Source organism: Vibrio sp. 2CM40D (assembly GCF_023161825.1).
Lineage (GTDB): Bacteria > Pseudomonadota > Gammaproteobacteria > Enterobacterales > Vibrionaceae > Vibrio > Vibrio alginolyticus.
In genome coordinates this window covers 57,672-115,342 of record NZ_JALNTL010000001.1, presented here as the reverse complement: position 1 = coordinate 115,342, position 57,671 = coordinate 57,672, and the positions used below count along the sequence as shown (strand labels likewise).

Genomic DNA, 57,671 nt, shown 5'->3' with positions numbered 1-57,671 from the left:
TTGTCATAGCTGCCAGCTAAATCAATCTCAAAACCACCCTGATTTACACTGGATCAAGCCAGAGAAAGAAGGAAAGGCGATAACGGTGGACCAAATTCGCGCTTGTAACCGTCTAGCTCAGGAATCATCTCAGCTTAATGGTTACCGCCTATTTGTAATAGAACCGGCGGACTCTATGAACGAGTCGGCATCGAATGCGCTGTTAAAGACGCTAGAAGAGCCTGGGGCAAAGTGCTTGTTTTTGCTCGTTACCCACAATCAGGAGCGTCTGCTCCCAACGATTCGTAGCCGTTGCCAACACTGGGTTGTTGCGCCTCCGTCAGCGGAACAAGCGATGCAATGGATGCACGAACAAGGGGCGAAGCAAGTTCCTGCTTATGCCTTAAAACTGAATATGGGCTCTCCAATAAAAACATTGGATGCGTTAAATAATGGTGAGCTCGAAGCTTACTTGGCTTTTGAACGCAGTTTTATTAAGGCAATGTCTTCGCCTGTTTCAGACGTTTCTGAGTGTGCTTCTTTAATCGCTAAACACTCAGAGCAATCACTAGACTGGGCATGGTATTTACTGACAGATGCTCAGAAAGCGCAGTTTGGTGTATCAGAAGCTCAAATGCTTCCGGGCGCGACAAAGTTCCAACCGGACAACTATAACGGTTTGTACTCATCAGCGAAGGCGCTGATGAACCTGAAAGCTCAGGTGCAAGCCTTTCCTGGCCTGAACCTTGAGCTACTATCAATGAATTGGTTAATTGAATCACGAGAGGCATTATGTTCGTAGATTCTCATTGTCATTTAGACAAATTGAATTACGACGATCTCCACATCAATGTGGAAGACGTTATTAACAAAGCTAAACAAGCAAACGTAACTGAGCTACTTTCTGTTGGAGTAACGCTGGATTCTTTCCCGAAAATGATGGAAATGATCGAGCCTTATGACAATGTTTATGCTTCGTGCGGTGTGCACCCACTTGATGTTGAAAGCGACTTTTCGATGGACGTATTGCGCCACCATGCGTCGAATGCAAAAGTCGTCGCTATTGGCGAAACGGGTTTAGATTATCATTACAAGCCCGAAACGGCCGCGTTACAGAAAGAGCGCTTTGAGCAACACGTTGATCTTGCAGTGGAGCTCAACAAACCTTTAATTATCCATACCAGAAACGCACGTGCGGATACTCTAGATATTTTGCGTAAGGGTGGGGCAGAGAAATGTGGTGGTGTTATCCATTGTTTTACAGAAGATCTTCCATTTGCTGAAGCTGCACTGGAGCTGGGGTTTTATATTTCTATCTCGGGGATTGTTACTTTCCGTCAAGCTACAGAGTTAAAAGAAGTGGTGAAGACTCTACCTTTAGAGAAGCTTCTTATTGAGACAGATTCTCCTTACTTGGCTCCTGTCCCTCATCGTGGCAAAGAGAATCAACCCGCTTATGTTGTCGAAGTCGCTTCTTATATTGCGCAACTCAAATCGTGCTCTCTTTCTGAAGTGGCACAAAAAACCACCGAAAACTTCCGAAATCTTTTTTTGCGATGAAAAAATAATAAGAGCATAAAAAAGGAGCTTAGGCTCCTTTTTTGTTGATAAAAACAACAGATACGCTCACGAGTTTAATGTTTACTAAAAATGTTGATTTAATAACATTCAAAAATCACAAATGTAATTTTGTTACTAAAAATAACATTGAGGCGTATTTTATTTACGCCTTAAAATTAATTATATAAATAATTAATTCTTTATAAAACAGTAATATAAGTGCAATGCAAACCTTTTCATCGGCTGTTTTTGGGTGTGATCCAAGACTTGTTTTGAAACTAAATTTCGTAACTGTGTGGAAAGTTTGAGGGTCATCAATATATATTTAGAGCCGGAAAATATAATGCAGTTGTGGTTACATTTTCATTGGGTGCTAACCTTTAGGCTACGGGGGTGTGCCGTTAGTGCCCAAATAATACTTATAAATTTATCAGGAGCATAAACATGTTTAAGAACCTTTTTGCTAACCTGCAAAAAGTTGGTAAGGCTCTGATGCTTCCAGTATCAGTTTTACCAGTTGCAGGTATTTTATTAGGTGTGGGTGCTGCCCATCTAAGCTTTATTCCAGAGATCGTTTCTAATCTTATGGAACAAGCTGGTGGTTCAGTATTCGGCCAAATGGCACTTCTATTTGCAGTAGGTGTAGCTCTAGGCTTCACTAACAACGACGGTGTTGCAGGTCTTGCAGCTATCGTTGGTTACGGCATCATGACGGCAACGCTAGGTGTAATGGCGGGCGTTATGGGTGTTGAGAAAATCGATACAGGTGTACTAGGTGGTATCCTTGTCGGTGGTGTGGCTGCTTGGGCATTCAACCGTTTCTTCAAAATCCAACTTCCAGAGTACCTTGGCTTCTTCGCTGGTAAGCGCGCAGTGCCAATCATCACTGGTTTTGCTGCGATCATCCTAGGTGTTATCCTTTCTGTTATCTGGCCACCAATTGGCGGTGCAATTTCTGCATTCTCTGATTGGGCTGCACACCAAAACCCACAGCTAGCATTCGGTATCTACGGTGTTGTTGAGCGTTCTCTAATCCCATTCGGTCTACACCACGTATGGAACGTACCGTTCTTCTTCGAAGCAGGTTCTTGTGTTAACGCTGCCGGTGAAGCTCAAAATGGTGTACTAACTTGTTACCTAGTTGCTGATGAAGCATCTCGTGCTGCTGGTAATGGCTTCGGTCAGCTAGCGGGTGGTTACATGTTCAAGATGTTCGGTCTACCAGCTGCAGCAATCGCAATTGCTCATTGTGCTAAACCAGAAAACCGTGCAAAAGTAATGGGTATCATGGCGTCAGCTGCACTGACTTCATTCCTAACTGGTATTACTGAGCCAATCGAATTCTCATTCCTATTCGTTGCTCCACTACTATACGGTATCCACGCTCTACTAGCTGGTTCTGCATACATCGTTTCGAACACTCTAGGCTTTGTACACGGTACTTCTTTCTCTCACGGTCTGATCGACTTCCTAGTTCTATCTGGTAACGCTCAGAAGATGGTGCTAATGATTGCCGTTGGTCTAGTTTACGCAGTAATTTACTACGTAGTGTTCCGTGGTGTAATCACAGCGCTTGACCTAAAAACACCTGGCCGTGAAGATGAAACGGAAAGTGCAGCTGTAACTTCTGGCTCTGATATGGGCGGTGAACTGGTTGCAGCGTTTGGCGGTAAAGCTAACATTACTGGTCTAGATGCATGTATCACACGTCTACGTGTAGCAGTTGCAGATACAGCAGCTGTTGACCAAGACAAGCTAAAACAACTAGGCGCTGCTGGTGTTGTAGTTGTAGCTGGTGGTGTACAGGCTATCTTCGGTACTAAGTCTGATAACCTAAAAACTGAAATGGATGAGTGGATTCGTAACCACGGTTAATCGCAGTCATTCATAGTAATGCATAAAAGGAGGCTTCGGCCTCCTTTTTTAGTTCCTATTTTATTAACTGACAGTTCCTTTTTAGTGTGATCCTAAACTCATCTTTACTTTTGTCAGCTTTTTCATACATCGAGCTTACCCATCGTTGACATATTGATATGCCATTATGTTTGAATAGCGAATAATGTTTTTTTGAATAATTGATAACGTGTATGAAGAACAAATTCATTTTAGTTTTGGGACTAGTTTCTAGTACGGCAATGGCGGCAAGCGAACCAACGGATCTATCAGTTGGTATGGCTGTCGATCAACAATTAAGTGTTGTTGTAGAGTTAGATAACAAATATCGTGGCATTATCGGAAACGATGGTATGGCGTTTGATTACATCGCTAAGCGTGGAACATTCGATCAAAACATGCCTGTGACTTGGTATGTCGGCGTTGGTGGCTGGTATGAATGGGATGACGAGTTTGGTGTGAGAGTACCACTTGGTGTGAACTGGGATTTATCACGCGGCTGGGACCTTTATGGTCAAATACACCCAGAGCTAGATCTTTACAAAGGTGCTGACTTGCAACTTGGCGGCGCCGTTGGCATCAAGTACAGTTTCTAGAATTGAACTAATGTATGTACAAAAAACGCCGGTAACTACCGGCGTTTTTTTATATGGAACTTAACGTTCTATTGTTTATCCATGGCTCGCTTGATGCAAACGGCAGCGCCGCCCCAAGTGATACCTAAACCAATAACCATCATAATAATTGCGCTGATTGTCATTTTGCTGTCTCCTTGCGGTTCACTGCGTTGATCACTAGACCAAAGATAAAGAGTGCGGCGATAAGTGCCCAGCCTAAAGTTAGATCATAGCCACCGTAGCCTTCAGTAATTAGGGCGTATAGCTTGGTCGCTAAGATAATGGCGAGCATGATTGGTGTAACGAAGCGTAAGCAGATCTCGAACCATTGACCAACAGAGAAATCAGAGCGCTCGTTAACGTAATTACGTACTTCTGGCACGCGCTTCAATAGCCACGCCATCAAGACAATCTCAACCAGACCACCAACCATGATGCCAACGTTGTTTGCAAAGTGGTCTACTAGATCGAGTAGCAGCAGACCGCCATTGGTAGCAAACGCCATAGAGACAACGAAGCCAATACCAATCACAACATTTGCAGCTTTTTTACGGCTCCACTTCAGCTTGTCGATAATGGCTGAAGTTACGGCTTCCATAATTGAAATATGCGAACTTAGACCAGCAACCACCAGTGCAAAGAAGAACAGTGGACCAAGAATATATGGGGCAGGTAGTAGGTTAATTGCCGCAGGTAAAGTAACAAAAGCCAAGCCAACGCCTGCAGATACCACCTCTGTTAACGGCTTACCTTGCTCTTGAGCCATGTAACCCAATACTGAGAAGATCATGATGCCGGCTAGGATCGAGAAGCCACAGTTGATCAACACGGTCATAAACGCGTTATTCGTTATGTCCGACTTTTCTGGTAGGTAGCTAGAGTAAGCTAGCATGATGGCGAAGCCGATACTTAGCGTAAAAAAGATCTGACCATATGCCGCTGCCCATACTTTCACATCCCAAATTTTGCTGAAATCGGGTTCGAACATGTAGTTCACGCCATCTAGAGCTCCTGGCAAGAAAATCATACGTCCGATTAAGAAAATCACCATCAAGAATAGGATTGGCATCATAATTTTAGATGCTCGTTCAATTCCTGATTTCACGCCTTTGGCAATAGCGGTGTAAGTAATTGCCCAAGCAATCACCATGGATAAAGCAATCTTCCATTGAATACTGCCTAAGTCTGTTGGTGAGTTGTCACCTAGCTTTAGGTATTCACTAAAGAAAAATGCGTTGGTATCGGTTCCCCAACCTTGAGTGAACGACAACCCAAAGTAAGAAATCGACCAACCGATAACAGCCACATAGTAAACGGCAATAACTGCAGCCACACCAACTTGGAACCAGCCAAGCCATTCAAATTTAGAATGAATTTTCGCAAGTGTTTTTGGTGCCGAGCCTCGGTATTTTTGTCCCATACTGAACTCAAGGATCATAAATGGAATACCGGCAGTGATCATGGCAAAAATGTAAGGAATAAAAAATGCGCCGCCACCGTTTTCATAGGCCATGTATGGGAAACGCCAAATGTTTCCCAAACCGATAGCAGACCCAACTGCTGCTAAGATGAATCCCGCCCGGGATCCCCATTGTTCTCGCTTCATATTTGACTCCTATAAGACTCCCTGAGGAATGAAGCTCTCTACGTAACACAGTAATAATTGCGCAAATAGTTGGAAGAAAGGACCGCTGTTATCCATCAGATTTTCTATCCTTAATTCTAACTTCTTATAATTTTATAGAGCTATATTCTGGTTACTGTAAGAGAAAGTAGATTATTAATCTTAAAATTTTGATGTGTGTTTGATAAAACTGAAATATTTATCTGTTTTCACTGATCAGACTAACTTCTAATAATACTTAGCGCAATAGAATCTAAATGTTAATTCAGATGCGTTGTCTGGTTTTAATCTTGTTAAATTTGAGTTTGATTGTGGTTTTATGTGGGTGTGTGGTTGTTTGTCTGGAATAAATGACTGGGATCTAATAATTGCTTTGGTGTTTAAGACTATTTTGATTAATTAGGGCGTACGGCTATCTTTTGTGCACCTATCTAGATGATGCTTCGTTACTTTGCCAAACAATGGTGTTTAGACGATATCCTTTATCGGCTCTGTGCAGGACTCGTTCAGCGTTCTTTGTGACGCGTCCTATAAAGGAACATGCATAAAAATTAGAAGCGGAAACTAAAACCGACATTTGATTGGAATTGGTTCATCCAATCAGTATCGAACTTAATGATACAGTTTGAGCCGTCATTAGGTAGAGTACAGGCGCCAGATGTATCGTTATCAACGACCGTTCCTAACCATCTCAGTTGGGCTGTTAATGCAAAGTTCTTTGAAAATTCATATTCCAGCCCTGCAAAAGCGCTAGCCGAAAATCCGTATTTTTTGTCTACCCAATCCACATCGGCGTAAGAAGCGCCCAAACCTACACCGATATAGGTTTGCCATTTTTCTGCGACAGGATAGTACATGCTGCTTTGGAAGTGCAGATAATGGATATCTGCCGAGTTGGACAGCTTTTCAAGTTCCGTCGATTGATTGGAGTAAAACAATCCGATCCTTCCTTTTTCTAAGGGAGTCTCGACTGAAAGAGCGTAATTCACTGCGGGGTCGAGATCGTATGTATTACCACTTTCATCCTCTACTTGGCCGCCTCCTGTATAGCCTATGTATGGTGTAACGATGATATTCGCTTGTGCATTGATAGCAGTACTCATCATCATGATTCCTACTAGCCAGCTGAGTTTTTGGTTCATGCCCTATCTCCTTATTATGACTAAGCTAATTGTGATGGGTTAGTCAAAATTGCGCGACTAAATTAAGCAAATCTTGAACATATTTCACACCGGTGTTATTAATTTGTTACATATTAAGGAGGTGTTTATGGAACACGATCTAAAATCCGCATTAATCATTGTGGTGACTGTTTTTGCAGTGCTTTTGTCATTTGGCATCATTGCTATTACAACAGCTTAAGATAACCACTTTTACCAAACGTTTTAACAAAATGGCGTGAGCCTATGATACGTAACAGCGGTATAATCACAGAAAGCCATGCAGAGCTTGATGTAAAAGTTTATGAGCACTTTAGGCATGGTAAAACTGCTTTAGTCACGCAAGGTGGAGGGCAGAGAGGGATTTTTACCGCTGGCGTTTTAGACGCCTTTTTACTTTCCAACTTCGATCCTTTCGATGAATTCTATGGCACCTCTGCCGGAGCACTCAACTTATGTTCTTACTTGTGTCGTCAACATGGCATGGGCAAAGCTTTTATTACCGAGCTGACAACGTCTCCTGAATTTTTTAATCTTTTTCGCTATATCCGAAAGCAGCAGTACTTAGGTTTAGAGTGGGCATTAGAACGGATTCAAGATTTCCCATACAAGCTTGACCTTGATTTAGGGCGCAGTGCATTGGGAAAACGAGGAGCGTTTGCTGCGGTAACGAATATAGAGACGCTATCAGATCAATATCTACCAATCTTGGATGACTCGTGGTTTAACACTATGCTAGCGACGTGTGCGATTCCCAAGTTGTACCACGGACCTGTCGACGTAAATGGCAATAAGTTTGTTGATGGCGGCGTGTCTGCCTCTATCCCTGTACAAGAAGCGTGGCGTCAGAATGCTCGCAACATTATTGTCATTCGCACAGAGCCGTTTTCAGAGATTGAAGCGAGAGCCCAAAGTGAAGTAGGGGATGTGCCTGTCGAATGGTATCGGGAGTCTATCAACTCAGTACAGCAATCATGGCAGCAAAAAGTGAATCAGTGGAAGCTGGATTGGGCGTCGTTCTTCCAACAAAAAATTAATGCAGCACATCAATCGAAGCTTGCAGGGAAAATGCTGTTAAATGGAGGCCGTTGGTTGTTCGGTGCCGATAACTTGTATCGTTTAAGTCATCTGATTGGTGAGAATTTTGATTCAGGTTTAGCCGACATGCTGATGATTCATTATCAAACATTTGAGCTCACTCAGGCCTTTATATCTGCTCCACCTGACGACACTTTTATTTTACAAGTTGCGCCTAAAGAGGGACTTCGTTCTTCTTCTTTGTTAAGTGACCAAGAGTCACTAGAGCATGACTATCAACTTGGGCTTCAAGCTGGGTTTAACCTAGTTCAACTCTATGACCAGCTAGATGTTGAAATTGATGGTAGAGAGAGTGCATAAACCTTCTTACGTTCACGATGTGCGCAATATACAAAGCATATAAATAAGGCTCCATTTTCGGAGCCTTATTTGCGGGTTCTTGTGGTTAACTCTGGTTAGGTATAACGACTACGCTTGTAGAATGCGCATGCAGTTGGTTGAGCCAACAACATCCATTACATCGCCTTGAGTAATAATGACTAAATCACCTTTGTGCAAGAACCCTTGCTCTTTAAGGCTAGTAATCGCTGCTTGAGCCGTTGGTAAACCCGCATCACTTTTTGACTCGAAATATACAGGTGTCACGCCTCGGTATAATGCTGCTCGATTTAGTGTCGATTCATTCCGTGATAAGGCAAATATTGGCAAGCCAGAGCTTAAGCGAGACATCATCAACGCAGTCCTGCCGGACTCAGTTAACGAGATCATCGCTTTAATTCCTTCCATGTGATTCGCAGAATACATGGTTGCCATTGCGATGGTTTCTTCAGCGGTTTCGAAGGTTCTATCTAAGCGATAGGTTGATAGACTTGCCTCCGACATTTTTTCTGCCCCCACACATACTTCGGCCATGGATTTGACCGTTTCTACAGGATATTTACCTGCAGCGGTCTCTCCAGAAAGCATCACCGCGTCAGTGCCGTCTAGAACCGCATTGGCCACATCCATCACTTCAGCACGCGTTGGCATTGGGCTAGTAATCATGGACTCCATCATTTGTGTCGCAGTAATCACGATACGGTTTAAACTGCGTGCGCGGCGAATCAGTTTTTTCTGGACACCTATGAGCTCAGGGTCACCGATTTCTACACCAAGGTCACCACGTGCAACCATCACCACATCGGATGCGAGAATAATGTCGTCAATAGACTCATTGGTCGCGACGGTTTCTGCTCGTTCGACTTTAGCCACTAACATGGCTTCAAGGCCTGCATCTCTGGCTAAGCGTCGAGCGTAATGCATGTCTTCGCCGTTACGCGGGAATGAAATAGCAAGGTAGTCTACTTGAATTGCTGCGGCGGTAAGAATGTCGGCTTTATCTTTCTCTGTGAGCGCATCGGCTGACAATCCGCCGCCTTTTTTGTTGATCCCTTTATTGTTGGACAGTGGACCACCGACAATCACACGGGTATGAACTTTATTACCCTCTACTTTGGTAACTTGCAGCTGAACGCGTCCATCATCGAGTAATAAAATGTCATTTGGTGAAACATCTTGCGGTAGTTCTTTATAATCTAACCCTACAGATTCTTGATTGCCTTCACCTTTTGGTAAATCACTATCTAATGTGAATTTATCGCCCACATTCAAAATGACTTGGCCGTCTTTAAACGTTGATACACGGATTTTAGGGCCTTGTAAGTCACCAAGAATTGCAACCTGACGCCCAAGTCTTGCTGCAATGGTACGGACTTTGTTCGCACGTTGAATGTGGTCTTCACTGGTTCCATGTGAAAAATTCATACGGACAACGTTTGCACCGGCTTTGATGATCTCCTCAAGTATATTGTCCTTATCCGTTGAAGGACCCAGCGTAGTGACAATTTTTGTTCGTCTTAATTTGGAAGTCATAGATTCTCCGATGAATGTGTGTGTACAGGTAACTTGAACTCTATCCTTACTTTACGCAATCGCTCTCAAGGTTAGCCTCGCTTAGCCCACACCTTAAAGCTACTTGAATATAAGTATATGCACAGAATGTTTACATTAAGAGTAACCCCGGTAAAACAGACAGATATTCGACAGGCAATGGCCTTATTGATAAAAATACGCTGCTTTAAAGGCACTACTTCATAATTTAGTGAATAAAAATAAGTTATTTTTCAAACAATTTAACAGGAGTAGATTCTTCGTTATTTGATTGAATACACAAACAAACAGGTTTATACGTGATGCTTGTCACGGGGATTTATTAATTCACTTCACAATTAGTTCGCAAAGTAAAAAAATTGTCCCGTTATAGAATTTCGGAGTGCAAGATGTACATGGCTCAACCGGGCCATATTGATCATATCAAACAGGTCAATGCTGGTCGTGTATATAAACTAATTGACCTAAAAGGTCCTATTTCTCGAATTGATTTGTCCAAGCAGAGTGAGCTTGCTCCTGCTAGTATCACCAAAATCACTCGAGAATTAATTGAAGCGCACTTGATTCATGAAACGACAGTACAAGAAGCGACGAGTCGTGGTCGACCTGCTGTCGGTTTGCAGGTCAATAATGAAGGCTGGCAATTTTTGTCAATGCGTTTGGGGCGGGGTTATTTAACCATTGCTTTGCATGAGTTAGGCGGTGATGTACTGATCGATACTAAAATCGAGATACACGAGCTTGACCAAGACGATGTGCTTGAGCGCCTGCTTTACGAAATTGATGAATTTTTTCAGACTTACGCGGATCAACTGGATCGGGTTACCAGTATTGCCCTTACACTGCCTGGTCTCGTGAACTCAGAGCAAGGTGTCGTTTTGCAGATGCCTCATTACAATGTCGAAAATCTTGCTCTTGGACCAGAGATATACAAAGCAACAGGCTTGCCAGTTTTCATTGCCAATGACACGCGAGCTTGGGCATTAGCAGAAAAGCTTTTTGGTCATTCTCAAGATAATGACAACTCCGTTCTTATCTCTATCCACCACGGTTTAGGTGCGGGCATCATTCTGGATGGGCGCGTTTTGCAAGGCCGTCACGGTAACATTGGTGAACTCGGGCATATTCAAATTGACCCAAATGGAAAACGTTGTCATTGCGGCAATATTGGCTGTTTGGAAACCGTTGCCAGTTCTCAAGCAATTCGTGAAGAAGTCGTAAGACGAATCGCTGATGGCGAAGACTCTATTCTTGCTAAACAAGAGGAAATGAGTATTGAGAGCATTTGTGAAGCCGCTGCAAACGGTGATCCTTTGGCCGTCGATGTGATTGAAAAACTTGGACGCTACTTAGGCTCTGCAATTGCTATTGTGATCAACTTATTTAACCCTGAGAAAATCTTGATCGGTGGTGTGATTAACCAAGCAAAAGATGTGCTTTATCCTGCGGTTCGTCGCTGTATCGAAGAGCAGAGTTTACCTGTTTATCACCAAGATCTTGAGCTGGTGGAGTCTCGTTTCTATAAGCAAGCCACAATGCCTGGTGCCGCGTTGATTAAGCAAGCGTTGTACGATGGTCAACTATTGATGAAGGTTGTGGAAGGTTAAGTACTTTTTAACATGATGATGTGCCTGGCTGTTGAGACTGCATTTGTAGGTGATTTAGGGTGAGACTTAACGGCTCACCCTTTTTGATCGCCTATTACTAGAAAGGGAATTTGAGTTATGTTGCATTGCTATATCTGCGCCATTCATGTAATTTCCTAAAAAGCTCAAGTAAATAAACAAAATGGCTTTCAATGTGCTGCGTGACTTTGCGTCTGATGCAAAGAGAAGTAATACGCTAAAACTGTTGTACTTTAAAGCTGTGCTCGAAAAGCCAAATATTTTAAGGTTATTTGGTTATATAACCTTGCTGTGTCTGTACTGATTTCGAGTAAAATAAGAATTATCCATAATTTAGGTAGTAGTATGTCCGGAGTGTTAAATACGGTTGACCAGCGTACAAACTTGGTTGGTGAAAATCGACTAGAGCTTCTGCTGTTCACTTTAAATAGTCGCCAATTATTTGCGATTAATGTGTTCAAAGTGAAAGAGGTCATCAAGCTTCCACCGTTAACCAAGCTCCCTGGATCGCACTACAATATTCGTGGGGTTGCTTCTCTACGAGGTGAAGCGGTACCAGTGATTGATTTACGAGGCGCAATTGGTTTTCCTGCTTTACGTGGTGAAGCGGAAGAAGAAAATTTGATCGTGACAGAGTACAACCGCACGGTGCAGGGCTTCTTAGTCGGTCCGGTTAAAAACATTATTAATACGGCATGGACTGAAATTCAACCGCCTCCTTCCACGTCTGGTCGCTCGAATTACCTCACGGCTATCACGCAAATCAAAGAGGGGGATGCCTCTCAAATTGTCGAAATTATTGACGTTGAAAAAGTTTTAGCAGAGATCGTACATTACGACGTGACTATCTCGGAGGACATTCTCGATCAAGAATTGGCCCAAGCAATGGTCGGGCGTAATGTTCTGATTGTGGATGATTCCTCTACAGCTCGTAATCAAGTTCGCGATACGCTTTCTCAATTGGGTATGAATATCATCGAGTGCCGTGACGGGCTAGAAGCGTTAACGGTTTTAAAACGTTGGTGTGATGAAGGTAAAGATGTAGAAAAAGAGCTGTTGATGATGATTACGGATGCTGAAATGCCTGAAATGGACGGTTATAAACTGACCCATGAAGTGCGCCAAGATCCACGTATGTCTAAGTTGTTTATCACATTGAACACTTCTCTGAGCGGTAGTTTTAATGAAGCCATGGTACAAAAAGTAGGCTGTGATCGCTTTATATCTAAATTCCAACCGGATCTGCTGGTTGAAGTTGCTCAAGACCGATTACGCCAGATGCTTTCTAAAAGTGCATGATTAGATCTAGTGAAATCAGAGGGAGCGCACCTCTCTCTGATTTTTAACATTTCTCTCCTTAATTCCTCTGTACTAATGGAAATCCCGAGATTTACTTTGTAGATTGTTCAAGTAGTGCGTGCAATCCATCAACTTGCCAGCAATAACGTGTGTGACTTCTCCCTCTTTTTCAAGAATGCCTTTCACCATTAATACTTTAGCGCCTAAATACGCTTGCTTTTGGGCTCGTGCTGTCGCTTGCCAAACGACCACATTAATGTTGCCCGTGTCATCTTCTAACGTAAAAAATGTCACGCCAGCGGCGGTGCCTGGAGATTGTCTTCCTGTTACCACACCTACCACTGTGACCAGTGACTTATGCGGTTTCTCTGTCAGTTGCCTCATGCGGGTAAAGTGAGGGAGTTTGCCCGTTTCTTCTAATAATTTAATTGGATGGCGGCTAAGAGATAGTCCCGTGCTTGCGTAATCCTCAATTAAATTTTCATATTCAGAGGGTTGAGTCTGGTAGCTAACATTGGGTTCTTCGACCTTGTGAAACAATGGTAGGTCAGATAAGGAATCCATTGCTGCCCAGCGAGCGTTATAACGATTTCCCGATAAGGCCTGAAATGCATTGGCTGAAGCCAATAATTCAATGTCACTTCGGCTTCTTAATATCTGCTTTACTTCTTGAATCGATCGGTAACCATTAAGTGGTTTGCGCTCAATAAGCCTTTGTGCGCTTTCTGCGTTAAAGCCTTTCACCAAGCGAAAACCAAGTTGCACGCCGAGCCTGCCATTCGGACGTGAGACGAGATGATGTTGATATTTTGAATGATTGACGCACACCGGCAATACTTCGACGCCATGTCTGCGAGCATCTTGTACTAATTGCGATGGGCTATAAAATCCCATTGGTTGGCTGTTCAATAATGCAGTGTAAAATTCGGCTGGGTAATAATATTTTAACCATGCAGAACAATATGCCAGCACTGCGAAAGACGCTGAATGACTTTCAGGGAAGCCGTACTCACCAAAGCCGCAAATCTGATCGAAAATGCGCTCAGCAAACGCTAAGTCATAACCTCTCTCTTGCATACCATTGATCAGTTTTGGTCTGAATTTAGCGAGATCGCCATTCTTTTTCCATGATGCCATCGCTCGACGGAGTTGATCGGCCTCGCCGCCGCTAAACCCTGCGGCTACCATGGCTAGCTTGATGACTTGCTCTTGGAAAATAGGGACGCCCATAGTCCGCTCCAGAACGCTTTTTACTTCTTCCGATGGATAACTGACAGGCTCTTTGTGATCTCGTCGTTTTAAAAAAGGATGCACCATATCACCCTGAATAGGGCCTGGACGAACAATTGCAATTTGAATCACTAAGTCGTAATAACAAGCAGGCTTTAGGCGAGGAAGCATGCTCATTTGTGCACGAGATTCAATTTGGAATACGCCTATCGTGTCAGCTTTTTGGATCATGCGGTACACGTGTGGATCATCTTGTCGGCGAGTGATCTCGGAAATCGAGAGGGATCGCTGGTGATGTTTCTCGACCAGTTGAAAGCACTTTTTGATGGCGTTTAACATGCCGAGTGCGAGTACATCGACTTTTAGTAGCTTCAAGCTTTCTAAATCGTCTTTATCCCATTGAATGATAGTGCGATCTTCCATCGAGGCATTTTCAACAGGTACCAACTCATATAAAGGGCCAGATGAAATTACAAAGCCACCTACGTGCTGAGATAAATGGCGTGGGAAGCCAATGATCTCGTTGACCAATTGGATAAACTGCTGCCCTTTGAGAGATTCTGGTTGTAAGCCAAGTTCAATAATTTGAGCTTGCCAGCCTTGGCTGCGATCTCGGCGATTAACGTTCTTAATGAAAAAATCTAATTGGGTCTCTTCAATCCCTAGTGCTTTACCGACTTCACGCACGGCACTTTTAAAGCGATAGCTGATCACTGTTGCAGCAAGTGCTGCACGCTCACGACCATATTTTTTGTAAATATACTGGATAACTTCTTCACGGCGCTCGTGTTCAAAGTCCACATCAATATCCGGCGGTTCCTTACGTTCTTTACTGATAAATCGTTCGAATAAGACAGCGATTTGTCGAGGATCGACGGCGGTAATTTCCAGGCAATAACACACTACAGAGTTTGCAGCGGAACCTCGCCCTTGGTAAAGAATACCTTGCTGTTTCGCAAACATTACGATGTCGTGAATAGTAAGGAAGTAGTAGTGGTATTTAAGCTCTTGAATAAGCGCCAGTTCATTCTCGATGGTTTGATTGACTTCTGCTGGCACGCCTTCAGGAAAACGCAGCTTTTTACCACGTTCGACCAACATACGTAAGTAAGAGTCGGGTGTATAACCATCTGGGATCAGCTCGGTAGGATATTCGTATTTTAAATCGGAGAGCTTAAACTCGCATAAATCGGCGATGTAAGTACTTTCTTCCAGCCATTCTGGTTTGTAAATCCGAATCAACTTTTTAAAAGGACGAAGCGCTCGCTCAGTATTCGAAATACGGTCAAAACCGAGTTTATCGACGCTACACCCATGTTTTATAGCAGTAAGTACATGCTGTAATGGCAAGCGTTCAACGTCATGCATGAGAACGCCTCCGCAGGCAGTTATAGGTAATTGAAATTCATGTGCTAACTGCTCGCAGTGCGCAATGTACTCAGTATCGTTGTTACTCAAATGGCGCTGAATCGCTACCCACAAACGATTAGCGTGGTGTTGATTGAGCCAGCGCCCCCAATAGTGATCACTCTCTTGATGTGTGGGCAGCCACAATACCAAACAATGTCGAACCGACATCAAATCCCATTCGAACAGTTGATAGTTGCCTTTTTCACTGCGTCTCCTTGCGTTTGTGATGATACGACACAACTCGGCATAAGCCTTGCGACAAGGGCAAAGCAGTACGATTTGGCATTCATCATTTAACCAAAACATACTTCCAACGATTTGTTTGATATCGAGTTTATGTTGTTCGATGGTTGCATGGGCTTTGACAACGCCCGCGACTGAACATTCATCCGTTATAGCTAGAGCTTGATAGCGATAGAAAGCAGCTTGGAGTACCAGCTCTTCTGCATGAGAAGCCCCAGTCAAAAAAGAGAAGTTAGACTGACAAAATAGTTCCGCGTAACTCATAATGACCCAACAAAAATAACTGTCGATTTAACAAAAATAGCCATGAAGAAACCAGTGCTTGTGCTGATCGCGAAATATCCATAACCAGCGGCCTTGCTTGGTGTGTGCAATGTAGTAATCACGCATGATCTCATCACCATCCCACCACCCAGAAACTATTCGCTCAGGTCCGTGGACCAAAGAAACTTGCTCTTGCAATACAATGGGAGTCGGTAATTGCATTGCTGGGCGTAGTATGGATGGTATGGCGTGCCCCTTTTCATCCGGAGCATCAGCAGGGCGATACTGACTGGCCTTTTCTGGTCTAGGATCGCAAGCAATATTGGGTTTTAAAACGGCACTTTTTCCCAATTTAGCTTGCAGTAAAGAGAGCAGCTCTAAAGCATTCATGTTTCCTTTCTGCCCAGCAAAGAGATCGCGTGATGCACTAAGAGGCTCACCTTGACGGATGACTTTTAACGTTAGCCCTGTGACTGGGCCATTAAGCGAGAGTGATTCTAAGCTTAAACTCGCTAACTGTTGCCAACGCTGACATAGGTAATCACCTTGCGCAGAAGTGAGTTGAAGGTGTTGCTCTTGTTTCTCACGCTGGTGGAGTGTTAAACACAGTTCAAAAGCGACCTTATCTCTTAATTTAAGAAAGGTTTCGAGTTGACGAAGTAATTTGGCCAACGGCTTTTCAATCCACTGAACGTTTTCGATCTCAAACAAGAGCTCTAAATAAACTTGGAAGGATTCGGTAGGGTGATAAAAGTCGACAGGGTGTTTAAACTGCCCAGTCAGTCGACCAACGTAGTTCACCAAATCGATATCAAAGCGTCGTGCGATGTCTTGCAATGGCAGTTCAAGCAGGTTTTGCAATGTGGTGACACCTACACGTTGTAACTTCTCTACGGTAGCGTTTGATAAATCTGTCAGTTTTAACGGTAGTGGTGATAAAGCTTTTTGTATGGCAGATTTGTCTTCACTGATGACGTTCGCTCCTGATATTGCCATCAATTTGGCAGCAAAAGGCGAAAAACCACATCCGAATTGAAAACTCAGTTTCAGCTCCGATAAGTGAGCTCTGACTTTATTCCAATAGTTTTCAAGCCCTTCATACAGAGCGAGCATTGGAGTAGCACGCAGTAAAATACCTTGGTTTGGCATCAACACAACGTCAGATGTGATCAAATACAGCCATTGAGCAATTTCTTGTAACTTGCTCCATTCGGTGTGCGGATGATAAGGATGCACTTGTAAATCTCGACACAAGGACGCAGCACTGCCTAGGCCCATACCTGGTTTAATGCCTTGTTGTTCGGCAATCTCGTTGTATTGAAGAATCTGGCAACGTTGGCTTTCGACAATCACCACGGGTTGTTCTTGGTTATCACCAAAGAGTGCGTCTAGCTGCAGGCGAGGGAAGTGCAAGTAAATCCACAGAGCCATATCACTAACCTTGGTTCGCCAGTGGGAAATTGACCACAGTCGAGTGCACAGTTTCAGATGATGGTTTCACCAGTTGCGGGTAATGGTGTTGGAAGCCGATACTAACGCTACCTCTATTCCAGCCTCCTTTCCTTTTCAGCACTTCAACATGAATCCCTTGCTCGTCGCCTTTCAGTTTTAAACTGAGTGACACAGGCAAAGACAAGCGGTTGATAGTATCTGTTTTAAGCATAAAGAGAGGGCAAGTACCTTGTTCACTCGCTACCTGTAAGCGTTTCACTTGATGTATTTCAAGCTCTTCTTGCCATAACAAAACATTACTGCATACCCCACTTTTCAGACATTGCTCTGCAGCCCAAAGAGCGTCTTTGGGGTGAGTTGGAGTAACGACCCACACTTGGTTTATATCCAACCCGATGTAGTGTAAAAACAGAGAATTCACTAGCGCAGGTGGTTGAATAAATGCGGTCACACCATTGGTCTGAGTGGCTTTTAAATAGGGAGCGAGCAAACGCAATTCACCAATACTACCAATAGATTCCATCTCCACTACGCCATGAGGTGGAAAGCCTCCGCCGAGCAAATCATCTAATTCAGAAAAACCGGAACTAGTCTGCAACTGCTGAGGATCTGCTTTCGTTAAATTTGCTTGCCAAACAAGGTGTTGGCTTTTTAAGTTCTGAATAATATCTTGCATAATAAATACCTGTATATATGTACAGTATATTTCTGTGGGAGAAAGTCGCAAGATTTTTATGAAGAGAGAAATGAAAAAAGGCAGCGTTTGCTGCCTTTTCAATCGATTATGTGAGGTAACCTGAATGAGTTATTTACGCTTCGGTTGAGCGTCGATGCACTGACCGTTCACATCGGTAACCGCAGGATCCATTAAGTGCAAATATAGCGGCATGATATCCAGTGGCGTTTTGAGAGTATTCGCATCTTCACCCGGATATGCTTTTTCACGCATGCGAGTACGAGTGGCACCAGGGTTAATTGCGTTAACGCGGATCGGTGTATCACTCAGCTCGTCAGCTAAAACTTGCATCATGCCTTCTACGGCAAATTTAGAGATAGCGTATGGCCCCCAGAATGCGCGGCCAGAGTGGCCGACAGTTGAAGAGGTAAAGATAATACGCCCAGCTTCTGATTTACGCATCACAGGCAGTAATGCTTGAGTCATTAGCACTTCGGCTTTCACGTTGATCTGCATGATATCGTCGAAGTCTTCCTCTTTGATTTGATCAAATGGACACAGCGAACTCAAGACACCTGCGTTGTGTAATAGACCATCCAAGCGACCAAACTGTCCTTCGATTGTCTCTGCCATATCAATGTAATTCTGCTGAGTTGCACCCTTGAGATCCAATGGAATGATAGCAGCTTGTGGATAGCCAGCAGCTTCAATCTCATCATAGATAGATTCAAGGTTTTGCACATTTCTACCCAAGAGAATAACAGTTGCACCGTGCTCGGCATAAGAAAGCGCGGCTTGACGGCCGATGCCATTACCAGCGCCAGTAACAAGAATGACTTTACCTTTTAGAGCATCAGCTGAAACGGAGTAGTTCACGGCGATAAATCCTTATTATTGTAAGAGGGTCCATGATAGTTAATTGACGCTAAAAAACGCCTGTTTCTCAATGGAAAATCTTGGTAATCGTGACAAGATGGTTACAATACACCAATTCATGTGTTATACCAATTCCAGAACTTTCGTTAAGTATGCTATCAATCAGAACAAGTGGTTACAAACCGCGCTGCCTTCTCGCTGATGTTTCTGCGTAACATACTAACGTCATCTGAAATGAGATAAAGGAGCTCTCGTTGGAATTTTTATTAGATTATGGTCTGTTTCTGGCCAAAATTATCACGGTGGTTGCTGCGATAATTGTTCTGCTCATTATTGCAAAATCGGCTGGTGGCAAATCGGGTGCGGCGAAAGGGGAGTTAGAGATTACCAACCTTTCAGAGCAACACAAACAATCTGTTGAGCAGTTAGAGCATCATTTGCATGACGATGCTTTCATCAAGGCTCGAGATAAAGCCGTCAAGAAAGAAGAAAAAGAGAAGAACAAATCTCGCGAGAAAGAAATCAAACAAGCGAGCAAAGACGGTTCATTAGATAGCAAGCGTGAACCACACCTATTTGTTCTTGATTTCAACGGTAGCATAGACGCAAAAGAAGTCGCGTCTCTACGTGAAGAAATCACCGCTATTTTGGCTGTCGCACGTGAAGGTGATGAAGTGTTACTTCGCTTAGAGTCTGGCGGTGGTATGGTTCATGGTTACGGCCTTGCCTCTTCTCAACTGGACCGAATCAAAGCTGCGGGTCTTCCTCTGACCATCTCTGTTGACAAAGTTGCGGCAAGTGGTGGTTACATGATGGCATGTGTAGCAGATAAGATTGTTTCTGCACCATTTGCAATTGTGGGGTCTATTGGCGTTATCGCACAAATTCCTAACTTCAACAAACTGTTGAAGAAACATGACATTGAGTACGAACAACTAACAGCGGGTGAATATAAACGCACGCTAACGATGTTCGGTGAGAATACCGATAAAGCGCGCGATAAGTTTAAGCAAGAACTTGAAGAAACACATGTCTTGTTTAAAGACTTCATCCGTGAGCGTCGTCCTAGTTTGGACCTAGACAAAGTAGCCACTGGTGAGCACTGGTTCGGTACACAAGCGAAAGAGCTTGGTTTGGTGGATGACATTAGTACATCTGATGATATCGTTGTTGCGGCATGCAAAGATAAAACCGTACTTTCTGTGCATTATGTGCAGAAGAAAAAGCTGGCAGACAAGCTAGCAGGTGTGGCGGGTAAAGTCGCTGATAGTGTGATTTTAAAGTTAGCTGAGCGTGGTCAAAAGCCGATTGTTTAATCGAGCTTAAGTTCATGACATTTAAAACGGCGAGGGCGGAAGCTCTCGCCGTTTTTGTTGAACTTTATGTTTATTGATGAATCCAATTACGCATTAGGTGTAATGCTTTACACGACATTTTTCCTCGCTCCAAAGACTGATTACCCGTATAATGTGCGCCTCGAAAACCGAGCAAATTGCTGAAAAGAAACTATTGGTGGAGAAGAACATGTCCTCTCAAACTCCGGTTGTAACCGTAGATGGACCTAGTGGTGCAGGTAAAGGCACTTTATGTATGTTGCTGGCGAAAAAGTTGGGTTTCCAACTCTTAGATTCTGGCGCAATTTATCGTGTACTTGCACTTGCTGCGATTCACCACGGTGTCGACACCGAGTCAGAAGATGCTCTTGTCCCACTAGCAACACACCTAGACGTTCAATTTATCGCGGAAGGTGACTTAGTTAAGGTCATTCTAGAAGGCGAAGATGTGTCAGGGGAGCTTCGTAAAGAAGAAACGGGTATGGCAGCATCTAAAGTTGCGGCTTTGCCACGTGTTCGTGAAGCATTACTACGTCGTCAGCGTGCATTTGAGACCGCTCCGGGTCTGGTTGCTGATGGTCGTGATATGGGCACAATTGTATTCCCGAGTGCGCAAGCAAAAATCTTCCTTGATGCAAGTGCTGAAGAGCGTGCAAATCGACGCCTTAAACAGTTGCAAGAGAAAGGGTTAGATGTTAGATTTGCTGACCTTTTAAGCGAGATCCAAGAGCGTGACGACCGAGATCGTAACCGCCCAGTGGCGCCATTACGCCCTGCTGAGGATGCGCTTGTGCTAGATTCTACGTCGATGACTATCGACGAAGTAGTAGAAAAGGCACTACAATATATCGAATCGAAGCTAGCTGAGTAATAATACTCGACTAGGCTAAGAGCGTTGGTCGCAAGGATGATGACTGGCGAATTTAATAACCCCATGCGGTAGGATACCCGTGGAAGTTTAATTTATTGAAGATTAATTAAATGACTGAATCTTTTGCTCAACTCTTTGAAGAGTTTCTAAACGAAACAGAATTCCAACAAGGCAGCATCGTTAAAGGTACTGTAGTAGCTATCGAGAACGGTTTCGTTCTTGTTGACGCTGGTCTTAAGTCTGAATCTGCTATCCCTGCTGAACAGTTCAAGAACGCTGCTGGCGAACTTGAAGTTGAAGTTGGCGCTGAAGTAGACGTAGCTCTAGACGCTGTTGAAGATGGTTTCGGTGAAACTCAACTTTCTCGTGAGAAAGCTAAGCGTCACGAAGCTTGGATCGTACTTGAGAAAGCTTACGAAGAAGCTGAAACTGTTGTTGGTATCATCAACGGTAAAGTTAAAGGCGGTTTCACTGTTGAACTAAACGGTATCCGTGCTTTCCTTCCTGGCTCTCTAGTAGACGTACGTCCAATCCGCGACACTGCTCACCTAGAAAACAAAGAGCTAGAGTTCAAAGTTATCAAACTTGACCAAAAACGTAACAACGTAGTTGTTTCACGTCGTGCAGTTATCGAATCAGAGAACAGCGTTGAGCGTGACGAGCTTCTAGAAACTCTACAAGAAGGTTCTGAAGTTAAAGGTATCGTTAAGAACCTTACTGACTACGGTGCGTTCGTTGACCTAGGTGGCGTTGACGGTCTTCTACATATCACTGATATGGCTTGGAAGCGCGTTAAGCACCCATCTGAAATCGTTAACGTTGGTGACGAGATCCAAGTTAAAGTTCTTAAGTTCGACCGTGAGCGTACTCGCGTATCACTAGGTCTTAAGCAACTAGGCGAAGATCCATGGGTAGCAATCGCTAAGCGTTACCCAGAAGGTCACAAACTAACTGGTCGCGTAACTAACCTAACTGACTACGGCTGCTTCGTTGAAATCGAAGAAGGCGTTGAAGGTCTAGTTCACGTTTCAGAAATGGATTGGACTAACAAGAACATCCACCCTTCTAAAGTTGTTAATGTTGGCGACGAAGTTGAGGTTATGGTTCTTGAAATCGACGAAGAACGTCGTCGTATCTCTCTAGGTCTGAAACAGTGTAAAGCTAACCCATGGCAGTCATTCGCTGAAGCACAAGCTAAAGGCGACAAAGTTACTGGTAAGATCAAGTCTATCACTGACTTCGGTATCTTCATCGGTCTAGAAGGCGGCATCGACGGTCTAGTTCACCTATCTGACATTTCTTGGAATGTTGCTGGCGAAGAAGCTGTACGTGAGTACAAGAAAGGCGACGAGATCTCTGCAGTTGTTCTAGCAGTAGACGCTGAGCGTGAGCGCATTTCTCTAGGCATCAAGCAAATGGAAAATGACCCATTCAATGCTTACGTTGCTGACAACAAGAAAGGTGTTCTAGTTAACGCTACTGTAACTGCTGTTGACGCTAAAGGCGCTACTGTTGAAATCGCAGAAGGCGTTGAAGGTTACATCCGTGCTTCTGAAGTATCACGCGATCGCGTAGAAGATGCTTCTCTAATCCTAAGCGCTGGTGATGTTGTTGAAGCGAAGTTCACAGGTGTAGACCGTAAGAACCGCGTAATCAACCTATCTATCAAAGCTAAAGACGAAGCTGACGAGCAAGAAGCAATGGCATCTATCAACAAGCAAGATGACAATGCATTCGGTAACGCAATGGCTGACGCTTTCAAAGCTGCTAAAGGCGAATAATATACTCGCTTAAGCAAAAAAGGAGCCGCAAGGCTCCTTTTTTATATTTGGTCATATTTAAGTAGTAATACTAATGACAGTAAACTATCTTAATAAAAGGCATTTCTTCATTGCGCATTTTGCATAAAATTTGTCTAGAATTGTCAGCAAGTGTTTGTTGGAATTAGTATTACTTACTATAATAAGTGATAAAGATACTCAAAGAGGGCAACTATGACTAAGTCTGAACTGATTGAAAGACTCTGCGCTGAGCAAACACACTTATCAGCGAAAGAGGTAGAGGATGCTGTAAAAGATATTTTAGAGCACATGGCCTCTACACTAGAGAGCGGTGACCGTATCGAGATCCGTGGCTTTGGTAGTTTTTCTCTTCATTACCGCGAGCCTCGCGTAGGTCGTAACCCTAAAACGGGCGATAAAGTGGAATTGGAAGGTAAATACGTTCCACATTTCAAACCTGGTAAAGAACTTCGTGAGCGTGTAAATATTGGTTAATGCACTCTTATTAGTTTGAAAAAAGCGGCATACGTTTGTGTATGCCGCTTTTTTGTAATGTATCCAAGTTAGTCATACATCCAAGATCGTTTACTAATCTAATTGTGGATTCAGCTGTTTTCTATACCCAAATAACTTTAACTTCTAAGCATGTCTACAAACTAAGCATCTTGAGGTTACTTGGGTATAGATTATTGCTAATATACGTAGTCTGAAGAAGCATTTTCCTGCATAATCTTACCGACTTACTCCTAGAAGGGTGATGTAACATGAAAATTATAAAAATCGTTGCTGTTTTAGCTCTCTTTTTAATTGCATTGGCGTTAGGTTCCCAAAACCAAGAGCTCGTGACTTTTAACTATCTTCTAGCAAAAGGAGAGTTCCACTTATCTACGCTATTAGGTGTAGTATTTGTGGTTGGCTTTGCTTTAGCGTGGGTTATCTTTGGTAGCATCCAACTGAAAACTCAGCTACAGGTCCGTCGTTTAAAGAAAAAACTGAAAAAGTACGAACCAACTGAATCAAACAACGCTGCTGATAAGCCAGCCATTGAAAAACAGGCATAAGGATAAGGCTTAACTTTAATGCTTGAACTACTCTTCTTGTTGTTGCCTATAGCTGCTGCGTATGGCTGGTATATGGGGCATCGCAGCGCTCAGCAAGACAAGCAGAAGCAATCTCATCAAATCTCTCGTCAGTATATGACGGGTCTTAATCTGCTGCTCTCTGACCAATCAGATAAGGCTGTCGATCACTTTATTGAATTGCTCCAAGTTGATAACGAGACCATCGATACTCACCTTGCGTTGGGTAACCTGTTCCGGTCTCGTGGTGAAGTCGACCGCGCAATCAGAATTCACCAAAATCTTATTTCTCGTTCAGGCTTAACACTGGACCAAAAGAACCTCGCCCTTCAACAGTTAGCGAAAGACTACATGGTCTCTGGTTTTCTTGATCGTGCAGAGAAAATCTTCGAACAGTTAGTCGAAGAGCCAGATTACAAAGAGGCGGCTCTTCAACAATTAGTGACCATTTATCAGCAAACACGAGAATGGGAAAAGGCGATTTATTACGCGAACCAATTGGCTAAGTTAGGTAATAAACGCTCAAGGATGCGTGCAAATATTGCCCATTTTTGGTGTGAAATAGCCATGCTCGACCAAGCTGATGGGAATACTAATAAGGCAATACAGCATTTTAAAAAAGCGTTAGCGGAAGACCCGAAGTGTGTTCGAGCAAGTATTGCTTTGGGACGAATTTATCTAGAGTCTGAAGACTATAAGCACACCATCAAATATCTGACAGGGGTACTTGAGCAAGATAAAGACTTTATCAGTGATGTCTTGCCAACTATTGCAGAATGCTATCATCATCTGGGTCAGGAAGATGAACTTGTCGAGTTTCTGCGAGCTTGTATTGATAAGAAAGCAGGCGTATCAGCCGAGTTGATGTTGGCTCAATTAGTTGCTCATCACGAGAACGTTGGGGCTGCTCAAGAGTTACTGACGAAACAATTGCTGAAAAACCCAACCATGAAGGGCTTCTACCGTTTAATTGACTACCACATTGCAGAAGCAGAAGATGGTCGAGCGAAAGACAGCCTATCGACGCTACAAGCGATGGTGGGTGAACAGTTAAAAGTGAAACCGCATTACCGATGCCGGAAGTGTGGATTTTCTACCCATTCCCTTTATTGGCATTGTCCGTCCTGTAAAGGATGGGGGACGATCAAGCCAATCCGCGGATTGGATGGTGAATAATTCTTAATGCAGCTGGCAGAGTTTCTGTCCGCTGCATTTTTTTAACTTTTTATTTAATAAGAACCAAAACAGTTAGGAGATGAAATGATCGACCAAAAAGTTATTGTCGCACTGGATTATGATAACCAAGCAGATGCACTTGCGTTTGTAGATAGAATTGATCCTGCGTCATGCCGACTAAAAGTTGGCAAGGAGATGTTTACGCTATTTGGTCCTGATTTTGTACGTGAACTCCATAAACGTGGTTTCTCGGTATTCCTAGATTTAAAATTTCACGATATTCCAAACACCTGTTCGAAAGCAGTTCGCGCTGCGGCTGAAATGGGTGTATGGATGGTGAACGTACACGCGAGCGGTGGTGAGCGTATGATGACGGCATCACGTGAAATTCTTGAGCCATATGGTAAAGATCGTCCACTTCTTATCGGTGTAACGGTACTAACCAGTATGGAACAAAGTGATTTAGCTGGTATTGGTTTGAATGTTGCGCCTCAGGAGCAAGTGATTCGTCTAGCAACCTTGACCAAAAACGCGGGCTTAGATGGTGTCGTATGTTCAGCGCAAGAGTCCTCACTACTGAAGAGCGAACTAGGCCAAGAATTTAAATTAGTGACCCCTGGTATTCGACCTGCTGGCTCAGAACAAGGTGACCAACGCCGTATCATGACGCCAGTAGACGCTATCCAATCAGGTTCAGATTATCTTGTGATTGGTCGCCCTATCACTCAAGCGTCAAATCCTGCAGAAGTGCTGAAGTCGGTCAATGAGAGCTTATCTAACATGTAAGCACTGTCTCGATTGTATGGAGAAAAGTGAGGCTAAGATGCCTCACTTTTTACATCGAATGAAAATACTAATCGCGGTAAACAACCATTCCTTTTAACCAGCTATGTCTGATCATTTACTCGCTTTAACTGGTATATCGGGGCCAATTGAGATAAAGGTTCTGCGGTTTATTCTGAGTAAAGTAGGGCTTGGTACTATGCCGATCACACTTTTGTAACATAACTCATTGTGATGCCTCGAAAATGCAACCATGTGTTATTGATGGCTTGCGTTACAAATGTCTAAAGAATACTATGGCGAAGATGCATTCACTGCGTTGTAAGGTCTAGGATGACCTAGTGAAACTCTTTGAAATTAATATAGAAGCTGGCAGGACGTCACTTCATATTACGTTCCTATTATTTCCTATCTGCGTATTTTAAATCGCAGCTTTCTGTGAGCTTTCACACGCTGTCTTCCTTGTTACGACCTTAGTGCGCAAACACAACAAGGAAGAAACATGACTAAAAAACTGCCATTTTCAGTACTAGCAACACTGACCGCTGCCAGTTTTCAACTGAGTGCGGCAGAATTGCCAGCTGATATCGAATGGATTTCAAACAACAACGAACCTCTATTTGCCTCTGAAGAGGCGGTACGAGGTGGCACCTATCGCACTTACATTCAGAGCTTTCCGCAAACATTACGAAGTGTTGGTCCAGATGCGAACTCAGGTTTGCGCCAATACTTAATGGATGGTTCACCAAAACTGGCTCAGCGTCATCCAAATACTGGCAAATGGATCCCTCAACTTGCTAAGTCATGGGCATTTGGAGAGGACAACAAAACCGTATTCTTTAAACTCGACGAAACGGCCGAGTGGTCAGATGGTGAAAAAATTACAGCAGATGATTACGTCTTTATGATGAAGTACTACACGTCAAAAGACATTATCGACCCGTGGTATAACGACTTCTTCACAAACAGTATTGTGAGTGTTGAAAAAATTGATGACTACACGATCAAAGTCAACCTTGCTGTAGCTCAAAGTCATGACTCACTTATGGTTATGATTAACATGCCAAGTAATGGTTTTCAGCCTCGTCCTGAACACTTCTTTGAAGGAGAAAAGGACGCAAATAACGATGGCATGCCTGATAACTTCGTCAGAAAGTTTAACTTTAAATCTGAGCCAACCGCAGCGCCTTACTACATTGATCAAGTGAAGAAAGGTAAGAGCGTGACATTCAAACATGTCGGTGAAGATTGGTGGGGATACAACAACCGCTACTATAAAAACCGTTATAACGTTGAAAAGGTTCGCATTAAGGTAATTCGCGATCCTGATATTGCCATGAAGCACTTTGAGAAAGGCAACTTAGACTACTTTGAGATGGTGCTACCAAGCTTTTGGCATGACAAAACCAATAGTGATGTGTACAAAAAAGGCTATATCCAAAAGTACTGGGGCTTTAACGAAGCACCGCAAGGAGCTGGTGGTCTTTGGATGAACACAGCGATGCCGATGTTGGATAACCTAGAAGTGCGTAAAGGTGTTATGGCAGCCACTGACTATGACGGCATGATTGAAAACATCATGCGTGGAGATTATTCACGTAAACCGCATGGACTCGGCTTTGGTCATGGCGAATACGATGATCCTAACAATACACCGCCAAAGTTTGATGCTGATGCGGCGGTTAAACACTTCGAAAAAGCGGGCTTTGACAAAGTGGGCGCAGATGGTATTCGTGTTAACGACAAGGGCCAACGCTTGAGCTTTGCCATCACCTACGGATACAACTCTTGGACACCGCGTATTGCATACCTGAAAGAGCAAGCGAAACTTGCTGGTCTTGAGTTCACGTTAAACTTGGTGGATGGCTCATCTGCGTTTAAATACATTCTTGAGAAAAAGCATCAGCTAGCGTTTTTGAATATGGGCTCTGGTGAGATCCCTGCGTATTGGGAATACCTACACTCGGATAATGCAAATCGACCACAAACGAATGCTCACACCAACTACAGCAGCCCTGAGCTAGACAAGTTAATTGAAGCATATGACTCTGAGTTTGATCAGGAGAAGCGTTACGACTTGTCGCATCAAATCCAAAACTATGTCAGCAAAGCAAATATCATCGTTCCTGGCTACATGGTGCCTTATTCTCGAGTTGCTCATTGGCGCTGGGTTAAAATTCCTAAAAACGGCATGACAAAAGCGACAGAATGGGTGCTTCATCCAATGGATATCGGTAATTTCTGGATTGATAACCAAGTAAAAGAAGAGACAGAAGAAGCGATGGACGAGGGTAAAACCTTCCCAGAACTAACGGTAATTGATGATCGTTACAAATTGTAAATCAGTAGTTTAGATAGAAAATGATAGCCCCGGTAATGAATTTTATCGGGGCTTTCTTTTTTACTTAACAAGGTAAGACACTTCTAAAAGGTAGGTTTTTGCATCACCAAGCAAAGAGAAAGCTTTATCGATGGTTTTAAATCGATCATCAAGCGAGTCGCTTGATATCAGCTGGCTGAATGTTTGCAACGAGAAAGCTTCGTTTGCTTTGAAGAACTGATGTACGTTTTCAAGCTGCACTTTATGAATATGCTCCACCTTATTTAGGGCGGTGGTTAAATCGGAAATGTTAATCGACATTGCTATTCGGGAACCTTATCAACAAGACCTATATGAGGTCATAGAGTGGGGTTTTATATTTTGTGACAGAGAGTAGCACCGAAGAGCAATTTATAGTCTGATGAAGATCAATTTGCCTTATTTAAGCATCTGTAACGTGGCACTAGACGTGTACCTAGAGTTGGTACAAGGCTTGAATATAGGCTAGGGTTCAACCTAATCAAAAGTAAAAGCCAAGTCCGACTAAAAGCCCTTGAGAAGCCGTATCATATTCAAATACCTCTTCATTTTTGTAATCGACCCAGGTCGACTTGTAAGCTAAGTTGAGATCAGACCATTCGTTAAAGCTATAACGAACACCAGTTTGAATGGCATAAGTGAAGTGAGTATCGTTGCCAAGTCCGGCGTCGATGCTGGCATGAAATCGCCAGTTTTCGCTCAATTCATCAATGAGTCGCAAGCCAACTAAAAAATCGACCCAATCTTCTTGTAATGACAGTCTATCTTCTAGTACCCGGTTGTCATTACGATACAGCTTGCCGGTGATGTCATTGTCCCACCAACGTAATCCAAACATATAATCCAGTTTACCAAATGAATATTGTTCGCGTTGGAATGCCTTTGCTTCTAGAACACCTTGCCGTATTTCGATGTCCGCACGATAACGAGCGTTAGGCAGAGCGCCCTTGATATTATTAACATCACCACTTAAGTTCATGAAACTATAATCTATGTAGTAGCCCCACTTACTTTGGTAAATACTCTCGAATCGCAACATCGCCCCAATATCGAGGTGGTCTACGATGAACTTAGGATCGACATCCACCTCTGATGAAAAGCGACCAATACTGGTATCCCCGTGGATATTCAGTCCTAGCATGTACACTTCTATGCTATTTCGCCAACGAGATTCTTGTGTCTCGGCTGAGAGCGCTACTGATGTAGGTAATACAAGAATGAGTGAGGAGAGTGATAGCAGGTTACATGGTTTCATCCAATTTCCTTTTCGGCTTTTCGTCAGCTTTCAGCTTAGTAGAAGTCGCTACACTCTGCATAAAAAAGGGAAGCAACTTGCTTCCCTGTAATTGACATTGACTTAGAGTTGTTTGGCAATGTCTGAGGTTAGGCTTTCTAAGCCTATGGATAAAGCGTTGACGAGCGCTTCATAGCCCTCATCTTGAAGCGGCTGTGAGATTTGTATTGGCGCGCTGTTTTCTACCTTACCTTCGGCATTAATGAGTAACCATTCCCCCTCAATTTCGATATTACCTTTGTAGCTGCCATTAAATTTATTTAACGTAAGCTGGAGTTTGGCTTCACCGCTTTGATCCAACAGATTATTCATTTCAGTCGGCCAGTAATGACTTTGCTTGTGACGTAGTTCCGCGACGACTCTCTGAGTGATTTGCTCAGAAATACTGTGCGCCCATTGATTGTGCTTCGCCTGAATAACTTGGGTCTCAGAGGTTCGATAAACAATGCCATTATCATTCAAATAACTCGCCAATATCACTGGACGAACAACTAAAGTTGGGCGCTGAGCGATATCAGAAGAGCTCAGCGTCACTGGTTCCGCCTTAGGTAGAAGGTACATAGCTCCTTTAGTTTGCGGAGCGCTACTGCAACCCGTTAGACCGACAAATAGCGCGATAGACAGAAAGAATACTCGTTTCATTAGTTTTTGCCTTTAACTGGTATTGGGTCACTGATTTCATCTTCTCCAAACACGAGAGAGTTTGGCTTTTCGTTTAGCTGTTTAAGTACGGGTTTAAACTCTGTCATCACGCTTTCTAATTCTTTTAGCGTGGCTTCCATTTCGCTGTACATGGTTGAGTTGGGCCCATAACCATCGAGTGTTTTTTGTAATTGCTGTAAGCTTTGGCGAATATCTGTTGGGATCTCTTGCGTCTCTTTTTGATTCAAAAGTTTATCAATACTGTCCGCCACGCGTTCTGCTGAAGCTAACGTTTTTTCAGACGTTTTTAACGTTGAATTGAGAGAGTCTAGTGTTTCTTCCATTGGTAAGTTATTAATCTTATTTAGGAAGTCGTTCACTTGGCGCTGAACCTGCGCAAAACCACCACGCATGGTTGGGAAAACATCTAAATCAGCAAACTTACTCGGTACGTAAGGCTCGTCGTTTGGATAGAAGTCGGCGTCAACATACAGTGCGCCTGTTAATAAGTTACCTGTTTTTAAAGTACCACGTAGGCCTTTAGCAAACTCACTCTTCAATTTATCTTTTAACATTGGTAAAGATTGGGATTGGAAATCGCCATAAACACGGCCGAGCTCGATACGTACCAATACAGGGATTTTTTTCGCAGAAAAGTTCTCTTCTGGGGTTGGAAGTCGCATTGGTACACGCATCACAGTACCAATTCTCAAGCCTCGATATTCGACAGGTGCCTTACGTTTAAGTCCTCGTACCGATTCATCAAAAAGCATAACGAATTCAATATAATCATCGTACATGCCTTCTCGAAGTTGTTTAATATCATCGTACAAGCGGAAGTTGACCATATTTTCAGTGAGCTGTTCACCGGATTCAAGACCTGGAACGGTATCGAAGGTAACACCACCCGTTAGCATGCTCTCTAATGAGCCAAACTTGACTTCGAACCCTTCAGCATTGAGCTGTAAATCTACGCCAGAATTCAGCCAGAACTTGGTACGAGTGCGCACTAAGCTGTCATAAGGCTTGAAAATAAAGAGTTGGTATAACGCTTTGCGAGTGTCAACATCAAAGCTAGTTTTCTCTACACGACCAACCGTAAAGCCTTTATAAATGACGGGGTCACCAACGCCTAGCTTACCAGCCTCGCGGTGTGTTAACACAAGGCGTAACCCCTCTGCATCAGGAGAGGCCACTGGGGGAACATCTAAGACCGTAAAGCGCTCTTTCTCTATTTTAGATTTACCCGGCTGAAGTTGGATATAAGCGCCAGAGAGCAAGGTCTCTAAACCTGAAACGCCATCACGGCCAATACGAGGCTTCACCACCCAAAACATGGTGTCATCTCGCAGCATGCGTTCTGCATCCTTGTTCATTTGTGCCTTAGCGATGATGTGATCGTAATTTTCACTGAGAGTGACTTCAGTAATCAGTCCGACTTTTACATTCAATGCTCGGATTTCGGTTTTGCCAACCTCAATCCCATCTGCGGTTGGCAGTTGGAGAGTAATTTGTGGGCCTGTACTGTTGATATATTGGAACAGCATCCACGCTCCCATGGCTAGCGCAAGGATCGGGACAATCCATATCGCAGAAATCTGCTTTTGCGGTTTTATTTGAGCGGTTACGTTGTTCTCATCACTCATATTTGGCTTTCTCGTTTAAGTTGTCAGAAATCGGCTCCTGCACTTCGTTTTGTGGCAATTGCCACAACAAACGTGAGTCAAATATCATTGCAGAAAGCATAGTAAAAATGACCACTGCCGCGAAAGAGAGCGCAGCAGGACCTGGATAAATCGCCATTAAGTTTTGCAGCTGAACCAGTGCAACTAAGATCGCGACGACGAAGATATCGATCATGGACCAACGACCAATAAACTCAGTTATGCGGTAGATCTTTAAGCGTGAAATACTCTCTTCGTGCGGAAGATATCGCGCTTTTTGCGCATTGTAATACAGCCACGCGAGTGCCAGCATTTTCGCCATTGGAATAAATACGCTAGCAAAGAAAATTACCATCGCAATAGGGTAAGAACCTAAATGCCAAAGCAATATTACCCCCTCCATGATAGTTGAACCTTCTGCATGTCCAAGGCTTACGGTGTACATCATAGGGTAGAGGTTCGCAGGGATATAGAAAATGACTGAAGCAAACAAAAGCGCCCAAGCTTTTTGTAAATTGTCTGCGGGGTTGTATTTGTGAATAGGGCTTTTACAACGAATGCAGTGTTGGTGTTTTTTAGCTTCAATAGGGTTGAGCTGGTGACACGTATGACAACCAATATGGTTGTGGTTATGGTGCGTATCACCCTCTTTTACATCAGATAGCTCGATAGCTGGAATAAAGTGCCCCCAGAGCCAGCTTTTGTCGACCATTGATATGCATTTGACTACCAGAACGGTATATACACAAAACGCCCAGAATGAAGTGCCCATTCCTATGTCTGCGAGGGAAGCGATTTTAATTAAGCTGACCAACACGCCAATCAAAAAGACATCCACCATTAACCAGGGTTCGACTCGAAACAGAAGACGGCATAAAACTTTTGCCATTCGTTGCTGCTTTCTAGAGGGGGTATGTTTACGTGCTTTTAATGCTTCAAGGTGAAGAAAGAGAATGAGACCAACATAGATTGCAGGCAAAACGATAACTGTTGCGAGTAGCAGCACACCCAAAAGCACATTTTGAAACTCAGCCAGCATTTTGGCAGCGTGCAACAAGGTGATTTCTTGCGACAACCCTTGCACGCTGAACGACATAAAAGGGAAAGAAATGCTTAGCACTAACATGATCAAACATGCCGATGATATGGCGATCACGCTTTGGTAAGGCTTGGCATTCACTTTAGTCAGCGAATGCGAACATCGAGGACATTGTGCTTTTTGCCCCTGTTCGATATCGGGAATGCGAACAACAAGGCCGCACTCTTCGCATGAAATTAACTGACGGGAATTAGGTTGAATACTCATCGGGTAGGTTTTAGATTCATTTGCTTTAAGAATACTCTTTTTTCACTAGGCACGCTTGTTTTGATTCAGGAGTTTACGAGTTTCTTACTTTTGGCATTAGAGGATATGGGAGATCTAAGACATAAACGAAGTCGCGTTTGGTACAAGATTTTACGGCGAAGATGAGTATGTTGGAAGCCGAAAATAATGTGATATTGCTTGTCTGTGGAGGGGTAATTACTTGTTTTTAAGGGTAAGTAACCCTGCCCAGATAATCTGAGCAGGGAAAAAGAGCATTTTATTTAAGGTGCTTAGTTGTACTTTACTTGACCGTTCCGCTCTTAAAGGCATTGGAGCCGACTTGCGTACCGTTGAGCGTTTTGCCGTAATAGCCTTGGTGCTGGTGATATTTCTCCGCGTTTGCGGTGACATTGCCTTTGAATCGAGGATCTTGTGGACGCTCATGGCTGTTGACGTATGCTGCGACATCCCATGCTTCTTGCTCTGTCAGCTGCACACTTTTCCCAAGCGGCATGTTTTCGTAAATAAAATAGGCTGCAGTGTTAATCCGGTGCATACCTGCGCCCCAGTTATACGCATATTCGCCCCAAAGTGGTGGAATGTATGAATGGTCGTTGGTGTCTTTGATGCCTGAACCGTCGGCGCGATGGCAAGTTTCACAGTTCTTTTCGTAGACCAATGCGCCTCGCTCTATTGATGGTTCTTGCTCAGGGGCGGCGATTTTTGGGTAGCCACGCCCAGAGAGATTACCTCGCTTTTCAACTGGTAATGCTTGTGCGATGGCTTCGGGCAACGGAAAGTCTTTTGCTTTTCCACCAATTTGCAACGCTTTTGCGTCTAGCTCTGGAATGGGTTCATCCGCCATACCATGTTTGTCAAGCAAACCGCCCATCGCTAACCAGTAGGCGTAAGCACTAAGGGCAACAATTTCTGGCGAATCGTAAGCGGGCGCTTTACCGTTCATGGAATACTCGAAACAACCCTGGATACGGTCAGCATAGCTGTTTACGCGATCGTTTTTCTTACGATATGCCGGGTATGCCATGTAAGCTGCCCACAGTGGCGCAGCGTTTGCTTTTCGTCCTGCCTCCATATGGCAGTTCACACAGTTTTGTTCGTTGCCAACGTATTTTCCGCGCATTTGTTGTGAGTTAACAAAGAGCGAGTAACCGCGTTTTACTTGCTCACCAAATGCGGTGTTTGGGATTGTGCTGAGATCACGCGGTTTTAAGTATTCACCGTGCTTTTCTTTTTCTATCGCAGGTAGCTCTTTCTGGCGGTCCGGTAATGGAGCGTTAGCTAGTACGAGCGTAGAAATGAAAGGCAGTGCGAACAAAGAATAGAAACGTTTCATGACTGCTCCTAGTAACGTAATGAGGCAAAGTAGTAAGCAAGATTTTCGATCTCTTTGTCAGTGAGGTTTTTTGCGATGGTCCCCATCATATTGAGCGGGTCGCCACTGCGAGTGCCGTTTTTCCATGCCATCAATTGCGTTTTTAAGTAATCAGCATGTTGGCTTGCGAGGCGAGGGAACTTGTCGACGCCCATACCGCTGGCTCCATGACAAGTTGCGCAAGCTGGAATATTTCTATCCCAATCGCCTTGGAAAATTAATTTACGATACGGGTTACGAATATCAGCTTGGTCGCCGCGTTGTTCTGGATTCGTGAACTCATAGCTCGGGAGGTTAGCAAAGTACTCCATAACTTCCTTACGGTCTGCGGGATCGCTGAGTTCCTTCGCCATGCCTTGCATGACCACATTTTGGCGTTCGCCACTAAGGAATAGTTCGATTTGAGTGTTGAGATAATTCGCGTTTAAACCAGCGATCATAGGCGCGATATTTGGCTGTCCCATGCCATCTTGGCCGTGACAACCGCTACATACGCTGGCTTTTTCCGGAATAGACGAGGCGCTTGCGCCCATAGTGGTTGCTAACAAACAGGCCACCACCACTGGAAGAATTTTTGACATGCTGACTCACTTTAATTTTTATTAATATGTCTAAGTGCTACTTGGTAGTCACTTGGACAATATTGTCGGCCTTGTCAATAATGAAAGGTATTGTGGATTTCCACATATTTAATAAGTGTAAATGGCCGTATTTGTTTTTATTGGTTGTTCTATAAGCGATAAAAACAAAGTGGTGAAGAGCTGCACAAATCGGCAGCTCTAAGTGGTAGAGACGTCTTAACGTGCGGCGTTACGCTTTGCGGATTTTGGCCGGCAGGGACTGACGTGCCGCCGCGCCCACGACCCAATCCAACAACACGCCTTTGCCTTCTCGAGTAGGGTCAATTAAGCCAATGTCGTTAATATTGACGCCATCTTGGCTGCGCGTTTTTACGGGTTGTTGTTTATCGCCGATCCAGTGCGAGCGTTGTCCTAGCTCGGTATGACCAAACCCATGTTCAAATCCGAGTGTGCCAGGGCGAATCCCGCTGACTATCATCGCAAGTGCTTTGGTGCTTGCAGATGGTGTCTCGATAACAAACTCATCACCCGTTTTAATGCCTGCGCGCTCGGCATCGATTGGATGGATGTACACTGGGTTTACGCCTTTAATCGAGTTCAACCTTGGCGATAGGTTGGATACCGCACTGTGAATGTTGGATTTAAAGTTCGTTAGGCTGAAAGGCCATTCTGAGCTTGGGAACTGGTCTTCCATTGGTGTGCCATCGGCCAGTTTTTGTGGATGCCATGTTGGGCAACCCGTGTAGAAATCACCGGTCATGGTGTTTCTTGCGCTGCCGACACGTTCATTCCATATCGCGACAGGTCGTGTCCATTTGTGCTTCATTTGCTCACCTTGATACGCTTCGGTTGCATTTTCAAAACGTCCACCGCGAGCAAAAATAAACGCCACACGTTTCATCTCATCCGCTGTCAGCGTCTTCTGCATGGCTGGCATTAAACGCTCTAGGCCGGACCACGCAATGTCTTCTGCCGAAACTTCAGGCACCCCGCCTTTCACATACGCCAAGTTTGCCGCGGAACGTAAGTAGAAATCTTCAGCGCTGTGGAGGGCGTGCCAATTCCCTTGCGCATCTTGAATCGCGTTGTCACCAAAGCCGCCTAGTTGCATTTTCTTGGCGACATCAATCAAAAAGTTTTCTAAGCAAATTGAACGACCATCGGCGGTTTTCTCTGTTCGCGCTCCCACAATCGGCCAGCGAGCGGTGACGGTTTTCACCGGAACGTCGTGCCAAGGCGTTGCCATACCCCAGCTTTCGTAGGTGACCGTGTCCGGCACAATATAGTCCGACAATGCGGTGGTTTCGTTAATGAACGCATCAACAGACACAATCAAACCGAGTTGTTTTGGATCTTTAAGCTTGTCTTCCAGCAGCGCTTTCAAACCGGGTACACCATACATTGGGTTCGCCATGTGATTGATCCACGCTTTAACGCGGTATGGATAACCATCAATAGCCGCAGATAGGTGCTCTGTCAGCAGTGGCGCTGCAAACGGATACCAAGGTGCGCGAGTTGGGTAAGGGGATTTTCCTGCCTCAACGCGACGCTTGTATTCGCTGGTTTTGTGGTAGGGGAATTTACTGCGCGATAGAAAGACGCCTTTCGGGCCGACCTTACCCGCAAATTTGGTGAAGTCGTAACGAGGACCCGCAGCGGAAGTTGGGTAGCCACCCGCTTTGGCCATCGCGCCGCCTTTCATGTTGATATTACCAATCAATGCATTGAGCATCATGATGGTAAACGAGTTATAGAACCCATTGGTGTGCATGTTGCCACCGTGGGTATCGACCACCGCTTTTGTGCCGTAGCTGGTGAAGCGTTTCGCTAGTTCTGCGATTTGCTCAACAGGGATCTCACATTGTTTGCTGTAGAACGCAAGGCTGTATTTGAACGCCTCTTCTTTGAGCCTTTGTAGAGACGATTTTACTCGTACTTCGCCTGATGCAAGCGAAACCGTTTTATCGACAAACAGTGCCGCTTCTTCTGTCTGGGTATGCACACCAAATTCGCCGCTTTGATCATCCACGATGACGTACGGGTCGGAGTCAGACAACGCTTCGCCCTCGAATGGCAGATTCAAGTCCGACGCGCGTAAAAACGTGCCGTTTCTCGGGTGCTGATTATCGCTTATCACAAGATGCGTAGCATTACACCAGTGCGCGGTGCCGGCTCGTTTCATCGCGTTTGCCCCCGGCTGCGCCAAGAAGGTTTTGTTGTAGCGTTGGTTTTCGATGATCCACTGGATCATGCCAAGCACGAGGGCAGAGTCGGTGCCCGGTTTGATTGGTATCCAGCGGTTGTTGTCACCGGCGGCCAAGCTCGATGAACCCGCCGGCAAACTTGGCGTGATGATGGTGTATTCCAAGCTGCCTTCTGTTCGCGCATTGGCGAGTTGGCGCGCCTGACGCTTAAAAGGGTTACCCGCTTGAGCTGGCGACATACCGATGAAGATGATGTATTCCGCATTATCAAAATCTGGCTTTAAGTGTGCGTTCTTATCTAAGTCGTTCATAAATGCGCCGCTGCCAGCACGAAATGCATAGCCGCAGTAAGAGCCATGATGCCCAAAGTTACGTGTACCATAGCTGTTGAACGCGAAGCGTTTGAATATGTCGTCTCGGCCTTCGTTACCGGCGTTGGTCATTAACAATTGGTTGGCTTTCGGTCCATATTCTGGGTTTTCAGGATCTACGGGCGTTGTTAAATCGTGAATGTCGCGTAAGCCATCAACATGGCCTTCACCAAATAAATCACCACCTTCTACGATTTCTTCTATCAATTGCTCGTAGCTGATCGGAATCCATTTTCCTTCGCCGCGTTTGCCAACTCGTTTCAGTGGCTGAGTAATGCGGTACGGGCTGTTGCGAATTTCTAGCATCCCATTGCCACGTGCGCATGCTGTTGAACGACCGTCAAGGCCCGCTTCTCCTGTCAAACTTAAATAAGCATCTTTGACTGGCGTTTCGAACGGAATGTGTTGCTGATGAGAGAGTGGGTGATATGGGTTGCCAGTAATACGCAAAATCTCGTCGTTGCGGTTATCAATGCGTACACGCAATCCGCACAGTGACCAACAACCAAAGCACATCGATGGCGCAACGCGCTGATTTGGATTCGGGATTAGGTTGCCTTTGCTGTTGACCGTGTACTCTGGTTCAAGCGAGTTACCGTGGTGAATATCACGCGTTTTTTCTCCCGCAGTGCCTTCCAGCGCACCCTCGACCATGTGTTTGGTGGTGGTGGCGTAACCCGCAGCGAATGCGCCAAGCCCACCCACTGCAATGCCTGATTTCAAAAACTGACGGCGTTTGTTATCCATGATGAAATCCTCTTTGATTAGCGTTCAGTTAAGGTGAGTGATGAGGCTTTTACTTCGATCTTTTGTTTTGGCTGAACCAGCTCCGAACCGAGCAGTGCCAGTGCAAGCCATAATCCGAGCATGCCGATAATGCCTATCCAGCCATTTCCATCCATAGTGAGTTGGTATGGATACAGCCCTGCATCGAACTTGGCGATGGTTTGCACTTCCATGATGGTAAACCAGCGAATCAGCCATGCGCTTGCCAGTGCGGCAGCAGACACAAAACTGAGCCCTATGACGTGACGAAATCTGGCTGATGCGGACTTTTTGGTATCGCGCAAGAAGATGAAAGCGAGCAAAACACAACCTAAAACGACAAAAGTGAGCAGGGCAATGTTGTGCATCCATTGTTCGCTAGAATAGAGCGAAAATGCGGAATTGTTGGATGCCCAAATCGGTAGCAGTATCAGCGTTAATACACCGCTGGTAACCACTGATTTTTTAAGTAAATTAGTATCGCCAGATGTCAGCGTCTTTGACTGACTAGGCAGCAAGAGCCAAATCAACAGAGAAAATCCGACCGCGCTCATAAACGCAGTGACAAACCAAAGAACCGGCGACGCGGGTTGGTGCCATAAAGAGCGCGATTTAACGACTGCAATTTCAGCGCCTGTGTAGACTGCAATGGTGATGCCTGATAGCACCGTGATAACAGATACCATAAGCATGACTCTACGAGAGAGCGCCCAGTCACCCAGTGACAGCTTTGAAATTAGAGGCAGTACTTTCCCTGGCTGATTACGTAAGTTGATCAGATCCTCGCGGAGATACAGCCATGCAGTCACTACCGCTAAACCTGAGAAAACAGGCAAGAAAAGCGACCCTAAAGACATCCATGACCACGGAGTGATGTGTGCGTAGAAATGCCATGCGCGTCCCGGTTGGTGAAGGTCGCCAGTTAACGCTAATGGCCCCACGATGGCGCCGATGGCCAGCGTCAGAACAAGCGCAGCGCGCAGTCTGTGACTGGTGTGTTTTTCAAATAATAGGGCGATTAGGAATAAAACAGCAGCCGCATAAGCCGAGCCGATGTAGAAGAAATACTGCACTGCCCACGGGAGCCAAGCCATTGCTTGAGGTTGGACTAACACTTCGGTGATGTTCATGCGCGATCTCCCTGTGGGTCGTAAATAGCAGGTTGTCCGTCGATGTGGCTGGTGAAGCGTTCATCCATGCCGATGTAAAACACGTGTGGCTTGGTGCCTTCATTGGGTTTTAGCACTTTGATATCGTCTTGGTGCTTCGCAATTAAGCGGCGGACTTCGCTTGATGGATCATTCAAATCACCAATTACACGTGCACCGCCAACACAGGTTTCCACGCAGGCAGGCAATAGACCTTGTTCTAGACGGTGAGCACAGAAGGTACATTTATCTGCGGTGAGGGTGTCTTCATTGATAAAGCGAGCATCGTAAGGGCAAGCTTGTACGCAGTACGCGCAGGCGACGCAGCGGCTGTTATCCACCATGACAATGCCATCTTTGCGCTGAAAGGTTGCTTGAACCGGACACACTGCCACGCAAGGTGGGTTGTCGCAGTGGTTACACAGGCGCGGTAGCATAAAGGCTTTTGCTTCTCGCGTGGCTGTAGAGCCATCATCTAACGTAACTTCGTATTGCTTTACGGTGGTTCGGAACTGACCGATTGGCGCTTGGTTCTCGATGCTGCAACCCACAGTGCAAGCCTGGCATCCGACACATTTACGCAAATCTATCACCATGGCATAACGCTTGCCGACTTGTCCTTTTCGGTCAGCGGACTGGTTATTTCGAATAATGTTTCCCGCAGTTGCCGTGCCAATGCCAGCGACTGGAATTAACGCGGCTCCGGCTGTGACCGCGCTGAGAAAGCGACGTTTGGTGGAATCCATAACTCACCTGCTTTTTTTGTTGTATTTGAATTGACTGATTCCATTGTGAGAAATGCACTGCGAGGCTTATATTGTGGATTTCCACATACCCAGATCAAACTTGATCTAAAACAAATGTGGTTTACCAAGGGTAGCTGTTATTCTTGCTCCATTACTTTCGAAGGAACGATTCTACTCATCATGAACAAAACGCCACGGTTGCTTCAGTTTTGGGTTCTTTGCTTAGTTGCCTTTGCATCTTTGGCTCACGGCGCAGTTTCTGAACAAGCAGATCTGCAAGAGCAAAAAGCAGAGCAGCCACAGGCCAAGCAAAAAGTCGAAGTGGGCGTGTTAGCGATACGCGGCCATCTTTATGCTGAGCAGAGATGGCAACCGACCATTGATTGGCTCAATCAGCAAATTTCCGATGTGCATTTTGTCCTTCATCCCCTTAACTTGGATGAAATGGGCGAAGCGGTGAAGTTTCAGACCATGGATTTCATCTTAACCAACCCAGGTCAGGCAGTGCGGTTGGGCAGGCAATACGCGCTGTCGTGGATGGCAACGCTAACCAGCAGAGCACCACAAAACTCGAATTACGGCATTGGTTCGGCGCTTGTGGTTCGAGCCAATTCAAGTTATCAAACGGTGCAAGATGTCTCAGGACGTCCCGTTGCAGCGGTATCAGAAAAAGCCTTTGGTGGTTATCTCACGATGCGCTATCAAATAGTCAAAATGGGTCTTAATCCAAACGATTTCTTTTCTGATGTCCGCTATCTTGGTTTTCCTATTGATGCCAACCTGTATCAATTACGTGATGGCAATGTGGAAGCGGCCGTTGTCCCTGCTTGTTTATTGGAACAGATGCTAAGTGAAGGGCTTTTACAACCGAGTAATTACCGAGTTTTAAATCAACAGCCGAACGAGCGTTCGTTATGCGCTGTTTCCACACCGCTTTATCCGAACTGGTCATTTGCCAAAACAGAGCGCGGCTCATCTCAGATTGCCAAACAGATTGCGCAAGTATTGTTAGCGATGCCACCTGAACACCCTGCGGTTATTGCGGCAGGCGCGTCAGGTTGGACGTCCCCCGTCAGCTTGCTGAGCATCGACAAACTGTATCAGGCGTTGGATCTCCATCCGTTGCAACAACCTTGGTGGAGTGAGGCTCTACGCTGGCTGCGTAGTCATCAAGAATGGGCATGGGCGCTGTTCATGTTTGTGATTGTGTTGAACGCGTACCACTTTTGGCTTGAGTATCGATTTAGCAAGAGTAAGCAAGCGTTGGAGCAGACATCGTTGCGATTAAAAGAGAAAAGTGAACAGTTAGAACATTCACAAAGGGTCGCGATTGTCGGAGAAATCGGCACTAGTCTTGCCCATGAACTCAATCAGCCACTGGCAGCCATTCGCAACTATAGTGAAGGCGGTTTACTTCGCTTGGCCAAAAAGCGCCCTCATGAAGATATTGTCCCTGTGCTTGAGAAAATACAGGGCCAAGTTGAAAGAGCCGATGCAATTATTCAGCGATTAAGAACGTTGATCCGCAAGCGTAGTGTCGACAAAGCGCCGTGCGATCTTCAAGTACTCATTGATGACACGATTGAGTTACTCCATTTTCGGATGCAGAAGCAAAACATTTCTATTGTGGCCAGTACAGAAGGGAACATTCGTCCGTTACTTGTCGATGCAGTTGGCGTACAACAGGTTTTAGTTAATGTGATCAGCAACGCGATTGATGCGTGTACTTTGTTCCAAGAGAAATATCACTCATCAGGTTATCAAGGTAAAATTGCCCTGCATTGCGATTACCAAATCAGTCAACTCTCTATTCGAGTGTTAGACAATGGTACAGGGTTGCAGCAAGAGAATCCGACTCAAGCGTTTGTGAGTAGCAAAGAAGAAGGGCTTGGGCTGGGGTTAGCCATTTGTCGCGATGTGATGGAAATGCATGGTGGCGAGTTTGTCATCAGCTCGATAGCACCACATGGTTGTTTGGTTGAGCTTGTATTTCCATATCAAAACTAATCTGAACTAGGCATAGGAGCATTCAATGAGCAGCGGTGAAAAGCAGCTACCTGTTTTTGTAGTCGATGATGATGAATCGGTGCGTGACTCGCTCGCTTTTATGCTGGAAGAGCATGAGTTCAAGGTGACGACTTTTGCTGATGGGCAATCTTTTCTCGACGAAGTGAACATTCATCAGGCCGGATGCGTGATCCTTGATAGCCGAATGCCCAACCTTCGTGGTCAGCAAGTGCACCAAATTTTAAATCAAGCCAACAGCCCGCTAGCCGTTATTTATCTGACAGGGCATGGTGATGTTCCGATGGCGGTCGATGCATTGCAAGCTGGGGCGGTCAATTTCTTCCAAAAACCAGTCAAAGGCGATGAACTGGCACGAGCCATTTTGCAGGGACAGGCGCAGTCTGCCACAAACCTCGATATGGCAGCAGCAAAATCGGCTTATGAATCGCTCACACCTAGAGAAAAAGACATTTTACGTTTGATCATTGAAGGAAAGCGCAACATTCGTATTGCTGACGAACTTTGCATAGCAATGCGAACGGTTGAAGTACACCGAGCTAATCTATTGAAGAAGTTCTCGGCAAAAACCGTCGCAGAGTTGGCATATATTTATGGCAAGTTAGATTAAAGCTTAGCGAGTGAAGCCTCTTAAGGCTATTTAGAGGATACAACTTGAGCTTTATGACGACTCGCGTATTATCTTCTTCGTTCTTACTTTATCTGAATTCTTATGAGTTTGTTGACTAAACGACATCACACGCCACATAAGCGGGCAAAATGGCTACTGGCGATTATTGGCTGGGTGGTCGTTGTGTGTCTGATGCAAAATTCAGGTTTTGCCTCGTCATGCTCTATGAAATATGAGACGGAATCGCCCGCGGTTTCACTTACTGATGAGCGTTCGAGCGTCAAGTCGATTGATACTAAAGAAACCAGCAAGTGCGAACTGTCTGAAAAGTTAATTCAGTTTTCTCAACATCAACTCGATGTATTTATTGTTGTTCTGTTTGTGGGTCTTTTTGCTTCGGCAATTTGGTTGTGCAGTGCCTATATTGGTGCGCAACATTGGACGGAACCGATAGGCCGTAAGTATCGAGTCCATCTGACTTTCTGTGTGTTCCGAGAATAAAAGCGTGCTTTCTGACCACTAGCGTCAGTTATTTAGCACCTTTGTCTTTTAACTAGGAATCACTATGAATCAAATTACTAAACTGACTCAGTTTGCGTCCATGTTTTTTATGACGCTTGCTTTGAGTTTACTCTCTCTGAGTATTTCAGCTCAAACTACTGATACAGGTTGGCTAACCAACCCACAACATCCTCCAGTGCAAACGCGCTTTGTGCTCACTGGTCAGCAAGATCCGCAAGCCAAAACAATTACTGGTTATCTGGACGTCAAGTTGGCTGGGGACTGGAAAACTTACTGGCGTTCACCTGGTGAGGGCGGCGTAGCACCATCTATTGATTGGCAAAATTCACAAAATTTATCCAAAGTGGATTGGCAATGGCCGCACCCACAAAAATTCGAACTATTAGGTATCGAGACTCTTGGGTATAAAGGCGACACTTTGTTCCCCATGACGCTGCACGTCGAAGACATGTCCAAACCTGTCACGATTGATGCGGTACTGACACTTTCTTCTTGTACGACGATTTGTGTGCTGACCGACTATCAAATTCAATTGACGTTCTTGCCTTCTGATCTAAAAGTCGATGAAGACGTGATGTTCAGTTACGCTCAAGCAGTGAGTAACGTGCCGCAGCCATCGCCGTTTATTGATGTTACTCAGGCGAGTTGGGATGCGAACCAATCGAAACTACAAATCAAGCTACAGAACAGTCAGGGTTGGCAACAACCACAAGTGCTGGTGGATGGTGTCGATGAAGCAACGCGAGACTATAGCTTCAAGCTTGAAGGAATGCATCCAGAAGGAAACATCGTCACCGTGAGCTATATCGTTGATACTTGGCTGGGCGATGTGGAGTTAGATGGTCAGTCGCTGTTTGTGACCATCAAAGACACCAATTTACTAGCAGAAGAAACCACTCAAGCAACTGCTGAGGCAATAGTTGAACCGCTGCCGAGCACGTCTCTAACGAGTGTTTTTCTATTCGCGTTGCTCGGCGGTTTAATTCTTAACATTATGCCTTGCGTTCTTCCGGTTTTGGGGATGAAGCTAAGTAGTATTGTTGCCGCTCAAGGTATCGAGCGTCGTCAAATTCGCGCTCAGTTTGTTGCCTCGTCACTTGGTATATTAACGTCGTTCTGGATTCTCGCTGGTTTTATTTTGGTGCTCAAGCTAACAGGTAATGCCATTGGTTGGGGCGTGCAATTTCAAAGCCCCTGGTTCTTAGGTTTGATGGTGTTGGTCACCACTTTGTTTGGGGCCAATATGCTGGGGCTGTTTGAAGTCCGTCTATCATCGGGTACCAATACATGGCTGGCCTCGAAAGGTGATAACTCCCTAGTTGGTCACTATGTTCAAGGTATGTTTGCCACATTGCTTGCGACGCCTTGCTCCGCGCCTTTCCTGGGAACAGCCGTGGCGTTTGCCTTGGGTGCCGACGTATTAACGTTATTTGCAACTTTTACAGCATTAGCATTGGGTATGGCACTGCCTTGGATCTTAGTCGCTGTGTTTCCAAGTATCGCGCTGAAACTACCAAAGCCTGGCTCGTGGATGAATGTCGTTAAAATAGCGTTTGGCATAATGATGCTGGCAACCAGCGTTTGGCTACTTTCATTAATGGCAAATCATGTACCTATGTTATGGATTGCACTCATCGCTGTGGTTGCTTTTGTTGTAATGATGGCAAGAGTTAAGAAAGTGTATGGTGAGAAAGCGCTTGCTGTATCCGGAACTGCGTCATTAGTGTTGATAGCTGGTGGCCTGTTACTTGGTAGTGTCACTGCCGACCAATGGGCGACACCGCTTCCTGAGGACTTAGCGTGGCAGAAGCTTTCTAACTCGGCGATTGAAGATCACGTCAATAATGGGCGAGTGGTGTTTGTGGATGTCACTGCGGATTGGTGTGTCACGTGTAAAGCGAACAAGATCGGTGTGATCTGGCAAGATCCTGTCTACTCATTGCTGCAAAGCCCTAATGTAGCGACGTTAAAAGGGGATTGGACACATCCGGACGGCTCGGTAACTGACTTTTTACGAGCTCATGGGCGTTACGGTGTGCCGTTTAACATCGTCTATGGCCCGGCAGCGCCGCAAGGTATCCCGTTACCTGTGATTCTGACTGATGATGTTGTTTTAAGTGCGGTGAAGCAAGCGAGTGGGGGAGCTATTCAATGAGTTCGACAAAGCGGCGTAGAACATTCCGATATTGGCTCGTTCAAATCGTACAGATGGTGCTCATTGTCACCGTCATTTCCATCGCGATGGATTGGTATCGCACTAAAGATATTCCTAAACAGGAGTCACCACCATTGAGCTCAGTCTTGAGCGATGGCGAACACTTCGATGCAATCGCGCAAAGTTATGAACAACCTGTCGTTGTTTATTTTTGGGCGACTTGGTGTCCCGCTTGTAAATTTGTAAGCCCAAGCGTGAGTTGGCTGAGTGATGACTACACCGTAGTTGGCGTTTCTGGATCGTCGGGACCGAATGAGCGTGTGGCGCAGTTTATGAGGGCAAAAGAATATCGTTTCGAAAACATAAACGATCCTTCAAGCGATATTATGCGCGAATGGAAAATTAGCGTGACCTCAACCATTTATGTTTTAAGAAATGGTGAAATTTCCTCCGTCACAACTGGCGTTACTACTCCGATAGGAATATTAACGAGAATTTGGTTAGCTCGATAACGCAATAAAAATCCGATATTCAAAATATAGAGTATCGGATTTTTTTGTTGTCCTAAACAACCAGTCGGTCACATTCCATAAAGGACTAGTTAACCAATAAGTGTCTAGATGCTTATTGCGTGTTACATTCGAGCATCGTTCTGGTTATCAAGGAGGAAACGATGAACGTAGCAAAAATGTATGATGATGTGTCGGATCGCTATCAAAAGTTGGTGGATGGCAGTCACTACGTCGGTCCACGTTGGATTTCTGAGAAGTTAAAAACCTTTCCCATCGAGCAAGGCTCGGTTCTCGACCTAGCCTGTGCGACTGGCAGTATCGGCCATGTCGTAAAAAGTCACTATCCAGAACTCGCCATCCATGGCTTAGACATCTCGTCCAAAATGGTTGATAAAGCGCGCCAAACTAGCCTCTATCAAAGTGTCGCGGTTCATAATCTCGATGAGCCATTTTCCCCTTTGTTTGAGCAAACCTTCGACCTTATCACCGCACTTGGTTTTACTGAGTTTCTAGCAAAGCCTCAACAACTTCTGGAGTGCATTTCGCATAAGCTAACTGCGAATGGACGATGTTTTATCAGCTTTCAATACCACGATCCGGATGGGCAAGATTTGCCTCGAAATACTTATAGTGGATCGGTCGTGCATAAGGCATATACCGAAAGTGAAGTTGAGCAACTCTGTCAGCAAGCTGGGTTGGAAGTGGTTTCCCTAGAAAATGTGATTGGTTACGTATCTGGTGTTGGTTATGTGTGTCGATACTTGATGCTAGAGCAGAAAAAGTCACACCGCTGAAATAAGTAACAAACAAGGATTGTTTTTGAAAACACAAGATTTAACCGAGTTCGGGTCTGGAATTGAATACGATGCTCAATACGACCAGCATTACCATCACGACATTGCTTTCATCACAAGGTTAATCGAAGAAACCAATGCTCGAAGTGTATTGGATGTTTGTTGTGGTTCCGGTATTGTCACGATTCCAGTCTCTGAGCAACTCAACGAAGCCATTGGCATTGATATTTCTGAAGGGATGCTCAAACACGCAAAGGACAAAGCCAAAAGCAGGAGTAACTTGCGTTTTCTTCATCTCGACGCAACCCAGTTTTCGTTAGGTAAGAAGTTTGACCTAGCCATAATGACAGGGAATGCATTCCAAGCCTTTTTAAGTGACGAGATGCTAGCAGGTGCACTGAGCTCAATATCAAGACACCTCGAAAAAGGTGGGCGATTTGTTTTCGATACGCGGTTACCAACGCCAGAAAATCTAGAATTGGATCATGAGATGGCGCTGTGGCAAACCTATGTTTCTCCAACTTATGGTGAAGTGAATTATTTCGGTATGAAGGCCGAGTATGACTTGCAAACGTCCATCATGTATTTGAACAAAGAGCGCCATTTTGAAAGTGGAACGATTGAGCATTCCAGCATTGATTTAAAATATCGTCCGCTAGAAGACATAGAGGGTTTCCTTGAACAAGCGGGATTCAGAATCATAGAGAAGTACCAATCTTGGTCAGCGCAAGTATTTGAGGCGAATGCCAACTCGCTTGTCTGTGTGGCTGAGAAAATATAAATCAATGTTGAGGGATACAATGCAAGGATTTCGAATTACTATGTCGTTAGATGACATGGATTTAGACGTTATCTACCAGTTCATTTCAAACAGTTATTGGGGAAAGGGTATTCCAAGAGAACGCTTTGAGAAGTCATTGCGCCATTCGTTCTGTTTCGCGGTTTTGGATGATGAAAATCAACTCGTTGCTTTTGCTCGGTTAATTACCGATCGTACCACGTTTGCGTACCTTGCCGATGTGTTTGTTGTGGAGGTACACCGTGGTAAAGGCATCAGTAAGTTGTTGATATCAGAAATTGTTGCTCATCCAGAACTACAAGGCTTACGCCGTATGATGCTTGCAACCCGCGATGCTCATGGGTTGTACGAACAGCTTGGGTTCACTCCTATTGCTCCAGTAGAAAACTTCATGCAAATCTGGAAACCGAATGTTTATCAGAGCTAAATCATGATGAGAGTTGAATCTCAACAAGTGGCAATCAGATACCTCAAAACAACAGACGCTGCTCCCCTGTTTGAAAACTATTTAGGCGATGAGAAAGCATGCCGCTTCCTCAATCGCCAAGTCCACCAAAATGTTAATCAAACCCTTGAAGCTAGCGAGAAAGATGGCGTGCTCAATATGATCAAAAGTCTCCCAATCTATTAGTCTTCGCTATTGAAGAACTCACTTCTCAAACTCCTATTGGTTGTCTGGTGCTGATACCTGAGCAAGACAGCAGTGAAATCCATTTTGGTATTTCTGCTCGCTATCGGGGAAAAGGCTATGCAACCCAAGCCTGCAAACTTGGCGTTGTCTACCTGCAAAGCTTGGGTATAACGCGCATTCGCACCGCCCCGCATATTGGCAACCACGCGAGTATCCGTGTGTTGGAGAAATGCGGCTTTATCAGCCAAAGCATTTTAAAAGCGCATGCAGTTTTTCCTGCTCTAGGACGTGAGGCGCAAGACTGTATGGATATGCGATTGGAGGATACAGAACTGCGCCATTTTGCACATTGTTCAGAATGAAAAGGGTGGCGGTTGAAACGAGCGGTTACAGAGCTTGTTAGTCGCCATCGTAGACAACGTCTTTGCTGAATGATTCTTTAGTTTTTGATTGTCAGAGCCGACTGACAAAACCATACCAACTGTGACAACCAAACCGCTATTAAAGCAGGATATTATTCCTTCAACTTTGTGTTTTAGGAGTAGTCATTAGACTACCCAATAATTGTTGGAATAAATAATGACGAAACGTTGGCTTGTCTCCGCTGTGAGCATCGCGCTGCTCGGCGGTGGTACGTATTTCTATCTCCAATCTGCTGCTCAACCAGAATTGCTGCCTACATTGATTGTGGAAAAAGGCACGATTGAAAAACAAGCGGTGGCTGTTGGTAAAATTGTCCCTGCACACTCCGTGTCTATCAAGTCACAAATCGACGGTATCGTCGGTGAAATTTACGCGAAAGTTGGTGAAAAGGTGAAGCAAGGCCAACCGCTGATCAAAGTGCGTCCAAACCCAACCCCCCAAGCATTAACGGATGCATCGGCAGAACTCATGCGTAGCGAAGCCGATCTGGAATCCGCCAAACAAAAAATGTCCAACTTAGAAAGCTTGGTCAAGCAGGATATTATTCCAAGTAACTACGACGAATACGTAAGTGCGCGCTCGGCAGTCAAATCTGCGCAAGCGGACGTATTGCAAAAGCGCCAGAATCTCGAACTCATCCGCAGTGGTGAGGCGTCGATCGGCGATGCGCGTTTAACGTCGACGATCTACGCGCCAATTGATGGCACGGTACTCAACCAGAAAGTTGAGGTCGGAGAGCCGATCATTTCGACTCAATCAAGCCAAGCCGCGACTGAAATGATGTCATTGGCCGACATGAACAGTCTGATTTTTAAAGGTAGCGTCAGTGAGCATGATGCTGCGCAGTTGTCTCCGGGAATGCCCGTTATGTTGACGGTTGCGCCTTATCCTGATGTGGCGATTTCTGGTGTGCTAACCAAAGTGGCGATTCAATCTGAGAACCTCAACTCACCAGAGGGCAATACCTCGGCAAAAAGTTTTGATAACGGTTTTGAGGTTGAGGTGGGAGAACTCAAGATCCCACAAGATGTGTTGCTTCGTTCTGGTTTTTCATCGACGGCTCAAATCATTCTGAAGACTTCTGAAAACGTGCTCACGCTACCGGAGCGCGCTCTGCAATTTGATGGTGACGCACCGAATGTTCTGATCCCCGATAGCTCAGAACAAGGGTTTCATAAACAACCTGTGAAACTCGGTCTGTCAGATGGCATCAATGTCGAAGTGCTTGACGGCGTGGAGCTTGATGAAGAGGTTATCGACAACAGTATGATGGGAGCGGTGCATGGTTAAGCTGCAACGATCAACAATCGCCTTTGCATTGTTGGCTGCCACGCTCAGTTTGCCGACCTACGCAATTTCTATTGAACAAGCTTGGCAACAAGCAAAGCAGAACGATCCAAATTACGAAAAAGCGAAAATCGGCGTCCAGCTTGGCGAGGTTGGCGTACAGAGTAGCCGCAGTGCGTTATTACCGGGTTTAAGTGCTAGTGCGTCAGCGGATTGGAATGAGTCCTCAAGCCATTCCAACAGTTACGGTGCTACCTTATCTCAAACTATTTGGGATAGCAGTTTGTGGTCGGAACTGGATCAAGCGAATGCCAATTATCTCAAAGCACAGTTAGAGCTATCTCAATCGCATAACGAGCTTGCGCAGAAGTTTCTCACTGCTTACCTAGATGTGGCAAGCGCACAGGGCGACCTCAAATTAGCGCAGTCCAAGCTGGAAGAAGGGAAGGAGCTTCTCAACATCATCGAGAAACGCTATCGAGCAGGCAAAGTGAAGTCGGTTGATGTCGAAGAAATGCGAGCGAATCAAGTTTCTGAGCAAGCAAGTATCCTCAATGCAAAAGCCGATCTCGAAGTGAAAAAAGCAGAGCTTGCCGCGTTAATCAATCAAATGCCGGAGAGTGTCGACCAAATTCGAACGGATTCTTTAATTCAGCCGCCGATGTTGGTGGACTCCCAGGAGCAATGGCTAAAGCTGGCGAAAGACAGCAGTCCAGAGCTGTTGGTGGCGGCGCAGATGGTGAAAGCGAGCGAGTTCGCGAAAGATTCAGCTAAAGGTGGATACTACCCGACCGTCAAAGGCAGTGTGGGCTACAGCGATGGTGACAATCGTTCAAACGGCGAGTTTAACGCTGGGATTAGTTTGAGTTTGCCGATTGACCTCAATGGTGCAGTGCGAGCGAAAGTGGACGAAGCATCGTTGAACATTTTAAGCACCAAGCAAGATATGCGTAGAGTGGAAATTGATATTCAGAAACGAGTTATTCAGCAGTTTACGCGGGTCGATATCAATTGGAATCAAGTTTTAATAGCGAATGAGCTGGTTGAGTCGCGCGCCAGAGTGTTGCAAAGCAAAGAGAAACTTTACGATGCTGGCCTGCTTGAAGTGTCGGAAGTTATCAGTGCACACAACAGCTTGTTTGAGGCGAAAAACAGTCTGCAAACCAACTTGTACAGCTATTGGCGTAAGAGAATCGGCTTACTGCAAACCGCAGGGAAACTCGATGACGATACCATGGCGTTGATCTCTCGGGCTTTTCATTCATGAGCAGCCTGTTGCAGCAAACTTGGCAAACGTTGATGGCGCACCGCATGAAGAGCGTGCTAGCCATTATCGCGATTGCTTGGGGCGTGATCTCTGTGGTGGTGTTAATCGCACTTGGCGAAGGCTTTTATCGCCATCAGACCCAGTCGTTTTCATTTATGATCAACAATGTGCAAGTGGTGTTTCCATCGAGCACCAGTAAACCGTGGCAAGGATTACCTTCAAGGCGACAAATTGATATTCCACAAGAAAAAGTCGACATGATCAAACAGTCGGGCTTCGTGCAACTGGCGTCGAGCGTTTACGCCAAATGGGATGCGAATATCACCAATCTCAAAGGACAGAATTTATCGAGTACGGTCAGCGGTATTGATACGTCTTACTTTCCTTTAATGCAACGCAAGCTGCAATCCGGTTCGAGAAACCTGTCACCAAGTGATATGGACAACCACACTCGCGTGGCGGTGTTAGGCGATCAAATTGCGCAAATGGGTGGAATCCAAATCGGGGATAGGCTCAAAGTCAACGGCATTCCGTTTTTGGTGATTGGGATAACCGTTGGTGAGGACACTGGCATTTCATTCGGCGATAGCCGCACGGTTTTCATTCCTCAAACAACGTACCGCGATTTGTGGGATGCGAAACCTTGGATGGTATTGATGAAGCCGAGAGAAGGGATGGATGCATCGTCATTTCGACAAAATATCGTGAACTTTTTCGCCAAGCAGCTTCATTTTGACCCAAGTGATAAAGATGCGGTCGAATTACCCGATTTTAGTGAAGGTGCGGCGGTCATCAGTGGAATTTTGCGTGGCATTCAGATTTTTCTCGGAGCGAGTGGCGCGATGACCATGGCGGTCGGTGCGCTTGGCGTTGCCAACATCATGTTTTTATCTGTCACGGAGCGCACGCGTGAAATCGGTGTGCGTTTGGCGATCGGGGCGACTCAAAAATCCATACTCAGTCAGTTTATTCTTGAGGGGCTTATTTTGGTAGCCGTGGGCACGGCATTAGGTCTGATGTTTTCGTATGCCGTGGTATCTGTCTTAAGCAGCATGGCATTACCGGAATGGATTGGTTTGCCTGTGATCACGCCAGATTCCATTGCTTGGTCTTTACTTGTGACGCTTATCTTGGCATTGATGGCATCGTATTTCCCAGCAAGGCGAGCATCGCGTCTCACGCCAGTCATTGCTTTGAGTGCGAGGGCCTAGTCATGTTGTTACCGATGAGACAAATTTTCCAAGAAATGGCTGCAGAAAAGCTGAGATTGGGTTTGACCATTCTGGCTGTAGCGTGGGCGACCCTCTGTATCGCTGCTATGTTGGCGGTAGGTGAGGGTATTCGTCAGGGCGTATTGAAAACCGCACAAAATGGTAACGGCAACTTGATTTATTTGACCGGAGGGATGGCCACCGTCGACCACGGTGCTTTTCACCAAGGTAAATTTCTGACATTAAAAATGGACGATTCAGAGGTCGTTCGAGCGTTACCCGATGTAAAAAGTGTTGCGCCAACTGCGAAGTGGAAAGAGCGCATCACCGTTGGTGATAGAAACTCATGGCAAGAGCCGTTAGCGGTCACGAGCGAGTTTCAATCCATGACCAATTTGGTGCCGATGGCGGGGGGGCGATGGTTAAATCCACTCGATCAAAAAGAGACGCGCAAAGTCGTTGTACTGGGTTATGAACTGGCAGCCGACTTATTCAACCCGAATGAGGACTTTAGTTGGTTTGCGACAGTCACATTGCAAGTCAACCCTGTGGGGAAAAAGGTAAAAATCGGCAATGAGGAGTTCACCGTTGTGGGCGTATTGGAGAAAAACAGCGCTCAAATAGAGCTGGGGGATCTTATCAACTATTCCAGCTTTGTGCCGTTAGCGACGTGGAAGCGATTTCATGTCAACGGTGAAATTGGTGGCATCAATGTGCAGCCACAAGCGAATGTAGACCGAGAAGCCTTAGCAAAGACGATAAGGCAAGTGATTGCCCGTAAGCACGGGGCAAGTGTCAGCGATGAGCAGATCGTCCAAGTCGATGATATGTTCCTTAAGCAAAAGAGTATGCAGCAGTTCCTGATAGGTTTGCAGAGTTTTCTTGGCATTATCGGCTTCGTGACGTTAGCTGTTGCTGGCGTTGGCATCGCCAATGTGATGTATGCCACCGTAAAGCGATCTACGCGTGATATCGGCGTGCGCATGGCAGTCGGTGCAACCCCAACGGCCATTCGCATGCACTATTTAGTGCAGTCTTTATTGACAATGTTGATGGGGGGCGCGCTTGGGTTAGCCGTGACGTACGCGCTGGTGTCTGCCATCAGCTCCATTCCTTTAGAGGGCAATGCCTTTTATGAACAATTGGGTAAACCTGTCCCTGAGTTGTCGTGGGTCGTTGTCGCGATTGTCATCCTCACCTTAATGATCATTGGTGTGGCCTCGGCATGGTTACCTGCAAACCGAGCCGCAAAAGTCAGCCCGTTGGAGGCGCTACAAAGTGAATAACAACAATAACTCTGGAGAGAACATGTCGAAGCCGCTTGTTGAGCTGACCAACATCTGCAAATATTACTCAAGCGGGGAGGCGGAAGTTCGCGCGCTAGACGGCGTTGACTTAACCATTAATCAAGGCGAGTTTCTTTCGATTCTTGGCCCGTCCGGTTCAGGCAAATCAACGTTGATGAACATGCTCGGTTGTTTAGATAAGCCCACCGATGGCGAGTACCAACTTGGCGGCCAAAACGTCGCAAGTTTAAGTGCGAATGACCTAGCTGGCATTCGTAACCAAAAGATCGGGTTTGTCTTCCAAAGCTTTAACTTATTGGAATACGCGACGGCGCTCGATAACGTGGCGCTGCCGTTGGTTTACTCTGGCATCAAAGGCAAAGAACGTCGCCAGCGCGCCGCCAAATTGCTAGAGCAAGTCGGGCTAGGGGATCGTTTAGACCATAAACCAACCCAGCTTTCTGGTGGTCAAAAGCAGAGAGTTGCGATTGCAAGAGCCTTGGTCAACGACCCTCAAATCATCCTAGCTGACGAGCCAACCGGCGCGCTCGATTCAAAATCTGGTGCTGAGATCGAAGCTCTGTTCAACCAACTCCACGCCGAAGGCAGAACATTGATCATCGTGACGCACGATAACGCCCTCGCAGAACGCACCAAACGCATCATCACGATCAAAGATGGCAAGGTGATTTCGGATAGAGCGCCGGTAAGTAGGGAGAGATGAGCTTTTCTTAATTGAGAACTGAGTTTTAAGGGAAATAGCGATACAGAGGCTATCTCCCTTTACTTTTATTCGCGATGTTCGCTTTGTCTCTCTTTTATCAAGTCATGCTTTTGTTCTTTAAGTAGAGTGATTGCGAGCTTAGTGTCCTCAATCAATTTACTGTTATCGTTGAGATCTTTGCTCTTCAAAGGCAAAACTAGATAATGAATGCTGCCATCTGCATTCTGTACTCCGGTAGCGATGATGACATCACCTTCAGACGCCGTACCAAAATACTCTGATACGACTTTGGTTTCGCTGACACCGTAGCTATCCAAATAGGATGACTCCGTATTGTCAAACAAGATAGGACCCCCTTGCTTAGCTAATGTTCGCAATTGTTTTTGCTTTTTCTCGTCGAATGGATAGTCGGTCGTACTGATGTAACTTACCTGTTCAGCTTCAATAAAATCGTACAGTTCATTGCTCAGTTCATTTAATGGGGCAGATATCCAAGGTGTAGCTGGAATGACGTCGGAAGTATCATCATTGCGACTTAGTGGTGTTGGAGCGGTAACAACCTCTTGAGCAGCATCGCTCTCAGGAGGCGTTACACTTATTGTCGCAGCGTCTTCTGTCTTGATTTGCTCATCAAGGCTTGCAACAGGTTCGGTCTGGGCATTCTTGTTATTTGAATTAATTAGAAATATGGCGAGTACTGCACCAAGTGCTAGCGCCGATCCAGTCAAGAGTTTTTTGTTACTTGTCATGTGTCATGTCTTACCGTTTATTTCATTAGTAAATATAGCGGCCACTTATTTATTCCGTGGCCGCAGGCTAATAAGTTAGTGGTAGAGATCGTCATTCCAAGAGATAGTTACGGCTCGGCTAGTCTCTGTCCATTGACTGCTATCACGATTTTTCTTCCAGGTATTTTCTGGAGTGGTATACCAGCTACACCAGTCGCGACCAAAGTAGTAATTGGTTTTTCGCCAACCAGCAACCAGCTTGACCTCTGATGTATCTAGGCCATCTTGAATGTCATTTTTTCTATATACGACGCCGACTTGTGGTTTAAAATCTGAACGCATAACGACAGGTAACTCATTGTAATCAATCAAATTACCCATGTCACAACTGGTCCAACGATACAATAACCAGTCTTTAGCTGGCGTATTATGGCGGATAGTCTTGTTTTCAATTAACCAATTAATGCTTTCGTTAGCTTGGTTAAAATCGGCAACCGTTTGAAACTCTGGCTGGTCGTACGTTACACGGTTGCTCCAGGAGATTCCCCCACTAATATTTGGAGAAGTAGAAGCACTGAATCCAAGGTTAAAATCTAGCGACTCACTGACAGATGCCGTTGCAATGGTGTTTTCTGGAGCATGGCTCATGTGGCGTAAAGGGGCGCCATTTAAATAGCTCAGTGCCAGCTTAAAAGCCGTTGGAACGGTGTAACGGTAATCTCCCCCAGTAGCAAAACCATAGATTTGTTCTTTGTTTGGAACATTAGTCATGTCGAAGCCAGAACCGCCATTTAGGATCAACTTGGCTTCTTTAGCGCCATTTGGTAGCAAAGATTGGTTCCAGACATTTTCTAAAGAATAAATTAAGCGGATTTTTTTCGAGCGTGCATCACCATCATCAAGCTGAAGCAATGTCGAAGTGTAAGATTTCAATGTATCTTCAGCATGTGCTGGTGCTAAAGAACCAAGTAAAGCGAGTGCGATAATACTCGCGGAAAGATGCTGTTTTTCCATTATTTTTTCCTATTAGTCAGCCCATAAAGACTTTTGTTTTAAACCATCTTGATGGGCACTTTATAATTATGGACAGGTTATAAATTCAAGCTCAATAAATGAGCGGTGAAATAGTGCATCTTGTTTTTTATTAAAAAAAGAAAAAGGATAGATTCGTGGGATTAATGTCTCATAGTTTTTAAATTCACCACTCAACTATAATAAATAAGAATTTGGTTATTAAGTCTTGTCTTTTTAAGTTATTGCTTAATTTTAATTTTCTAATGTTGTGTTGAGATTTTCTATTGATAAAAGTGAATTTTATAAATGTTAGCCATGTTATTTTTAGGGTTTTTGTTATACCAAATTAAGTAAAGTATCGTTATGTGGTTATCTCGGTTTTATGGGTTTAATTCAAATTAAAACAGTGGTTTATGTTTTTTTGTTCTTATTTTTTTAGAGCTTAATATAATAGTTTAGTGATAAAGTCCGTCAATGAAGTTGCCATGTTCATGTATAAAGTTATATGTGCTTTTATAGTAGGAAATTAAACTTTACGTTTAAGATGGTAAAGATAGAAAAAGAAATAAATAAGATTATTAAATAATCATTTTTCGAGAATATAAAATGTAACATACTTCTAATTAAACGAATGCTTGAATAAACGATGGAGTGTGAAAAGTGCTATTTAAGTTACGCTGTCCTATATTCCAGTTGGTGCCTTGTTCATACAATGCGTTTTCTCGGCTTAAACTGGTTTACGTACTGCTAATCTCTTATCCGTTTCTTAATTACACATATTGGCAATATGCTCGCCAAGTTACGTGTATTGGTGTCAATAAAAAACAGTATCTACGATAGCTCTCTCAGGGTTGGAACTGCCACTATGAATTTCCTTCATGTTCAATGTGAAACAATACCAATATTACTCAACTCGTGAAGCAAGTATAAAAAAAGGACTGCTCTGGTGTTAGGCACTGCGACGGTCGTTTTTTGTACGAACCGTTCGTCGTAAGTGTTGTGCAACCTAACGATTGGGAAAACCAAAAAACAAAAAATGTCCCCATGCACAGAGTTAGGAAAAGTCTGCTTTATCTAAGGAAATAGGATACCAACTCACGATGAATAACGATTTCACATTTGCTATCAAAAGCATTCGCTTTGATGAGAATTACCAACCATCAGACAACACGCGAATCACTACCAACTTTGCTAATCTGGCTCGCGGAAACTACCGCCGAGAGAATCTGCGCAATGCACTCCGAATGATCGACAATCGTTTTAATGCGTTGGCATATTGGGATAACGCGCAAGGTGACCGCTACTCCGTTG

General features: G+C 44.8%; 50 protein-coding genes and 1 pseudogene (2 of these 51 cut by a window edge). 31 read left to right on the top strand and 20 right to left on the bottom strand.

Going from position 1 to position 57,671, the window contains the following annotated elements; translation table 11 throughout:
• The 4 genes from MTF70_RS00495 to MTF70_RS00480 all read left to right on the top strand — a co-directional run.
• Window positions 1-781 carry the 3' portion of a DNA polymerase III subunit delta' gene (locus tag MTF70_RS00495; protein ID WP_054729226.1) on the top strand. 182 nt of this gene lie to the left of the window's left edge, so the window shows 781 of its 963 coding nt (coding positions 183-963); its start codon lies off the left edge, out of view; the stop codon is at window positions 779-781.
• Window positions 772-1,539 (top strand): YchF/TatD family DNA exonuclease, encoded by a 768-nt coding sequence (locus tag MTF70_RS00490; protein ID WP_005372957.1) that lies wholly within the window; start codon window positions 772-774, stop codon window positions 1,537-1,539. The genes MTF70_RS00495 and MTF70_RS00490 overlap by 10 nt, the downstream gene beginning before the upstream one ends.
• A gap of 444 nt (window positions 1,540-1,983) precedes the next feature.
• Entirely contained in the window at window positions 1,984-3,414 is a 1,431-nt protein-coding gene (gene ptsG / locus MTF70_RS00485; protein WP_005372959.1) for a PTS glucose transporter subunit IIBC, read from the top strand.
• A gap of 212 nt (window positions 3,415-3,626) precedes the next feature.
• Window positions 3,627-4,028 carry a hypothetical protein gene (locus MTF70_RS00480; RefSeq protein ID WP_005372960.1) on the top strand — a complete coding sequence of 134 codons (402 nt, stop codon included), beginning with the start codon at window positions 3,627-3,629 and terminating at the stop codon, window positions 4,026-4,028.
• A 68-nt stretch (window positions 4,029-4,096) separates the two neighbouring features.
• On the opposite strand, the gene MTF70_RS00475 is transcribed toward MTF70_RS00480, so the two are convergent.
• The 3 genes from MTF70_RS00475 to MTF70_RS00465 all read right to left on the bottom strand — a co-directional run bounded on the left by MTF70_RS00475 (window position 4,097) and on the right by MTF70_RS00465 (window position 6,815).
• Entirely contained in the window at window positions 4,097-4,192 is a 96-nt protein-coding gene (locus MTF70_RS00475) for a MetS family NSS transporter small subunit (protein WP_005372963.1), read from the bottom strand.
• Window positions 4,189-5,655: a sodium-dependent transporter gene (locus MTF70_RS00470; RefSeq protein ID WP_005372966.1), complete on the bottom strand. Its 1,467-nt coding sequence runs from the start codon at window positions 5,653-5,655 to the stop codon at window positions 4,189-4,191. The genes MTF70_RS00475 and MTF70_RS00470 overlap by 4 nt, the downstream gene beginning before the upstream one ends.
• A 569-nt stretch (window positions 5,656-6,224) precedes the next feature.
• Window positions 6,225-6,815 (bottom strand): outer membrane beta-barrel protein, encoded by a 591-nt coding sequence (locus MTF70_RS00465; protein ID WP_005372968.1) that lies wholly within the window; start codon window positions 6,813-6,815, stop codon window positions 6,225-6,227.
• A gap of 127 nt (window positions 6,816-6,942) precedes the next feature.
• Here MTF70_RS00465 and MTF70_RS00460 point away from each other — a divergent pair, with 127 nt between their 5' ends.
• Together MTF70_RS00460 and MTF70_RS00455 are read left to right on the top strand one after the other, a co-directional pair.
• On the top strand, window positions 6,943-7,035 hold the full coding sequence (locus tag MTF70_RS00460; protein ID WP_005372970.1) for a YnhF family membrane protein: 93 nt from the start codon (window positions 6,943-6,945) through the stop codon (window positions 7,033-7,035).
• A 44-nt stretch (window positions 7,036-7,079) separates the two neighbouring features.
• Window positions 7,080-8,231, top strand: coding sequence for a patatin-like phospholipase family protein (locus tag MTF70_RS00455; protein WP_005372971.1), 1,152 nt, complete (start codon window positions 7,080-7,082; stop codon window positions 8,229-8,231).
• A 108-nt stretch (window positions 8,232-8,339) separates the two neighbouring features.
• On the opposite strand, the gene pyk is transcribed toward MTF70_RS00455, so the two are convergent.
• Window positions 8,340-9,782: a pyruvate kinase gene (pyk, locus tag MTF70_RS00450; protein ID WP_005372972.1), complete on the bottom strand. Its 1,443-nt coding sequence runs from the start codon at window positions 9,780-9,782 to the stop codon at window positions 8,340-8,342.
• A gap of 407 nt (window positions 9,783-10,189) precedes the next feature.
• Here pyk and MTF70_RS00445 point away from each other — a divergent pair, with 407 nt between their 5' ends.
• Window positions 10,190-11,407, top strand: a complete 1,218-nt coding sequence (locus tag MTF70_RS00445; protein WP_005385828.1) for an ROK family protein — start codon at window positions 10,190-10,192, stop codon at window positions 11,405-11,407.
• Between the two features lie 363 nt (window positions 11,408-11,770).
• Window positions 11,771-12,724, top strand: coding sequence for a chemotaxis protein CheV (locus tag MTF70_RS00440; RefSeq protein ID WP_005372976.1), 954 nt, complete (start codon window positions 11,771-11,773; stop codon window positions 12,722-12,724).
• A gap of 72 nt (window positions 12,725-12,796) precedes the next feature.
• Here the strand turns inward: MTF70_RS00440 and MTF70_RS00435 are convergent, their stop codons facing one another.
• The 4 genes from MTF70_RS00435 to MTF70_RS00420 all read right to left on the bottom strand — a co-directional run bounded on the left by MTF70_RS00435 (window position 12,797) and on the right by MTF70_RS00420 (window position 18,875).
• Entirely contained in the window at window positions 12,797-15,871 is a 3,075-nt protein-coding gene (locus MTF70_RS00435; protein ID WP_064368639.1) for an error-prone DNA polymerase, read from the bottom strand.
• Between the two features lie 27 nt (window positions 15,872-15,898).
• A complete protein-coding gene (locus MTF70_RS00430) occupies window positions 15,899-17,302 on the bottom strand; it encodes a DNA polymerase Y family protein (protein WP_054729229.1) in 1,404 nt (467 codons plus the stop codon).
• Between the two features lie 4 nt (window positions 17,303-17,306).
• Window positions 17,307-17,999 carry a translesion DNA synthesis-associated protein ImuA gene (imuA, locus tag MTF70_RS00425; protein ID WP_053306608.1) on the bottom strand — a complete coding sequence of 231 codons (693 nt, stop codon included), beginning with the start codon at window positions 17,997-17,999 and terminating at the stop codon, window positions 17,307-17,309.
• Window positions 18,000-18,128: 129 nt separating this feature from the next.
• Complete coding sequence (locus MTF70_RS00420; protein WP_005372980.1) at window positions 18,129-18,875, bottom strand: YciK family oxidoreductase; 747 nt, start codon at window positions 18,873-18,875, stop codon at window positions 18,129-18,131.
• Window positions 18,876-19,129: 254 nt separating this feature from the next.
• On the opposite strand from MTF70_RS00420, the gene sohB reads away from it, so the two are divergent.
• The 8 genes from sohB to MTF70_RS00380 all read left to right on the top strand — a co-directional run bounded on the left by sohB (window position 19,130) and on the right by MTF70_RS00380 (window position 28,240).
• On the top strand, window positions 19,130-20,191 hold the full coding sequence (sohB, locus tag MTF70_RS00415; protein ID WP_005385819.1) for a protease SohB: 1,062 nt from the start codon (window positions 19,130-19,132) through the stop codon (window positions 20,189-20,191).
• Window positions 20,192-20,399: 208 nt separating this feature from the next.
• Window positions 20,400-21,080 (top strand): (d)CMP kinase, encoded by a 681-nt coding sequence (gene cmk, locus MTF70_RS00410; RefSeq protein WP_021033981.1) that lies wholly within the window; start codon window positions 20,400-20,402, stop codon window positions 21,078-21,080.
• Between the two features lie 110 nt (window positions 21,081-21,190).
• Complete coding sequence (rpsA, locus tag MTF70_RS00405) at window positions 21,191-22,861, top strand: 30S ribosomal protein S1 (protein ID WP_005385817.1); 1,671 nt, start codon at window positions 21,191-21,193, stop codon at window positions 22,859-22,861.
• 213 nt (window positions 22,862-23,074) lie between these two features.
• Window positions 23,075-23,356, top strand: a complete 282-nt coding sequence (ihfB, locus tag MTF70_RS00400; RefSeq protein ID WP_005385816.1) for an integration host factor subunit beta — start codon at window positions 23,075-23,077, stop codon at window positions 23,354-23,356.
• 269 nt (window positions 23,357-23,625) lie between these two features.
• A complete protein-coding gene (locus MTF70_RS00395; protein ID WP_005376663.1) occupies window positions 23,626-23,922 on the top strand; it encodes a lipopolysaccharide assembly protein LapA domain-containing protein in 297 nt (98 codons plus the stop codon).
• Between the two features lie 18 nt (window positions 23,923-23,940).
• Window positions 23,941-25,116: a lipopolysaccharide assembly protein LapB gene (lapB, locus tag MTF70_RS00390; RefSeq protein WP_005376665.1), complete on the top strand. Its 1,176-nt coding sequence runs from the start codon at window positions 23,941-23,943 to the stop codon at window positions 25,114-25,116.
• Window positions 25,117-25,200: 84 nt separating this feature from the next.
• Window positions 25,201-25,902, top strand: a complete 702-nt coding sequence (pyrF, locus tag MTF70_RS00385; RefSeq protein ID WP_151515003.1) for an orotidine-5'-phosphate decarboxylase — start codon at window positions 25,201-25,203, stop codon at window positions 25,900-25,902.
• A 499-nt stretch (window positions 25,903-26,401) separates the two neighbouring features.
• Entirely contained in the window at window positions 26,402-28,240 is a 1,839-nt protein-coding gene (locus MTF70_RS00380; RefSeq protein ID WP_017633867.1) for an extracellular solute-binding protein, read from the top strand.
• A gap of 60 nt (window positions 28,241-28,300) precedes the next feature.
• On the opposite strand, the gene MTF70_RS00375 is transcribed toward MTF70_RS00380, so the two are convergent.
• The 10 genes from MTF70_RS00375 to dsrO all read right to left on the bottom strand — a co-directional run bounded on the left by MTF70_RS00375 (window position 28,301) and on the right by dsrO (window position 40,372).
• On the bottom strand, window positions 28,301-28,540 hold the full coding sequence (locus MTF70_RS00375) for a hypothetical protein (protein WP_017821658.1): 240 nt from the start codon (window positions 28,538-28,540) through the stop codon (window positions 28,301-28,303).
• Between the two features lie 199 nt (window positions 28,541-28,739).
• Window positions 28,740-29,513: a hypothetical protein gene (locus MTF70_RS00370; RefSeq protein WP_031778929.1), complete on the bottom strand. Its 774-nt coding sequence runs from the start codon at window positions 29,511-29,513 to the stop codon at window positions 28,740-28,742.
• Between the two features lie 102 nt (window positions 29,514-29,615).
• A complete protein-coding gene (locus MTF70_RS00365; RefSeq protein ID WP_205461170.1) occupies window positions 29,616-30,194 on the bottom strand; it encodes an ABC-type transport auxiliary lipoprotein family protein in 579 nt (192 codons plus the stop codon).
• Window positions 30,194-31,840, bottom strand: a complete 1,647-nt coding sequence (gene pqiB, locus MTF70_RS00360) for an intermembrane transport protein PqiB (protein WP_017821656.1) — start codon at window positions 31,838-31,840, stop codon at window positions 30,194-30,196. The genes MTF70_RS00365 and pqiB overlap by 1 nt, the downstream gene beginning before the upstream one ends.
• On the bottom strand, window positions 31,833-33,164 hold the full coding sequence (locus tag MTF70_RS00355; RefSeq protein ID WP_005385807.1) for a paraquat-inducible protein A: 1,332 nt from the start codon (window positions 33,162-33,164) through the stop codon (window positions 31,833-31,835). The genes pqiB and MTF70_RS00355 overlap by 8 nt, the downstream gene beginning before the upstream one ends.
• A 301-nt stretch (window positions 33,165-33,465) precedes the next feature.
• On the bottom strand, window positions 33,466-34,518 hold the full coding sequence (locus MTF70_RS00350) for a c-type cytochrome (RefSeq protein WP_115386187.1): 1,053 nt from the start codon (window positions 34,516-34,518) through the stop codon (window positions 33,466-33,468).
• Between the two features lie 8 nt (window positions 34,519-34,526).
• On the bottom strand, window positions 34,527-35,138 hold the full coding sequence (locus MTF70_RS00345; protein ID WP_017821653.1) for a c-type cytochrome: 612 nt from the start codon (window positions 35,136-35,138) through the stop codon (window positions 34,527-34,529).
• A gap of 229 nt (window positions 35,139-35,367) precedes the next feature.
• Window positions 35,368-38,460 carry a tetrathionate reductase subunit A gene (locus MTF70_RS00340; protein ID WP_205461171.1) on the bottom strand — a complete coding sequence of 1,031 codons (3,093 nt, stop codon included), beginning with the start codon at window positions 38,458-38,460 and terminating at the stop codon, window positions 35,368-35,370.
• Window positions 38,461-38,477: 17 nt separating this feature from the next.
• Window positions 38,478-39,608 (bottom strand): NrfD/PsrC family molybdoenzyme membrane anchor subunit, encoded by a 1,131-nt coding sequence (gene nrfD / locus MTF70_RS00335; RefSeq protein ID WP_154205163.1) that lies wholly within the window; start codon window positions 39,606-39,608, stop codon window positions 38,478-38,480.
• Window positions 39,605-40,372, bottom strand: a complete 768-nt coding sequence (gene dsrO / locus MTF70_RS00330; protein WP_054866269.1) for a sulfate reduction electron transfer complex DsrMKJOP subunit DsrO — start codon at window positions 40,370-40,372, stop codon at window positions 39,605-39,607. The genes nrfD and dsrO overlap by 4 nt, the downstream gene beginning before the upstream one ends.
• A 180-nt stretch (window positions 40,373-40,552) precedes the next feature.
• On the opposite strand from dsrO, the gene MTF70_RS00325 reads away from it, so the two are divergent.
• The 14 genes and pseudogenes from MTF70_RS00325 to MTF70_RS00260 all read left to right on the top strand — a co-directional run bounded on the left by MTF70_RS00325 (window position 40,553) and on the right by MTF70_RS00260 (window position 54,618).
• Window positions 40,553-42,379 carry a sensor histidine kinase gene (locus tag MTF70_RS00325; protein WP_154205164.1) on the top strand — a complete coding sequence of 609 codons (1,827 nt, stop codon included), beginning with the start codon at window positions 40,553-40,555 and terminating at the stop codon, window positions 42,377-42,379.
• Window positions 42,380-42,404: 25 nt separating this feature from the next.
• Window positions 42,405-43,007 carry a response regulator gene (locus MTF70_RS00320; protein ID WP_005376701.1) on the top strand — a complete coding sequence of 201 codons (603 nt, stop codon included), beginning with the start codon at window positions 42,405-42,407 and terminating at the stop codon, window positions 43,005-43,007.
• Window positions 43,008-43,109: 102 nt separating this feature from the next.
• Window positions 43,110-43,508 (top strand): hypothetical protein, encoded by a 399-nt coding sequence (locus MTF70_RS00315; RefSeq protein WP_033905718.1) that lies wholly within the window; start codon window positions 43,110-43,112, stop codon window positions 43,506-43,508.
• 64 nt (window positions 43,509-43,572) lie between these two features.
• Window positions 43,573-45,684: a protein-disulfide reductase DsbD domain-containing protein gene (locus tag MTF70_RS00310; protein WP_213986762.1), complete on the top strand. Its 2,112-nt coding sequence runs from the start codon at window positions 43,573-43,575 to the stop codon at window positions 45,682-45,684.
• Window positions 45,681-46,196: a protein disulfide oxidoreductase gene (locus MTF70_RS00305; protein WP_248393798.1), complete on the top strand. Its 516-nt coding sequence runs from the start codon at window positions 45,681-45,683 to the stop codon at window positions 46,194-46,196. Before MTF70_RS00310 ends, MTF70_RS00305 begins: the two co-directional genes overlap by 4 nt.
• Before the next feature lie 161 nt (window positions 46,197-46,357).
• A complete protein-coding gene (locus MTF70_RS00300) occupies window positions 46,358-46,990 on the top strand; it encodes a class I SAM-dependent methyltransferase (RefSeq protein WP_165935363.1) in 633 nt (210 codons plus the stop codon).
• A gap of 25 nt (window positions 46,991-47,015) precedes the next feature.
• A complete protein-coding gene (locus MTF70_RS00295) occupies window positions 47,016-47,771 on the top strand; it encodes a class I SAM-dependent methyltransferase (RefSeq protein ID WP_054866271.1) in 756 nt (251 codons plus the stop codon).
• A 19-nt stretch (window positions 47,772-47,790) separates the two neighbouring features.
• A complete protein-coding gene (locus MTF70_RS00290; protein ID WP_165935362.1) occupies window positions 47,791-48,216 on the top strand; it encodes a GNAT family N-acetyltransferase in 426 nt (141 codons plus the stop codon).
• A 3-nt stretch (window positions 48,217-48,219) separates the two neighbouring features.
• Window positions 48,220-48,782, top strand: a pseudogene (locus tag MTF70_RS00285) (GNAT family protein).
• Window positions 48,783-48,999: 217 nt separating this feature from the next.
• Window positions 49,000-50,133, top strand: coding sequence for an efflux RND transporter periplasmic adaptor subunit (locus MTF70_RS00280; protein ID WP_205461173.1), 1,134 nt, complete (start codon window positions 49,000-49,002; stop codon window positions 50,131-50,133).
• On the top strand, window positions 50,126-51,397 hold the full coding sequence (locus MTF70_RS00275) for a TolC family protein (RefSeq protein WP_191115999.1): 1,272 nt from the start codon (window positions 50,126-50,128) through the stop codon (window positions 51,395-51,397). The genes MTF70_RS00280 and MTF70_RS00275 overlap by 8 nt, the downstream gene beginning before the upstream one ends.
• A complete protein-coding gene (locus tag MTF70_RS00270) occupies window positions 51,394-52,608 on the top strand; it encodes an ABC transporter permease (protein WP_149192479.1) in 1,215 nt (404 codons plus the stop codon). Before MTF70_RS00275 ends, MTF70_RS00270 begins: the two co-directional genes overlap by 4 nt.
• Window positions 52,609-52,610: 2 nt before the next feature.
• On the top strand, window positions 52,611-53,894 hold the full coding sequence (locus MTF70_RS00265) for an ABC transporter permease (protein WP_064354158.1): 1,284 nt from the start codon (window positions 52,611-52,613) through the stop codon (window positions 53,892-53,894).
• A gap of 22 nt (window positions 53,895-53,916) precedes the next feature.
• Window positions 53,917-54,618 (top strand): ABC transporter ATP-binding protein, encoded by a 702-nt coding sequence (locus tag MTF70_RS00260; protein ID WP_141135643.1) that lies wholly within the window; start codon window positions 53,917-53,919, stop codon window positions 54,616-54,618.
• Window positions 54,619-54,683: 65 nt separating this feature from the next.
• On the opposite strand, the gene MTF70_RS00255 is transcribed toward MTF70_RS00260, so the two are convergent.
• The gene (locus tag MTF70_RS00255; RefSeq protein WP_064354156.1) at window positions 54,684-55,367 is read right to left on the bottom strand and encodes a hypothetical protein; all 684 of its coding nucleotides are present in this window, start codon (window positions 55,365-55,367) and stop codon (window positions 54,684-54,686) included.
• Window positions 55,368-55,442: 75 nt separating this feature from the next.
• Window positions 55,443-56,360 carry a leukocidin family pore-forming toxin gene (locus MTF70_RS00250; protein WP_005376731.1) on the bottom strand — a complete coding sequence of 306 codons (918 nt, stop codon included), beginning with the start codon at window positions 56,358-56,360 and terminating at the stop codon, window positions 55,443-55,445.
• A 1,100-nt stretch (window positions 56,361-57,460) separates the two neighbouring features.
• Between MTF70_RS00250 and MTF70_RS00245 the strand changes: the two genes are divergently transcribed.
• A protein-coding gene (locus tag MTF70_RS00245; protein WP_025767248.1) for a DUF1852 domain-containing protein crosses the window boundary here: on the top strand, window positions 57,461-57,671 show its 5' portion. 764 nt of this gene lie beyond the right edge of the window; only the first 211 of its 975 coding nucleotides appear in the window; the start codon lies at window positions 57,461-57,463; its stop codon lies off the right edge, out of view.

Coding starts and splice junctions, on each gene's coding strand:
- MTF70_RS00435 (WP_064368639.1), bottom strand. CDS start 15,871: ATGAGTTACGCGGAACTATTTTGTCAGTCTAACTTCTCTTTTTTGACT.
- MTF70_RS00460 (WP_005372970.1), top strand. CDS start 6,943: ATGGAACACGATCTAAAATCCGCATTAATCATTGTGGTGACTGTTTTT.
- MTF70_RS00325 (WP_154205164.1), top strand. CDS start 40,553: ATGAACAAAACGCCACGGTTGCTTCAGTTTTGGGTTCTTTGCTTAGTT.
- MTF70_RS00490 (WP_005372957.1), top strand. CDS start 772: ATGTTCGTAGATTCTCATTGTCATTTAGACAAATTGAATTACGACGAT.
- imuA (WP_053306608.1), bottom strand. CDS start 17,999: ATGCAAGATATTATTCAGAACTTAAAAAGCCAACACCTTGTTTGGCAA.
- rpsA (WP_005385817.1), top strand. CDS start 21,191: ATGACTGAATCTTTTGCTCAACTCTTTGAAGAGTTTCTAAACGAAACA.
- MTF70_RS00480 (WP_005372960.1), top strand. CDS start 3,627: ATGAAGAACAAATTCATTTTAGTTTTGGGACTAGTTTCTAGTACGGCA.
- MTF70_RS00370 (WP_031778929.1), bottom strand. CDS start 29,513: ATGAAACCATGTAACCTGCTATCACTCTCCTCACTCATTCTTGTATTA.
- MTF70_RS00440 (WP_005372976.1), top strand. CDS start 11,771: ATGTCCGGAGTGTTAAATACGGTTGACCAGCGTACAAACTTGGTTGGT.
- ihfB (WP_005385816.1), top strand. CDS start 23,075: ATGACTAAGTCTGAACTGATTGAAAGACTCTGCGCTGAGCAAACACAC.
- MTF70_RS00305 (WP_248393798.1), top strand. CDS start 45,681: ATGAGTTCGACAAAGCGGCGTAGAACATTCCGATATTGGCTCGTTCAA.
- MTF70_RS00465 (WP_005372968.1), bottom strand. CDS start 6,815: ATGAACCAAAAACTCAGCTGGCTAGTAGGAATCATGATGATGAGTACT.
- MTF70_RS00310 (WP_213986762.1), top strand. CDS start 43,573: ATGAATCAAATTACTAAACTGACTCAGTTTGCGTCCATGTTTTTTATG.
- MTF70_RS00365 (WP_205461170.1), bottom strand. CDS start 30,194: ATGAAACGAGTATTCTTTCTGTCTATCGCGCTATTTGTCGGTCTAACG.
- MTF70_RS00260 (WP_141135643.1), top strand. CDS start 53,917: ATGTCGAAGCCGCTTGTTGAGCTGACCAACATCTGCAAATATTACTCA.
- MTF70_RS00265 (WP_064354158.1), top strand. CDS start 52,611: ATGTTGTTACCGATGAGACAAATTTTCCAAGAAATGGCTGCAGAAAAG.
- MTF70_RS00470 (WP_005372966.1), bottom strand. CDS start 5,655: ATGAAGCGAGAACAATGGGGATCCCGGGCGGGATTCATCTTAGCAGCA.
- MTF70_RS00430 (WP_054729229.1), bottom strand. CDS start 17,302: ATGGCTCTGTGGATTTACTTGCACTTCCCTCGCCTGCAGCTAGACGCA.
- MTF70_RS00380 (WP_017633867.1), top strand. CDS start 26,402: ATGACTAAAAAACTGCCATTTTCAGTACTAGCAACACTGACCGCTGCC.
- MTF70_RS00320 (WP_005376701.1), top strand. CDS start 42,405: ATGAGCAGCGGTGAAAAGCAGCTACCTGTTTTTGTAGTCGATGATGAT.
- MTF70_RS00350 (WP_115386187.1), bottom strand. CDS start 34,518: ATGAAACGTTTCTATTCTTTGTTCGCACTGCCTTTCATTTCTACGCTC.
- MTF70_RS00315 (WP_033905718.1), top strand. CDS start 43,110: ATGAGTTTGTTGACTAAACGACATCACACGCCACATAAGCGGGCAAAA.
- MTF70_RS00280 (WP_205461173.1), top strand. CDS start 49,000: ATGACGAAACGTTGGCTTGTCTCCGCTGTGAGCATCGCGCTGCTCGGC.
- pyrF (WP_151515003.1), top strand. CDS start 25,201: ATGATCGACCAAAAAGTTATTGTCGCACTGGATTATGATAACCAAGCA.
- lapB (WP_005376665.1), top strand. CDS start 23,941: ATGCTTGAACTACTCTTCTTGTTGTTGCCTATAGCTGCTGCGTATGGC.
- MTF70_RS00445 (WP_005385828.1), top strand. CDS start 10,190: ATGTACATGGCTCAACCGGGCCATATTGATCATATCAAACAGGTCAAT.
- pyk (WP_005372972.1), bottom strand. CDS start 9,782: ATGACTTCCAAATTAAGACGAACAAAAATTGTCACTACGCTGGGTCCT.
- MTF70_RS00375 (WP_017821658.1), bottom strand. CDS start 28,540: ATGTCGATTAACATTTCCGATTTAACCACCGCCCTAAATAAGGTGGAG.
- MTF70_RS00340 (WP_205461171.1), bottom strand. CDS start 38,460: ATGGATAACAAACGCCGTCAGTTTTTGAAATCAGGCATTGCAGTGGGT.
- MTF70_RS00250 (WP_005376731.1), bottom strand. CDS start 56,360: ATGGAAAAACAGCATCTTTCCGCGAGTATTATCGCACTCGCTTTACTT.
- ptsG (WP_005372959.1), top strand. CDS start 1,984: ATGTTTAAGAACCTTTTTGCTAACCTGCAAAAAGTTGGTAAGGCTCTG.
- MTF70_RS00270 (WP_149192479.1), top strand. CDS start 51,394: ATGAGCAGCCTGTTGCAGCAAACTTGGCAAACGTTGATGGCGCACCGC.
- MTF70_RS00255 (WP_064354156.1), bottom strand. CDS start 55,367: ATGACAAGTAACAAAAAACTCTTGACTGGATCGGCGCTAGCACTTGGT.
- MTF70_RS00345 (WP_017821653.1), bottom strand. CDS start 35,138: ATGTCAAAAATTCTTCCAGTGGTGGTGGCCTGTTTGTTAGCAACCACT.
- MTF70_RS00475 (WP_005372963.1), bottom strand. CDS start 4,192: ATGACAATCAGCGCAATTATTATGATGGTTATTGGTTTAGGTATCACT.
- MTF70_RS00355 (WP_005385807.1), bottom strand. CDS start 33,164: ATGAGTATTCAACCTAATTCCCGTCAGTTAATTTCATGCGAAGAGTGC.
- nrfD (WP_154205163.1), bottom strand. CDS start 39,608: ATGAACATCACCGAAGTGTTAGTCCAACCTCAAGCAATGGCTTGGCTC.
- dsrO (WP_054866269.1), bottom strand. CDS start 40,372: ATGGATTCCACCAAACGTCGCTTTCTCAGCGCGGTCACAGCCGGAGCC.
- cmk (WP_021033981.1), top strand. CDS start 20,400: ATGTCCTCTCAAACTCCGGTTGTAACCGTAGATGGACCTAGTGGTGCA.
- MTF70_RS00395 (WP_005376663.1), top strand. CDS start 23,626: ATGAAAATTATAAAAATCGTTGCTGTTTTAGCTCTCTTTTTAATTGCA.
- MTF70_RS00455 (WP_005372971.1), top strand. CDS start 7,080: ATGATACGTAACAGCGGTATAATCACAGAAAGCCATGCAGAGCTTGAT.
- pqiB (WP_017821656.1), bottom strand. CDS start 31,840: ATGAGTGATGAGAACAACGTAACCGCTCAAATAAAACCGCAAAAGCAG.
- MTF70_RS00300 (WP_165935363.1), top strand. CDS start 46,358: ATGAACGTAGCAAAAATGTATGATGATGTGTCGGATCGCTATCAAAAG.
- MTF70_RS00290 (WP_165935362.1), top strand. CDS start 47,791: ATGCAAGGATTTCGAATTACTATGTCGTTAGATGACATGGATTTAGAC.
- MTF70_RS00275 (WP_191115999.1), top strand. CDS start 50,126: ATGGTTAAGCTGCAACGATCAACAATCGCCTTTGCATTGTTGGCTGCC.